43 protein-coding genes and 2 pseudogenes (1 of these 45 running past the window's edge) are annotated in these 57,671 nt (G+C 47.0%); 29 read left to right on the forward strand and 16 right to left on the reverse strand.

What is annotated here, in order from left to right; genetic code table 11:
* The first annotated feature begins 612 nt into the window (after positions 1-612).
* The 5 genes from AACR75_RS02240 to AACR75_RS02260 all read left to right on the forward strand — a co-directional run bounded on the left by AACR75_RS02240 (position 613) and on the right by AACR75_RS02260 (position 7,204).
* A complete protein-coding gene (locus AACR75_RS02240; protein WP_047688450.1) occupies positions 613-2,328 on the forward strand; it encodes a dipeptide ABC transporter ATP-binding protein in 1,716 nt (571 codons plus the stop codon).
* A 108-nt stretch (positions 2,329-2,436) separates the two neighbouring features.
* Positions 2,437-3,993, forward strand: a complete 1,557-nt coding sequence (locus AACR75_RS02245; RefSeq protein ID WP_026029171.1) for an ABC transporter substrate-binding protein — start codon at positions 2,437-2,439, stop codon at positions 3,991-3,993.
* Positions 3,994-4,192: 199 nt separating this feature from the next.
* Positions 4,193-5,170 (forward strand): ABC transporter permease, encoded by a 978-nt coding sequence (locus AACR75_RS02250; RefSeq protein ID WP_013855660.1) that lies wholly within the window; start codon positions 4,193-4,195, stop codon positions 5,168-5,170.
* A 2-nt stretch (positions 5,171-5,172) separates the two neighbouring features.
* Positions 5,173-6,111, forward strand: a complete 939-nt coding sequence (locus tag AACR75_RS02255) for an ABC transporter permease (RefSeq protein ID WP_017046673.1) — start codon at positions 5,173-5,175, stop codon at positions 6,109-6,111.
* 166 nt (positions 6,112-6,277) lie between these two features.
* A complete protein-coding gene (locus AACR75_RS02260) occupies positions 6,278-7,204 on the forward strand; it encodes an SPOR domain-containing protein (RefSeq protein WP_047688453.1) in 927 nt (308 codons plus the stop codon).
* Between the two features lie 34 nt (positions 7,205-7,238).
* Here the strand turns inward: AACR75_RS02260 and AACR75_RS02265 are convergent, their stop codons facing one another.
* On the reverse strand, positions 7,239-7,988 hold the full coding sequence (locus tag AACR75_RS02265; protein ID WP_081989688.1) for a chromosome partitioning protein ParA: 750 nt from the start codon (positions 7,986-7,988) through the stop codon (positions 7,239-7,241).
* A 97-nt stretch (positions 7,989-8,085) separates the two neighbouring features.
* On the opposite strand from AACR75_RS02265, the gene AACR75_RS02270 reads away from it, so the two are divergent.
* From AACR75_RS02270 to AACR75_RS02285, 4 genes are all read left to right on the forward strand, one after another.
* Positions 8,086-8,982: a response regulator gene (locus tag AACR75_RS02270; RefSeq protein WP_047688459.1), complete on the forward strand. Its 897-nt coding sequence runs from the start codon at positions 8,086-8,088 to the stop codon at positions 8,980-8,982.
* Positions 8,983-9,163: 181 nt separating this feature from the next.
* The gene (locus tag AACR75_RS02275) at positions 9,164-9,928 is read left to right on the forward strand and encodes a substrate-binding periplasmic protein (protein ID WP_017049808.1); all 765 of its coding nucleotides are present in this window, start codon (positions 9,164-9,166) and stop codon (positions 9,926-9,928) included.
* Positions 9,929-10,134: 206 nt separating this feature from the next.
* Complete coding sequence (locus AACR75_RS02280) at positions 10,135-10,731, forward strand: IS5/IS1182 family transposase (RefSeq protein ID WP_047688462.1); 597 nt, start codon at positions 10,135-10,137, stop codon at positions 10,729-10,731.
* Positions 10,732-10,865: 134 nt separating this feature from the next.
* Positions 10,866-11,735, forward strand: coding sequence for a cation diffusion facilitator family transporter (locus AACR75_RS02285; RefSeq protein WP_017049539.1), 870 nt, complete (start codon positions 10,866-10,868; stop codon positions 11,733-11,735).
* Between the two features lie 157 nt (positions 11,736-11,892).
* On the opposite strand, the pseudogene AACR75_RS02290 reads toward AACR75_RS02285, so the two are convergent.
* From AACR75_RS02290 to AACR75_RS02300, 3 genes and pseudogenes are all read right to left on the reverse strand, one after another.
* Positions 11,893-12,820 (reverse strand): annotated as a pseudogene (locus AACR75_RS02290) (IS5 family transposase).
* Positions 12,821-13,087: 267 nt separating this feature from the next.
* A complete protein-coding gene (gorA, locus tag AACR75_RS02295; protein WP_026028187.1) occupies positions 13,088-14,440 on the reverse strand; it encodes a glutathione-disulfide reductase in 1,353 nt (450 codons plus the stop codon).
* 110 nt (positions 14,441-14,550) lie between these two features.
* Entirely contained in the window at positions 14,551-15,390 is an 840-nt protein-coding gene (locus AACR75_RS02300) for a 23S rRNA (adenine(2030)-N(6))-methyltransferase RlmJ (RefSeq protein WP_013855685.1), read from the reverse strand.
* 205 nt (positions 15,391-15,595) lie between these two features.
* Between AACR75_RS02300 and prlC the strand changes: the two genes are divergently transcribed.
* Positions 15,596-17,638 (forward strand): oligopeptidase A, encoded by a 2,043-nt coding sequence (gene prlC, locus AACR75_RS02305; protein ID WP_013855686.1) that lies wholly within the window; start codon positions 15,596-15,598, stop codon positions 17,636-17,638.
* 156 nt (positions 17,639-17,794) lie between these two features.
* Positions 17,795-19,969, forward strand: a complete 2,175-nt coding sequence (uvrD, locus tag AACR75_RS02310) for a DNA helicase II (protein WP_013855687.1) — start codon at positions 17,795-17,797, stop codon at positions 19,967-19,969.
* Positions 19,970-20,752: 783 nt separating this feature from the next.
* Here uvrD and AACR75_RS02315 read toward each other — a convergent pair.
* From AACR75_RS02315 to rarD, 3 genes are all read right to left on the reverse strand, one after another.
* On the reverse strand, positions 20,753-21,412 hold the full coding sequence (locus AACR75_RS02315) for a LysE family translocator (RefSeq protein WP_047688465.1): 660 nt from the start codon (positions 21,410-21,412) through the stop codon (positions 20,753-20,755).
* 73 nt (positions 21,413-21,485) lie between these two features.
* Positions 21,486-22,292 (reverse strand): AraC family transcriptional regulator, encoded by an 807-nt coding sequence (locus tag AACR75_RS02320; protein WP_197056788.1) that lies wholly within the window; start codon positions 22,290-22,292, stop codon positions 21,486-21,488.
* Positions 22,293-22,412: 120 nt separating this feature from the next.
* The gene (gene rarD, locus AACR75_RS02325; protein WP_013855691.1) at positions 22,413-23,330 is read right to left on the reverse strand and encodes an EamA family transporter RarD; all 918 of its coding nucleotides are present in this window, start codon (positions 23,328-23,330) and stop codon (positions 22,413-22,415) included.
* A gap of 251 nt (positions 23,331-23,581) precedes the next feature.
* Between rarD and recQ the strand changes: the two genes are divergently transcribed.
* From recQ to AACR75_RS02340, 3 genes are all read left to right on the forward strand, one after another.
* Entirely contained in the window at positions 23,582-25,420 is a 1,839-nt protein-coding gene (gene recQ, locus AACR75_RS02330) for an ATP-dependent DNA helicase RecQ (RefSeq protein WP_047688469.1), read from the forward strand.
* A complete protein-coding gene (locus AACR75_RS02335; protein WP_013855693.1) occupies positions 25,413-25,715 on the forward strand; it encodes a DUF3630 family protein in 303 nt (100 codons plus the stop codon). Before recQ ends, AACR75_RS02335 begins: the two co-directional genes overlap by 8 nt.
* 90 nt (positions 25,716-25,805) lie before the next feature.
* Positions 25,806-26,168, forward strand: coding sequence for a hypothetical protein (locus AACR75_RS02340; RefSeq protein WP_017043038.1), 363 nt, complete (start codon positions 25,806-25,808; stop codon positions 26,166-26,168).
* Positions 26,169-26,173: 5 nt separating this feature from the next.
* Here AACR75_RS02340 and AACR75_RS02345 read toward each other — a convergent pair whose 3' ends face one another.
* Entirely contained in the window at positions 26,174-27,022 is an 849-nt protein-coding gene (locus tag AACR75_RS02345) for a MurR/RpiR family transcriptional regulator (RefSeq protein WP_047688471.1), read from the reverse strand.
* A gap of 242 nt (positions 27,023-27,264) precedes the next feature.
* On the opposite strand from AACR75_RS02345, the gene murQ reads away from it, so the two are divergent.
* Positions 27,265-28,167 (forward strand): N-acetylmuramic acid 6-phosphate etherase, encoded by a 903-nt coding sequence (murQ, locus tag AACR75_RS02350; protein WP_047688473.1) that lies wholly within the window; start codon positions 27,265-27,267, stop codon positions 28,165-28,167.
* 29 nt (positions 28,168-28,196) lie between these two features.
* Positions 28,197-29,645, forward strand: coding sequence for a PTS N-acetylmuramic acid transporter subunit IIBC (gene murP, locus AACR75_RS02355; protein WP_047688476.1), 1,449 nt, complete (start codon positions 28,197-28,199; stop codon positions 29,643-29,645).
* Positions 29,646-29,785: 140 nt separating this feature from the next.
* On the opposite strand, the gene AACR75_RS02360 is transcribed toward murP, so the two are convergent.
* Positions 29,786-31,618 (reverse strand): ABC transporter ATP-binding protein, encoded by a 1,833-nt coding sequence (locus AACR75_RS02360; protein WP_017045934.1) that lies wholly within the window; start codon positions 31,616-31,618, stop codon positions 29,786-29,788.
* 143 nt (positions 31,619-31,761) lie between these two features.
* On the opposite strand from AACR75_RS02360, the gene AACR75_RS02365 reads away from it, so the two are divergent.
* The 4 genes from AACR75_RS02365 (at position 31,762) to fhuB (ending at position 37,630) form a co-directional block, all read left to right on the forward strand.
* Entirely contained in the window at positions 31,762-33,858 is a 2,097-nt protein-coding gene (locus AACR75_RS02365; RefSeq protein ID WP_047688478.1) for a TonB-dependent siderophore receptor, read from the forward strand.
* Positions 33,859-33,963: 105 nt separating this feature from the next.
* A complete protein-coding gene (locus AACR75_RS02370; protein ID WP_047688480.1) occupies positions 33,964-34,749 on the forward strand; it encodes an ABC transporter ATP-binding protein in 786 nt (261 codons plus the stop codon).
* Entirely contained in the window at positions 34,740-35,666 is a 927-nt protein-coding gene (locus AACR75_RS02375) for an iron-siderophore ABC transporter substrate-binding protein (protein ID WP_047688482.1), read from the forward strand. Before AACR75_RS02370 ends, AACR75_RS02375 begins: the two co-directional genes overlap by 10 nt.
* Complete coding sequence (gene fhuB, locus AACR75_RS02380; protein ID WP_047688484.1) at positions 35,663-37,630, forward strand: Fe(3+)-hydroxamate ABC transporter permease FhuB; 1,968 nt, start codon at positions 35,663-35,665, stop codon at positions 37,628-37,630. The genes AACR75_RS02375 and fhuB overlap by 4 nt, the downstream gene beginning before the upstream one ends.
* 66 nt (positions 37,631-37,696) lie before the next feature.
* Here fhuB and AACR75_RS02385 read toward each other — a convergent pair whose 3' ends face one another.
* Complete coding sequence (locus tag AACR75_RS02385; RefSeq protein WP_017045929.1) at positions 37,697-38,185, reverse strand: TIGR00645 family protein; 489 nt, start codon at positions 38,183-38,185, stop codon at positions 37,697-37,699.
* Between the two features lie 288 nt (positions 38,186-38,473).
* Between AACR75_RS02385 and AACR75_RS02390 the strand changes: the two genes are divergently transcribed.
* The 3 genes from AACR75_RS02390 to AACR75_RS02400 all read left to right on the forward strand — a co-directional run bounded on the left by AACR75_RS02390 (position 38,474) and on the right by AACR75_RS02400 (position 45,153).
* The gene (locus AACR75_RS02390; RefSeq protein ID WP_047688487.1) at positions 38,474-41,272 is read left to right on the forward strand and encodes a M16 family metallopeptidase; all 2,799 of its coding nucleotides are present in this window, start codon (positions 38,474-38,476) and stop codon (positions 41,270-41,272) included.
* 328 nt (positions 41,273-41,600) lie between these two features.
* Complete coding sequence (locus AACR75_RS02395; RefSeq protein ID WP_047688490.1) at positions 41,601-44,489, forward strand: Ig-like domain-containing protein; 2,889 nt, start codon at positions 41,601-41,603, stop codon at positions 44,487-44,489.
* Between the two features lie 391 nt (positions 44,490-44,880).
* On the forward strand, positions 44,881-45,153 hold the full coding sequence (locus AACR75_RS02400) for a hypothetical protein (protein ID WP_017048247.1): 273 nt from the start codon (positions 44,881-44,883) through the stop codon (positions 45,151-45,153).
* Between the two features lie 13 nt (positions 45,154-45,166).
* Here AACR75_RS02400 and AACR75_RS02405 read toward each other — a convergent pair whose 3' ends face one another.
* From AACR75_RS02405 to citS, 6 genes and pseudogenes are all read right to left on the reverse strand, one after another.
* Entirely contained in the window at positions 45,167-45,850 is a 684-nt protein-coding gene (locus tag AACR75_RS02405) for a response regulator (RefSeq protein WP_017048248.1), read from the reverse strand.
* A gap of 2 nt (positions 45,851-45,852) precedes the next feature.
* Positions 45,853-47,559, reverse strand: coding sequence for an ATP-binding protein (locus AACR75_RS02410; protein WP_156117094.1), 1,707 nt, complete (start codon positions 47,557-47,559; stop codon positions 45,853-45,855).
* Positions 47,560-47,629: 70 nt separating this feature from the next.
* Positions 47,630-48,931, reverse strand: coding sequence for a sodium ion-translocating decarboxylase subunit beta (locus tag AACR75_RS02415; protein WP_017048250.1), 1,302 nt, complete (start codon positions 48,929-48,931; stop codon positions 47,630-47,632).
* Positions 48,932-48,946: 15 nt separating this feature from the next.
* Positions 48,947-50,761 (reverse strand): sodium-extruding oxaloacetate decarboxylase subunit alpha, encoded by a 1,815-nt coding sequence (oadA, locus tag AACR75_RS02420; RefSeq protein WP_047688492.1) that lies wholly within the window; start codon positions 50,759-50,761, stop codon positions 48,947-48,949.
* A gap of 17 nt (positions 50,762-50,778) precedes the next feature.
* Positions 50,779-51,148, reverse strand: a pseudogene (locus AACR75_RS02425) (OadG family protein).
* Positions 51,141-52,481 carry a citrate/sodium symporter CitS gene (citS, locus tag AACR75_RS02430; RefSeq protein ID WP_017050620.1) on the reverse strand — a complete coding sequence of 447 codons (1,341 nt, stop codon included), beginning with the start codon at positions 52,479-52,481 and terminating at the stop codon, positions 51,141-51,143. Before citS ends, AACR75_RS02425 begins: the two are co-directional and overlap by 8 nt.
* 284 nt (positions 52,482-52,765) lie before the next feature.
* Between citS and citC the strand changes: the two genes are divergently transcribed.
* The 6 genes in view from citC to citG are tightly spaced (at most 51 nt apart) and all read left to right on the forward strand, a layout consistent with a single transcriptional unit that may run on beyond the window.
* Entirely contained in the window at positions 52,766-53,821 is a 1,056-nt protein-coding gene (gene citC, locus AACR75_RS02435) for a [citrate (pro-3S)-lyase] ligase (RefSeq protein ID WP_047688494.1), read from the forward strand.
* A 51-nt stretch (positions 53,822-53,872) separates the two neighbouring features.
* Entirely contained in the window at positions 53,873-54,169 is a 297-nt protein-coding gene (citD, locus tag AACR75_RS02440; protein WP_000684014.1) for a citrate lyase acyl carrier protein, read from the forward strand.
* Positions 54,166-55,041, forward strand: a complete 876-nt coding sequence (gene citE / locus AACR75_RS02445; protein WP_026028193.1) for a citrate (pro-3S)-lyase subunit beta — start codon at positions 54,166-54,168, stop codon at positions 55,039-55,041. The genes citD and citE overlap by 4 nt, the downstream gene beginning before the upstream one ends.
* 10 nt (positions 55,042-55,051) lie before the next feature.
* On the forward strand, positions 55,052-56,581 hold the full coding sequence (gene citF, locus AACR75_RS02450; RefSeq protein WP_052190323.1) for a citrate lyase subunit alpha: 1,530 nt from the start codon (positions 55,052-55,054) through the stop codon (positions 56,579-56,581).
* Positions 56,578-57,114, forward strand: a complete 537-nt coding sequence (citX, locus tag AACR75_RS02455) for a citrate lyase holo-[acyl-carrier protein] synthase (protein ID WP_017050625.1) — start codon at positions 56,578-56,580, stop codon at positions 57,112-57,114. Before citF ends, citX begins: the two co-directional genes overlap by 4 nt.
* Positions 57,092-57,671 carry the 5' portion of a triphosphoribosyl-dephospho-CoA synthase CitG gene (gene citG / locus AACR75_RS02460; protein WP_017048259.1) on the forward strand. 365 nt of this gene lie beyond the right edge of the window, so the window shows 580 of its 945 coding nt (coding positions 1-580); the start codon lies at positions 57,092-57,094; its stop codon lies off the right edge, out of view. The genes citX and citG overlap by 23 nt, the downstream gene beginning before the upstream one ends.

Below are 57,671 nucleotides of genomic sequence, written 5' to 3' on the forward strand. Positions count from 1 at the left end.
TGATTTTCAAAACCGGGCTCTTCACCGGCCATCTTAATAAGCCTCAGTTGAAAGACCATTCTCTCTATTCAATGTTCGATCCCTTATTGACTCCTATCTCATTAAGTCAGTGAATTATCATGTTTAAAGGCTAAACCCTAAATTTTCTGTTCAGATGAATTCACTGCTTTTCTGCCTTTTCATTAGTTTTTAGTCTGGCATTTTGTTGGTTATTCTGGTTTTTGTTTCTAATGTGTTACGTGATATGCCGCAATATAATTTGAAATTTTATTCTGCATTCTTTTTTAGAATGCATGGTAAATTGGCGTTTTCTTAGGCTTAACGTCTATGTTTTGGGGTGTATTACTGCGTGCTAGAATATTGGTCATACCAATGATTAATGCATATGTGGTGCATAAAAATACGATGTTACTGCTTTGGTTTGATTTGATATCGACTTTTTATCCTATCGATGTTGCTTTTCTGTGAAATATTTGCCAAATTGATGGCCTTGTTAATTACCAGAATATTGTACTGGTATGAATGGATTCATTTTTACTGGCTTTGAACGCTTTGTTGTTCAAAGGTAGTTACAGACAGGGCACAACACTGCCCAAGTCGTAGAGGTCTGGGATGTCACTTTTAGAAGTAAAAAACCTGCGTATTGAATACCCATCGCGTCATGGTGTTCACGTTGCTGTGAAATCGCTTTCGTTTAATATCGAGCGGGGTGAAATTGTTGGGGTTGTGGGAGAATCAGGCGCCGGAAAATCGACCGTAGGTAATGCGGTTATCGATTTATTGAGCCCACCCGGTCTCATTGCCAGTGGCGATGTGTTCTTAGATGGTGAGAAGATTTCAGGCCTATCGCCTGAGCAGATGCGCCAAGTTCGCGGCTCTAAAATTGGCTTTATTTTTCAAGACCCAATGACGTCGCTTAATCCGCTATTTACTGTTGAACATCAACTGACAGAAACCATCCACGCCAATATGAAAGTGACTGAGGAAGAAGCGTATCAGCGTGCACTTTCTTTGATGAAGCAAGTGGGTATTCCTCAGCCTGAAAACCGTTTGAAGCAGTACCCACACCAATTCTCTGGTGGCATGCGTCAACGTGTTGTGATTGCCATTGCGCTGGCGGGTGAACCTGATCTTATTATTGCCGATGAACCGACCACTGCATTAGACGTTTCTATTCAAGATCAAATCTTGAGCCTCATCCGCGAGCTATGCATTAAAAACAATGTTGGCTGTATGCTGGTTACCCATGATATGGGTGTGGTCTCGAATGTGACGGATCGCGTCGCGGTGATGTATCGCGGTGACTTGGTTGAATTTGGACCGACAGCTAAAGTGTTGGGCGCTCCTGATCACTCCTATACGCGCAGTTTGATTTCCGCCGTTCCTCGCTCAGATAAAAAACTCGATCGCTTTCCGTTGGTGAGCTATATCGAAGAGGCAAGTGAGTTAAAACCACTGGATGTTAAAAACCATTGGTTAGGTCAGAGCCAAGATAATCGCCAATACACAGGCCCACTGCTGACAGTAGAAAACGTGAATTTACGCTTTACGACCAAAGACTCATTGTTTGAAAGTCGCCGTGAATATGTCCAAGCTTCAAATGACGTCAGTTTTGAGGTGTTTGAAGGGGAAACTTTTGGTTTGGTTGGGGAATCAGGTTCCGGTAAATCAACAATCGCACGCGTGATTGCGGGTCTGTACGCTCCAAACTCAGGCAAAGTCTGTTTTGAAGGGATTGATCTTACTGCGCTGAAATCGGAAAACGAGCGCCGTCCGATGCGCCGCCAGATGCAGATGGTGTTTCAAAACCCTTATACCTCAATGAATCCGAGAATGAAGATTTTCGATATCATTGCCGAGCCGATTCGTTTTCATAAATTAACCCGTAGCGAAGCGGAAACACGGCAAATTGTGCATGATCTTTTAGAGCACGTAGGCCTAGGTAAAATGGCGGGAGTGAAATATCCGCACGAGTTTTCCGGCGGTCAACGTCAACGTATTTCGATTGCTCGCGCACTCGCCACGCGTCCTCGCTTATTGATTTGTGATGAACCCACGTCCGCGCTCGACGTGTCTGTGCAAGCGCAGATCTTAAACCTATTGAAAGATCTGCAAGATGAGCTCAACTTGACCATGCTGTTCATCAGCCATGACTTACCTGTGATCCGCCAAATGTGCGATCGTGTCGGAGTCATGCAAATGGGGACCTTACTGGAGGTCGCCCCTACAGAGCAGTTGTTTAAGTCACCTCAACACCAATACAGCCAGCATTTGATTTCTTTAATGCCTGAGTTTACGGGCTTAAGAGAAGATGCAGTAACGGCGTAAGCCAAAAAAGTTACAGATAGAGATATCATGACCAAGCGTGCTTGGAATGAATAAACAGAAGCAATTACAACAACTAGGGATTTGGATTCCCGCATAAGGAGTTATGCAATGAAAACCATGAAAAGCAAACTAACAGTAGCTTTGATGGCGGCAGGCTTAAGCTTTGCAGCTAGCGCGGCCAATATTACCGTCGCTTATGATGCTGACCCAGTGTCACTTGACCCGCATGAGCAGCTATCTGGTGGTACGCTACAAATGTCTCACATGGTGTTTGATCCTCTCGTTCGTTACACCCAGACATTTGATTTTGAACCTCGCCTTGCTGAAAAATGGGAACGTGTTAACGATACAACGTTCCGTTTTATGCTGCGCAAAGGGGTAAAATTCCATTCTGGTAACGAAATGACGGCAGACGATGTGGTCTGGACGTTCGATCGTTTACAAGATTCTCCTGATTTCAAAGCTATTTTTGAACCGTATGAAAAGATGGTCAAAGTAGATGATTACACCGTCGAGATCGTATCCAAAGGCGCTTATCCTCTGGTTCTGCAAACCGCAACCTACATCTTCCCTATGGACAGCAAGTTCTATTCGGGCAAAGCGGCTGATGGTAAAGAGAAATCTGAAATTGTGAAGCACGGTAACTCGTTTGCTTCGACCAACGTTTCTGGTACTGGCCCATTTAGAGTGACTTTCCGCGAACAAGGAGTAAAAGTGGAATTTGAACGCTTTAAAGATTATTGGGATAGCGCATCAAAAGGCAACGTAGACAAACTGACCCTAGTGCCGATTAAAGAAGATGCCACTCGTGTTGCGGCGCTCCTTTCGGGTGATGTGGATATGATTGCACCTGTTGCGCCAAACGATCATAAACGTGTGGAAGAAGCCAAAGGTATTGATCTTGTGACCTTGCCGGGTACGCGCATCATCACTTTCCAAATGAACCAAAACAGCAATGAAGCACTGAAAGATGTTCGCGTGCGTCAAGCCATTGTTCATGCCATCAACAACCAAGGTATCGTTGACAAAATCATGAAAGGTTTTGCGACAGCAGCTGGCCAACAAGGCCCAGCGGGTTATTCTGGTTATGACGCGAACCTTGTGCCTCGTTTTGATTTGAAAAAAGCGAAAGAGCTGATGAAAGAGGCTGGTTATGAGAAAGGGCTGACGCTCACCATGATCGCGCCAAACAACCGTTATGTGAACGATGCGAAAGTTGCACAAGCTGCAGCGGCGATGTTGTCGAAAATTGGTATTAAGGTTGATCTTAAAACCATGCCAAAAGCGCAATATTGGCCTGAGTTTGATAAGTGCGCCGCGGATCTGTTAATGATTGGCTGGCACTCAGATACTGAAGACTCAGCAAACTTCACCGAGTTCTTAACCATGACACGTAACGAAGAGAGTGGTAAAGGCCAGTACAACTGTGGTCACTACTCAAATCCAGAAGTGGATAAGTTGGTTGAAGCGGCAAACGTAGAAACCGATCCTGCGAAACGTGCACAGATGCTGCAAAAAGTCGAAGTGACTTTGTACAACGACGCAGCATTTGTTCCACTGCATTGGCAAAACCTAGCGTGGGGGGCGAAATCTACTTTAGATATCAAACCGATTGTTAACGCGATGGAATTCCCTTATTTCGGCGACCTAGTCGTTAGCGAGTAATTACTTAAGTTGGCCGCTCATGTAATGTGGGCGGCGCTTAAGTCACTCAAGGCATCCGCTTGGATGCCTTATTAAGATCTCTGCACTTTGCTTTATTTCAGTCGGGTCGAGTGTCATTTTTTAGGCTGAATTTTTTCGTTCCTATTAAAGTTAATTCAATTTTAAAAAGAACCATCATGGATAGTTTAAGGGGCAAGGAATGTTTTCGTTTCTGGTCAAGCGCCTGTTTCAGGCACTGATAGTGATGTTTGTGATCAGTCTGGTGGCGTTTGCCATTCAGGATAACTTAGGCGACCCATTGCGTGAGCTTGTTGGGCAGTCTGTTTCAGAAAGCGAGCGCCAAGCGCTGCGCGATGAACTTGGACTGAATGATCCTTTCATTGCCAAATATACTCGTTTTATTACGGCCGCGGTGCAGGGTGATTTAGGCACGTCCTACTTTTTCAAACGTCCTGCGGTAGACGTTATTCTCGATAAATTAATCGCAACGTTAGAGCTTGTGCTCGGTGCGACCGTAATCATCATTGTCTGTTCCATTCCATTAGGGGTTTACACAGCCATTCATCCCAAAAGCTTCTTTACCAAAGTGGTGATGGCGGGCAGCAGTATTGGTATTTCTATCCCAGTGTTCTTAACTGCGATTATGTTGATGTATGTTTTTTCGATCACGTTAGGTTGGTTACCGTCGTATGGACGAGGGGAAACCGCCAATTGGTTGGGTTGGGAATCTGGCTTTTTCACGGCTGATGGCTTAGCACACTTGGTGCTGCCTTGTGTTTCACTGGCGTCGATCATGCTGCCGCTGTTTATTCGTTTAGTGCGTTCTGAAATGTTGGAAGTGCTGAGCTCGGAATACATCAAATTTGCTAAAGCTAAAGGCTTGGCATTGAACAAAATTTACTACCAACATGCCCTTAAAAATACCATGTTACCGGTGCTAACCGTCGGCGGTGTACAAATTGGGACTATGGTGGCCTACACCATCTTAACCGAGACTGTTTTTCAGTGGCCGGGTACGGGCTTTCTTTTCCTTGAAGCGATCAACCGAGTTGATACTCCGCTGATCACCGCTTACGTCATATTCGTTGGCCTGATTTTCGTTGTCACCAACACCATTGTCGATCTGTTATACGGTCTGATTAACCCGACTGTGAACCTTACTGGAAAAGGAGCTTAATCATGAGCCAATTTGCTGCTGCTCCATCTCGTTGGGAGCGTTTTAAACAGTCTGATTTTTTGTACTATTTCTTGCGTGATAAAGTGGCGATGACCAGCTTCGTCATCTTTTTGGTATTCTTAACTTTGTCTGTCGCTGCGCCACTCATTGCCCCCAGCAACCCGTACGACCTATCATCGATTGATCTGATGGATGCAGAATTACCTCCCTCTTGGATGGAGGGAGCCGATGAGCGCTTTGTTCTCGGCACGGATGAGCAAGGGCGCGATATTTTGTCGACCATACTGTATGGTTCGCGTCTATCACTGACGATTGGCTTTTTGGCGGTCGGTTTACAGTTGCTACTTGGTATCGTGATTGGCCTTTCTGCTGGCTACTTTGGCGGACGTATTGATAGCTTTTTGATGCGTTTTGCTGATGTACAGCTATCGTTTTCAACCATGATGGTGGCGATCATTGTTTCGGCAATTTTCAAAGCCAGTTTTGGGAGTGAATTTTATAGTCAGTATGCGGTTGTGATGCTGGTGGTGATTATTGGCGTGGCTGAGTGGCCACAATACGCGCGGACAATTCGTGCGTCAGTGCTCGCCGAGAAGAAAAAAGAGTATGTGGAAGCGGCTCGTGTGATGGGTTTTAAATCGCCACGCATCATGTTTCGCCATATTTTACCTAACTGTTTATCGCCTATTTTGGTTATCTCAACTGTACAAATTGCCAATGCGATCATGTCTGAAGCGGCACTCTCTTTCCTAGGTTTAGGTTTGCCAGTCGATCAGCCATCATTGGGTGCTTTGATTAGCATGGGCTTTAACTACATCTTCTCTGGCGCTTGGTGGATTACGGCTTTCCCTGGTTTTGTACTAGTCACATTAGTGTTGGTGATCAATCTGTTGGGTGACTGGCTACGCGATGTTTTTAACCCAAAAATTTACAAAGGGTGATGTGGCAATTGATTTTTGCTAAAGAAAATCCCTAAACTAAAAGCCGCCGTCAAATGCGGCTCTTTTTTTGCTAGTATTTTTGTTATACCCAACCCAAATCCATTGAACTAGGGAACATTGAATCGGTAATGTTGTCACTACTATTAAGCAAGTATATGGACTCAATATGATGACCCTGATGCGGAAAACGACCCTGTGTGTGACATCAAGCCTAACGGTGTTGGCGTCGCTGGCTTTATTTCAACCCGCTTGGGCGGAAGATTTTCTTTGTGATGCGACTCAAGCTTCTGTCGATCAATTGCCCATTCTTGATAAAGCATGCCCAATAGGGCAAGGTTTATGGGGAAAGAAAAAGCCCAAAGGGCAATCATCCACTTTTTGGATTCAGTGTGGCGTGTTAAATAAGCCATTATCTTTGCTGAAAGCCAAAGCGTTTTATACCCATATTTCTACCGATGTATGGCTAAAACCAGAAGCGAAAACGTATCGTTGCTTAATCGGTCCTTATACTGATTACGACCAAGTAAAAAAAGAACTGCCTCTTATCCAGCAAATCCCCGGTTACAAAGAAGCTTTCATTCGTGAGGTTGTCAAAGGGCGCGCACAGTCTAGCTCGCCGATAAAAAAGACAACTTCCGCTCAAGCAACGTCTGCCGCAAAACAAATCACCAAAAAGTCTTTACCAAAACCACAAGTGGAAATGGCGAGTTCGCTATTATCAACGAAACCATCAACCAAAGCGCCAGCTCTTAATGTTCCGCCAGCGGTTGAAATTCGTTTGAGCACCACCGCAAACGGTTTGCAGTTTGTGGTGCCTCATTTACGTTCGAGTGATGAACAGTTCTATATGGAACATGGCCTAGCATGGAGCCGCCTAAACTATGAGGTGGCAGAAAAAACCTGCCAAAAAATGGCGATGCGCTTGGTAACGGAAGAAGAGTGGCAACGCCTTTTGGATTCAAAACAGATGGACAGTAACCAATGGCCAATGCACTTACCTTATTGGGGATGGTCGCAAAAAGGGCTTTTTACCAACGGCAAAGTCAGCCAACTGAAAGGTTCCTCATTACTCAATGTGATTTGCGTTAAATAAGTGTCTCAGTTTGCCGTCAGAAATGGCGGCAGCGCTACTCTTTCTTTCCCTCTTCGAGTAATTGTAGATAGCGTTGTTCGATAAAATCTTTTTCTTTACTGATGTGATACAACTGTTTTTTCATCGCTTCGACATCGACAGAAGTGCCACCTTGTTTGGCTTGCTCTTTGTATTTCTCAATGGTCTCTAGTAGTTCTTTTTTCTCGGCTTGATAATTTTTTGCCATTTCGTAGAAATCACCCGCTTTACTGATCTTGATGTATTCCGCTTCTAACTGTTCAAACTCTTTTTCGATGGTGGCTTTTTCTTCTTTCAAACTGTCAACGGTATCAGTTTGAGCAAAGAGTTTTTTACGAGTCACTCGTAGCCCTTTCACACTTTTATCGAGATCGCCTTTCAGTTTGCGGATCAACTTATGCGATTTACTCAATTTCTCATTGAGCTCATCAATTGAAGCCTGATCTTCTGCACTAATACCCTGAGAAGAGGAATTTTTGATGAGAGAAACCTGTTGCTCGAGCGCTTTTTGAATGATGATTAAATCATTCAGAGTCGAGCTATGCTCTGCGGTGTAGTTCAACGCATTTTCAACTGCTTGTTGGCATAAATGAAGCGTGTCTTCATCGCTATCACTTTTATTACGAGTAAAACCATGCGCAAATTTCCTAAATTCACGCAGGATCAGCAGTAGGATAAAAAACCAAGCCAACAAGATAATAAGCCCGAGATCGATCGCTAAGAGCGATAAAACCTTTTCGGTGAGGAACTCTTGTATTGGCATCACATAAACCCACTTTTGTTGCTGTATTTTCAGGTAAGTTTAGTTGTTGTAAAAAAATGTGCCTATACTTTGAACAAGTTAGGACATAGAAAAATATGCTGTGAAGATTCTCATTGTTGATGACAGTAAAGCGACACTTGAAATAGTCAGACGAGCCTTAGAGGCGTTTGGCTACCGACGTTTGTCCATTCAAAAGGCAGACAATGGTAAGGCCGCACTCAAGCTGATTGGTAGTTGGCAGCCAGATATTGTCTTAACAGATTGGCATATGCCCGGCATGACGGGGCTGGAGCTGACACAAGCGATAACCAAACGTAAGCTCGGGATAAAAGTGGCGATGCTCACCACGGTGGCCGATGAGCAACAAATCAAACAGGCGCTTGAAGCTGGTGCGTCGTTTGTGTTATCGAAACCGTTTGACGATGGTGAACTACATCAAAAGTTGCTTCCTTTAGTGCAAGGAGCAGAAGAGAGCTACATTGAATTAGATGAAATGGTTGAGCTGCAAGATGAGTTGGCTTTACCAAAGCTTTCGCAGCTAGAGAAGCTGCTAAAAAGAGCGGTAGGTGCTGATATCGTGCTGAATAATATTCGTCGCCAATCGTTTGATGAGAGTAAAATCCCTTGTTTGATGGCAGTCTATGAAGATGGCGAAACGCAAAAGCCACGCGCGGTGGCACTGCTTGATATCTACGCCGTTTGTGTCTTTGCTAAAGGCAACCCCAGCATTACCAAAGAGCAACTACGACAAGCGGTACACAGCAAAATGGTCAGTAAAGATATTCTCGATACTTGCCAGAAAGTATTAAGTGCTTCCGCATTAGCGTTTCTTGATAATCAAACCCGCAAAAGCTTGAAGTTAAAAAATATCAGTTTTATCCCTCAATCGTTTGAAAAGCTCGAAACCCTATTTGCCAAAGAAGCGGATAAACGGGTCGATTTTTCCTGCCAAATGGGGGCGTTAGCCCAAGGGAAAATTACTTTGGTGGGATTTTAATCATCTTTAAGAGCATATTCTGAGGTTATCTTTATGACAGGATGATTTTTGCTATTGGGTATATTCTTAGATGATATTGATGAGCCGTTATTCATGAGATATAAGCAAAATTGCCACTTAGTGACTATACTGAAGTTATTCCTAAAAGTATTTAACATTAGGATTAATTAAAGGAAGCGATATGATAAAGTTTATACGGATATTCATCATTGGTTGCTTAAGCCTATTTATGTCAGCCCCACTTTTAGCGAATGTTACGTGGGAGGGGCATTGCCGAGATAGAAAGCCCTATCTTTATTTTGAAAATGGTGAGTGTAAAGGCCCTGGTGGCGATGTGATTAATCAGGTTATTCTTAAGTTGGGGCATAAAGTCCATTGGACAAAAGTTCCTTGGGCAAGAACCATTGGTGTCGCTCCACAGGGTGGAGTTGATCTTATTCCTCTGCACTCTATGGATGAAGAGAGAGAACAGTTTCTTCACCCATTATTAATGGGGTATGGTGAAAGAGAGGTGTTTTATTTTACTCGGACGAACTCGGATATTGATGCAAATAGTTTTGATGAAATTGTCAGCCGAGGTTTTGTTATTGGTGCACTCAATGGCAGTTTTTATAGTGACCAATTTAACCAAAATACAGACAAATTAAAAATCAGTTTTGTCACTAGCGTAGAACAAATTATTAATATGCTAGAGGCTAGTCGCATCGATCTTGCTATCACCTCTGAACAGCATGGGCTTAATCTTTTTGAAAATGACCCTAAATTAAAGAAAATAAGTTATAAAAACATTTACCTAAATGGTCGTTTTTTTAGTGTGCCTAAACGATCGGCGAACTATCAGTATATCGATCAGCTAGAGAGTATTTTAGCTGAAATGCGTCGTTCCGGAGAGATTACTAGGATATACGAATCTTATAACTTAGAAGCCCCAATTCAGAAAGAGTAGATTGAGGAATATTACATTTTATTTTTATATTTCATTGCGATATATCTATTCGTAATTTAAACAGCAGCGAGGCGGTTTATGACTCGCTGCTATTTTACGATAAAGAATGTTTAGTTTCTCATGACTTTGTTGCAGAAATCGAATGAACTAAATCAGAATTTTACGATCAGATCAGAGACGTGCATTCACTTACTTACTTTGATTTCATGCCAAAACCTCGCTATAAAACCACTAACTGGCGCAAGTATAATAACTCCTTAGTCAATCGAGCTTCATTCACGTTTTGGATTGACGAAGAGGCGATAACTGAGTGGAAACAACCTAAACAAGATAGACGTGAAAGACCGCGATTGTTTAGTGATCTAGCTATTACAACTGCCCTCATGGTAAAGCGCATCTTTTCCTTACATTTAAAGACGCTAGAAGGCTTTATCGACTCTGTTTTTAGATTGGCGAATGTCCCATTGGTTTGTCCCCATTATACCTGCATAAGTCGCCGAGCTAAGGATGTCGAGGTTTGCTCTAAAAGCTTTTCACTAGGCGCCTTCTGGGAAAAGGGGCATCCACGCAATCTAGCGGTTGGCTACCAGAAGCTTTATGGCTCGAACAAGAAGTGGAAAAAGCGGTATGGCTATCATAAGCGCTCGCTATCTGAGACAGCAATGTATCGCGTGAAACAGCTACTTGGAGCCTCACTCACTCTTCGTTATTACAATGCACAAGTTGGGAAGACTTACGCTATGCTCAAAGTACTCAATAAGTTGACTGGGATAGGTATGCCCAAAACTCAATATATCGTTTAAAGGCGAACGATTTAGCTAGCGTTCGCTCTTTAGCAACAAAGCCGTAAATTTGACAAAAATTATAGACATAAGGAGCGAATAGTTCGTGATAAGATTCGTAAAAGTGAGAAAGTTCACTTTTGTGGAGTTATGTCATGAATCGTAAAACTGGTGCAGCACTTCTTTCTGTCTGTTCAAACTGTGGACTTATTGTGATGAAAGTTGTTGCCGGTATCTTCGGTGGTTCGGTGAGTATTATTTCTGAAGCGATACACTCAGCTATGGATTTGATTGCTGCGCTGATTGCCTTGTTTGCTGTAAGACGATCGGATTTACCTCCGGATGCTAATCACCCTTACGGACATAGCAAAATTGAGAATATTTCAGGAGTTTTAGAAGCCTTGCTAATTCTGGGAGCGGCGGGATGGATAGTTTTCGAGGCGGTAGAAAGGTTGCTTGATCCGCAACCTGTCAGTGCAATAGGATTAGGGGTTGTAGTGATGCTGATTTCCGCGTTGATCAACGTTTTGGTATCACAACACTTGTACCGGGTAGCACGAGAAGAAGAGTCTGTCGCTTTGGAGGCAGATGCGTTGCATCTGAAAGTCGACGTTGTTACTTCAGTGGGTGTGGCGGCGGGGCTGGGGCTTATGCTGATCGCTAGTTACTTTGGTTATAACTGGTACTTTATTGATTCAATTGTTGCTATTGGTGTTGCACTATTCATCACCCGTGAAGGCTTTGACATGTTGCGTAATGCGTTTCGGCCTTTGCTTGATCACAGTATTTCTGAACAAGAGCTGACTTTGACTATTGAAACCATACGCAGCGTGTGCGGACCTGGCATAGATTTCTATCGACTGCGTACCCGCTATGCTGGGCGCAGCCGCCACATTGATTTCCATCTTACCGTCCCGAAACAGATGTGCGTTGAGCGTGCACACCAGAAGTGCGATGAAATCGAAGCAGCCATCATGGCAGTGCTGCCGAATGCCGAGGTGCTGATTCATGTTGAACCGACGTAAAGCCATCGAATAACTTAAGCGAACTGTAAATGTCCCATAGTCTTCGTACCGAAATATCGATGTCAGGTGTTCTATGGGGAAAAAAGCAGATAGTAGGTAAAATAGGCTTTGTTGCTGAATTCAGCTAAAGAGCGAACGCTAGCTAAATCGTTCGCCTTTAAACGATATATTGAGTTTTGGGCATACCTATCCCAGTCAACTTGTTGAGTACTTTGATCATAGCGTAAGCCTTCCCAACTTGTACATTGTAATAACGAAGAGTGAGTGAGGCTCCAAGTAGCTGTTTCACGCGATACATTGCTGTCTCAGATAGCGAGCGCGAGCGCTTATGATAGCCATACCGCTTTTTTCACTTCTTGTTCGAGCCATAAAGCTTCTGGTAGCCAACCGCTAGATTGCGTGGATGCCCCTTTTCCCAGAAGGCGCCTCCCTCACGTGGAGGGATTAGATGGATCGCTTTCTTAACTCTAATCACCCTGTGGCACTCCCTTGTATCGTATGCGCCATCTCCCGAGATCTCCTTGATGGCTCGGCGTGTTTGTTTGAGTCGATTGGGGAGTACTTCAGCATCGGTTACGCCTGATAGTGTCAGCTCAGCTGCGATAATTTCATGAGTATCGGTATCAACAGCAAGATGGAGTTTACGCCAGACTCGACGCTTACCATCGGTTCCATGCTTTTTCACTTTCCATTCGCCCTCACCGTATACCTTGAGTCCAGTTGCATCGATGGCTAGATGCTGAATAGCGACTCGTGAAGAGCTTTTAAAGCAAACCTCGACATCCTTAGCTCGGCGACTTATGCAGGTATAATGGGGACAAACCAATGGGACGTTCGCCAATCTAAAAACAGACTCGATAAAGCGCTTCTAGCGCCTTTAAATGTAAGGAAAAGATGCGCTTTACCATGAGGGCAGTTGTGATAGCTAGATCACTAAACAATCGCGGTCTTCCACGTCTATCCTGTTTAGGTTGTTTCCACTCAGTTATCGCCTCTTCGTCAATCCAAAACGTGAGTGAACCTCGATTGACTAAAGAGTTGTTGTACTTGCGCCAGTTAGTGGTTTTATAGCGAGGTTTTGGCATGAAATCAAAGTAAGTGAATGCACGTCCCTGATCTGATCGTAAGATTCTGATTTAGTTCATTCGATTTCTGCAACAAAGCCGTTGGAAACCCCTTTAGTGAAATGGGAGGAATATCTGGTGATGCTTGCGGGTATATTCTGGGAACATTAACTGGTGATGAGTCAACTACGTAAACCATAAAAATACCCTCAAAAAATAAGCCTTTAATGAGGGTAGTTCACTTTTCCAGACTATGAAAATCTACAGTTTAGTTTTCCATAAAAAGATCTACATGGTAACAAACTCTTCACTACCCGTTGGGTGTATTGCCACAACTGAATCAAAATCGGCTTTGGTTGCGCCCATTTTCATGGCTACGCCAAAGCCTTGAATCATTTCATCAACCGCAAAACCGATGCCGTGTAGGCCAACAACGGTTTCTTCAGGGCCTGCGCATACTAGTTTCATTTTGCATGGTTGACGGTGAGAGGTGACGGCGGTGTACATGGCCGTGAAGCTAGAGGTATATACTTTGACATTCTCTTCGCCATATTGCGCTTGGGCTTCTTGCGTGGTGAGGCCAATTGTGCCGATTGGCGGATGGCTAAAGACTACGGTCGGGACTAGTTTGTAATCCATCTTCGCATCGGTTTTGCCATTAAACAGGCGCTCTGAAAGTTGACGGCCTGCTTTGACGGCAACTGGTGTGAGCTCGATACCGCCTTCCATGATATCGCCGACACAGTAGATGCCCGCGACGTTGGTTTGCTGGTACTCATCAACCTTAATATAGCCTTGTGCATTAGTTGCCACACCCGTTGCTGCTAGGTTTATCGCATCGGTTGCTGGGTGGCGGCCGATTGCCCAAATGAGCGTATCAACGTTTTGGCTTTGGCCATTTTCAAGGTGTAGAGTCAGGCTGCCATCGGCTTCTTTGATCACTTCTTTTGGCACTGAATGAGTATGTAATGTTGGGCCTTCCGCCGCCATGACTTCAGTGAGTGTTTCGATGATCATGGGATCAAAGCTGCGCAGTGGTGATTCTTTGCGCACGTAAAGGTGCGTTTCAGTGCCGAGTGCGTTGAGTACGCCCGCGATTTCAACCGCAATATAACCTGCGCCCACAACCGCGACGCGTTTAGGCTGTTCGGTCAAGTCAAAGAAACCATTGGAATCAATGCCGTATTGTGCCCCTGGGATCGCCGGAATTGTTGGGCGTCCGCCAACGGCAATCAGGATATGATCTGCTGTGTAGTGTTCACCGTTTACTTCTACGGTTTTTGCATCAACAAAGCGTGCGAAACCGCGGATCACTTCCACTTTATTATTGCCCAATACGCGGTCGTATGATTGATGAATACGGCCAATATACGCTTGGCGGCTCTCAATCAGTTTTGACCAATCCAATCCTTTGACATCGACATCGAAGCCGTAATCTTTGGCATAAAGGTGCATTGCTTCAGCAATTTGCGCGCCATGCCACATCACTTTTTTCGGAACACAACCGACGTTGACACAAGTGCCGCCAAGGTCTTTGGCTTCAATCAGTGCGACTTTCGCACCATACATTGCCGCGCGGTTCGCTGAAGCGATACCACCAGAGCCACCACCGATACAGATATAATCAAAATGCGTTGTCATTACTTTCTCCATTATTCTTTTTTCATCCTGTTTGACCTTGGTTTTGTACGGTGTTGGCAACCATAGCAAGGCGAAAAAGGTTCTCTACTTCTTTGATAGATTGGGTCAGTTTATTCTGGTACAACCCATTCGACTTTAAAATGACCGGTTACCGGGGCAATCGCTTGCTGAAGAAACGGTAAAATTTCCTGCATTTGCCCTTCTAGTGTCCACGGTGGGTTAATCACTATCATGCCTGAAGCGGTCATGCCACGTTCATGGGTGTCTGGCGACACGCCCAATTCAATTTGTAAGATTTTGCGAATACCGAGGCTTGCCAGCCCTTCAAGCAAGTCATCAATGGTGTCGCGATTCACTACGGGATACCAAATGGCGTAGATACCCGTCGCCCAGCGCTTATAACTTTGGGCAATGGCTCTTACGACATCGCTGTACTCTTTGGCCAATTCGTAAGGGGGATCGATCAACACTAAGCCGCGACGCTCTTTCGGTGGCAGGCTACCGATTAAGCGTTGGAAACCATCTTCTTTGTAAATCGATACCTGACGATCTCGGTGGAACTCTTGCTCGAGCAAAGGGTAATCGCTCGGATGCAATTCAGTGAGCACCATACGATCCTGCGCGCGTAGATGAGCACGCGCTACGCGCGGTGAGCCGGGGTAGTAGCGTAACTCTTCGCTTTCATTGAGTGCTTTTACTGCCTCAAGGTAGCTTTGAATGGCGGGTGGCGTTACATTTTGTTGCCAAATACGAGCAATCCCTTGTTTATATTCACCGGTTTTTTCTGACCATTCATGGGTCAAGTCATAACGGCCCACGCCAGAGTGGGTGTCATGATAAACAAAAGGCTTCTCTTTTTGCTGTAATGCATTGAGGATAAGGCTTTGTACAATATGCTTTAATACATCCGCGTGGTTGCCCGCGTGAAAACTGTGGCGATAACTTAGCAAAATAGGCTCTCAAAACACCCCAAATGGAGTGTGTTTCATCAATCAAACGTATTGGCTGATTATACGCCACTATTGAAAATTGCTGAACCTACCTATATTTACTATTTCAGATAAACAAAATCGACGGTTGCCGTGAAACAATCAGTGACTGTTGCAGAGAAATGCATCAACGTGCAGGCGCGTCTTAACTTAAAAGGAATGTTTTATGTCTAATCCACTTCTCACTTTCACGGATTTACCGCCGTTTTCCGCCATTAAGCCAGAGCATGTGAAGCCTGCGGTTGAGAAAGCGATAGAAGATTGCCGCACCGAAATTGAAAAACGCCTTGCTGGCAATAGCACCCCAACGTGGGAAAACTTGATTGCACCCATTGAAGAGGTGGATGATCGCTTAAGCCGCATTTGGTCGCCAGTGAGCCACCTTAATTCCGTGCTCAATAGCGATGAACTGCGTGATGCGTACGAAAGCTGTTTGCCGCTGCTGTCTGAATACGGCACTTGGGTTGGGCAACATAAAGGCCTGTTTGAAGCCTATAAGAGCATGAAAGCCAGCGATACTTTTTCCTCGCTCTCTCAAGCGCAGCAAAAAACCATCAATGATGCACTGCGTGATTTTGAGCTATCGGGTATCGGCTTGCCATTGGCAGAGCAAAAACGGTACGGCGAGATCAGTAAACGTCAATCTGAGTTGGGTTCTAAGTTCTCTAATAACGTACTGGATGCCACGATGGGCTGGACCAAGCACATTACCGACGCCAATCAATTAGCGGGCATGCCAGAATCGGCGTTAGCAGCTGCACAAGCGGCGGCGCAAGCCAAAGAGCTCGATGGTTATTTATTAACGCTCGACATTCCTTCTTATCTGCCAGTGATGACTTATTGTGATAACCAAGCTCTGCGCAAAGAGCTTTATGAAGCGTATGTCACGCGTGCCTCGGATCGCGGGCCAAATGCGGGCAAGTGGGATAACAGCGAAATCATCGCTGAGAAGCTCAAACTGCGTCATGAAATAGCCCGTATGCTCGGTTTTAATACCTACAGTGAAAAATCACTGGCGACCAAAATGGCGCAAACGCCCGATCAAGTGTTAGGGTTTTTAAATGATTTAGCCACCAAAGTGAAACCGCAAGGTGAGCGTGAAGTAGAAGAGTTGCGTCAATTTGCGCAGCAAGAGTTTGGCGTGACCACGCTAGAGTTGTGGGATATCGCTTACTACAGCGAAAAACAGAAACAGCACTTGTTTGATATTTCAGATGAAGAGCTGCGCCCTTATTTCCCAGAGTCGAAAGTGGTGAGCGGCCTATTTGAAGTGCTCAACCGCGTATTTGGCATGAGCGTCAAAGAGCGCTCTGGGGTTGATACTTGGCATCCATCGGTGCGTTTTTTCGATATTTTTGATGCGAAAGGATCACTGCGTGGCAGCTTCTATCTCGACCTGTATGCGCGCGAACATAAGCGTGGCGGCGCGTGGATGGATGATTGCCGTGGCCGCCGTATCACTCAAAATGGCGAGCTACAAACACCAGTGGCTTATTTGACCTGTAACTTTAATCGCCCAATCGGTGATAAACCTGCGTTATTTACTCATGATGAAGTGGTCACTTTGTTCCATGAGTTTGGACACGGGATCCACCACATGTTGACTCAAGTTGAAGTGGGTGCGGTATCTGGCATCAACGGTGTGCCGTGGGATGCGGTTGAACTGCCCAGTCAGTTCCTTGAAAACTGGTGCTGGGAAGAAGAGGCGTTAGCGTTTATTTCAGGTCATTATGAAACGGGTGAACCGCTACCGAAAGAAATGCTCGATAAAATGCTCGCGGCGAAAAACTTCCAGTCAGCGATGTTTATTTTGCGTCAACTTGAATTTGGTTTGTTCGATTTCACCTTGCACACCACTTACGATCCCGAAGTAGGCCCGCAAGTGTTGGAAACTCTCGCCCAAGTGAAAAAGAAAGTGGCCGTGTTACCAAGCCTTGAATGGAACCGCTTCTCACACAGCTTTAGCCACATCTTTGCTGGCGGTTACAGCGCGGGTTACTACAGCTACTTATGGGCAGAAGTGCTTTCGGCGGATGCGTTTTCTCGCTTTGAGGAAGAGGGAATTTTTAACCCACAGACTGGGCAAAGTTTCTTGAACAACATCCTTGAAATGGGTGGTAGTGAAGAGCCGATGGAGCTATTTAAACGCTTTAGAGGCCGCGAGCCGCAAATTGATGCGTTGCTGCGTCATGCGGGGATCGCCGCGTAGTCATGCGCTTAAAATGCGATGAAGCTCGAATTAGCCCACCTTTGCGGTGGGCTTTTCATTTTTGAATGCCCAGAAAAATGTGATAGAGACGAGCATCTTGCCGCGATTTGAGGTTATAATCTGGGCAATTATGTATAAATAACCAGTAGCTTAGCCATGATGGATCCTTCTCTCTTACTCGACGGTCTCAACGATAAACAGCGCGAAGCGGTTGCCGCGCCTTTAGAAAACTTGCTGGTGCTTGCCGGAGCGGGGAGTGGTAAAACCCGAGTATTGGTGCATCGCATTGCTTGGCTTATCTCGGTTGAAAACGCCTCGCCTTTTTCAGTCATGTCGGTGACTTTTACCAACAAAGCGGCGGCGGAAATGCGTGGCCGAATTGAAGAGTTGATGATGGGCAGTGCATCGGGCATGTGGAATGGTACCTTCCACGGTATTTGCCACCGTATTTTACGCGCTCACTATCTTGACGCTCGCCTGCCTGAGGATTTTCAGATCCTCGATTCTGAAGATCAACTGCGTTTGCTGCGTCGCTTAATCAAAGCACAAAACCTAGATGAGAAGCAGTGGCCTACGCGCCAGGTGTGCTGGTGGATTAACGGTAAAAAAGATGAAGGTCTTCGTCCGAAGCACATCGATGCGTACCGCGATCCCGTGACTCAAACCTATTTGCAGCTTTATTCCGCGTACCAAGAGGCGTGCGATCGCGCAGGTTTGGTTGATTTTGCCGAAATTTTGCTGCGTTGCCACGAGATGTTGCGTGATAAGCAGCACATTCGTGAACATTATCAAGCGCGCTTTAAACACATCTTGGTCGACGAATTTCAAGACACCAATAACATCCAATACGCGTGGCTGCGCATGATGGCTGGGCGCGATTGCCACGTGATGATCGTCGGTGATGATGATCAGTCCATTTATGGCTGGCGTGGTGCCAAAATTGAAAACCTCGAAAAATTCACGCAGGAATTTCCGAGCGTTAATACCATTCGTTTAGAGCAAAACTACCGTTCAACCAAAACCATTTTGCAAGCCTCGAACGCACTGATCGCGAACAACACCGAGCGAATGGGTAAAGAGCTCTGGACAGATGGCAGCGAAGGCGAGCCAATTTCTATCTATTCGGCCTACAACGATCTTGATGAGGCGCGTTTTACCGTCAATAAAATCAAAGAGTGGCGAGATAAAGGTGGCGCATTAGAGGATTGTGCGATGCTTTATCGCAATAACGCCCAATCTCGTGTTTTGGAAGAAGCCTTGATTCAAGCAGGCTTGCCCTATCGCATCTACGGCGGCATGCGCTTCTTCGAGCGCCAAGAGATCAAAGATGCGTTAAGTTACTTGCGTTTGATGTCTAACCGCAATGATGATTCGGCCTTTGAGCGAGTCGTAAATACGCCACCGCGTGGCTTGGGTGATAAAACGCTGGAAACCATTCGTTTTGCGGCGCGAGATCGCGGCTGTACCTTGTGGCAAGCGAGCCTTGTACTGTTGGAAGAAAAAGTGCTCACAGGACGTGCGGCAAGCGCATTAAGCCGGTTTATTGAACTGGTCAATGCCCTTGAAGATGATAGCGCTGAGATGCCGTTACACAGTCAAACCGACCATGTAATCAAAACCTCTGGCTTGTTTGAGATGTATCAGCTTGAAAAGGGTGAAAAGTCCAAAGCCAGAATTGAAAACTTGGAAGAACTAGTCACCGCAACACGCCAATTTGAAAAGCCAGAAGAAGCGGATGAGATGAGCATGTTGACGGCCTTTTTAACCCACGCAGCGCTGGAAGCGGGCGAAGGGCAGGCTGACGAATTTGATGATGCCGTACAGTTAATGACACTGCACAGCGCGAAAGGGTTAGAGTTCCCGTTGGTGTTTATGGTTGGCGTTGAAGAGGGCATGTTCCCTAGCCAAATGTCGGCCGAAGAAGCGGGGCGATTGGAAGAGGAGCGCCGTTTGTGTTACGTCGGAATGACGCGCGCCATGCAAAAGCTCTACATTACTTACGCTGAAATTCGCCGTTTATACGGTCAGGATAAATACCATAAGCCGTCACGCTTTATCCGTGAGCTGCCAGAAAACTGCCTTGATGAAGTGCGTATGAAAGCGCAAGTGAGCCGACCAAGCAGTGCCGGGCGTTTTAGTCAAACAGCGGTCAAAGAGAACTTTAACGAGACGGGCTTTAGCTTGGGCGCACGCGTGAAACACCCTATTTTTGGTGAAGGCACCATCATTAATTTCGAAGGTAGTGGCCCGCAAAGTCGAGTGCAAGTCGCTTTTAACGGTGAAGGCATTAAATGGCTAGTGACTGCTTATGCCAAGCTAGAGAAACTATGATCTTCCTTGTACAAAGAAAGGGTACTTTTCTTTGCTGAGATGGTTGGATTGTTCTCCTCCCTCTTTGAGGGGGAGGCCAGGAGGGGTGTTTATGGCGTTGTTTAAACCAAATACCTAACCTAGCCGTTCAAGATATGAAAGCTGGATAACTCATCTACTTATCCGATCCAAAAGAAAAACCCCGAGGGCTTGCGCCCTGCGGGGTTATAGTCTTACTTGCAGCAATCCAGCTACGAAAGTGCTCCATGCATCAAATCCATGATAGTGGCTGAATTCCGTCAGCTTAATCCGTTCTTCGCCTTCCTAGCGGTGTCCTTGGTGACTTCCTAGTCTGCTAACCATCCACGTTAGCGCGCTTCACTTGTTCCTTGAGCGGTGTCCTTTACATCATCCTGATGTTCAGTCCTTGCCTCGTCCAGAGGTGTCCATTGTCTTTCCTTAGTAGTAACCATCCTAGCTACTATTGCGTCCATTCAATGTCCAATTTGCTTTCCGTGCCGACCATTCATCCTGAGCAGTCGTCTCTTCATCCTGAAGATGACCAATCCGTGGTGCTTTCCTGTTCCGTGTCAGAATCCTTCCGACAAGGTTCATATTACCCATCTCTAATTTATCGGCAATGCTAGAGAAACGCTTTTTTCGCAAAGGGTTTCTCTAGCTGGTTATTATTTTATTTAAAATCAATTGGTTAGGTTTTTTGGTGTTGATTTTCCTACTCAAAAAGCGATATTTGCTCACTCGTTTGTAAGAGATCTCGCACAAAAATGGGCGCGAATCGCTGCATCAATGGCTAAGGCTAAGCAGCGCTTGCAATAAAATAAGTCCACCGATGAGCGTAAAAATGATGCCACATACCGCATCAATATACACAGTGAGTGATTGCAAACGTTTTTGTAGGCGGGCGGTGGAGAGCATCCACGCCAAGGTTGAGAACCACATAAAAGAGAGCCCCCAAAGAATCAGCAAGGCGATACCTTTACCTGAAAAGGACATCCCCACAGGCACTAAACTCGACATTAAGCTGATAAAAAAGACCAAAGCTTTTGGATTAAAAATATTGGTGATAAAACCGCGGGAAAAGGCTTGGCGTTGATTTTCGATCAGCTTGTAGCGCTCATTGTTGACTCCGACAGCTTGTGGCGATCGCCAGGTGGCGTAGATGGATTTGAGTGCGCCCAAGCCTAAATAGAATAAATACCCCCCGCCGGCCAGTTGCACCATCGCAAACAGTGCGGGTTGTTGATGCACCAAATAGCTTATCCCTGTGAGGCTAAGCAATGAGTGAATGACAATGCCACATGATAACCCTAGCGCAATAAAAACTCCGGTTCTGCGACCGTAACGGGTGGCATTTTGTACCACCAGTGCCACATCTGGGCCGGGGCTTAATAATGCCATAAAATGTACGCCAGCCAATGTGGCCAATATGGAAAGTTCGTTCATGTATTCTCCTCATGTTTTACGGTGAGTATGCGTGGAGAAAACGCACTTGCCTTGTAAATTTCTGACAGTTTGGTTAGTAAAGTGTGCGATTGATGGCGGAGGGGGGCAGGCCAAAGGTTGCTTTGAACGCCTTACTGAAATGGGCTTGATCATAAAAACCGACTTGATAGGCGACTTCAGTGCTAGAGGTGCCGGTTTTCAACAATTTCATCGCTTGCTCTAAACGTAAACGCAATAACCACGCATAAGGTGTGATGCCCGTTTGCGCCTTGAAATGGCGCTGAAACTGAGTGGGTGAAAGCTGGCAAAGCTGAGCGAGTTGTTCAAGGCGGATTGGTTGGTCGAGTTGACTGAGTACCCACTCTTTCAGCGTGGCGAGGTTGCGCTGGCCAAGCGGTTTAACCTCCGGCAGTTTCAAGTGGCTATAGCGTTCAAGTAAAGGTGTGAACCCTTGGTAGGGTAAGCAATCTTTAGCGAGTTGACTGAGCTTATCCTGCTTCATGGTGTGATGAAGTTGCAGCAGTGAGCAAAAAAGTGGCGCGTCATCGACTATTAACTGCTCAAAACCCAGCACTTGTTCAATCTGCTTGGCTTCTAAGGTTTGCTGTAGCCAAGTGGGCTCAATAGCAAACACTTGCACTTGGTAGCCAGAGTCATTGTGCGCTTGCCCATCGTGCAGTTCATCTGGCGACATCAGAACTACGCCGCCCCGTTGTACCTGATGCCAAGCGCCTTGGTGGTAGAAGCGCTGTGTTCCTTGAGTGATAAGGCCAATATGAATATCAAGATGGTAGTGGCGATCAAACGCAAACTGACGATAGTCTGCATCAATCAGACCGATCGCAGGATAGGCCGTTTGGCTGTAGCTCACTTTATCCATAGAGACCAAAATTTAGGGTTGAATAATGCAAGCTTAGCCAGCCATGTCGCCACTGTCTTGTAAAAAATGATCACAGAGCCCTCGAACGCTTTGACGAACGAGGGGAATAAACAATCCTAATTAAACGGATGCCCGTTGAGCGCGTCGCGCGGTTCGGCCTGTTTTTAAACCATCAAAACTGAACAGCAACAATGCAGCCCAAATAAAGGCAAAAGTAATGGCTTTATCACTAGAGAAGGCTTCACCGTAAACCAAGACAGCGAGCAAAAACATCAAGCTTGGGCCGATGTATTGGAAGAAACCCAGCGTTGAAAGTTTTAAACGCGTTGCTGCTCCTGTGAAACAAAGCAAAGGCAAGGTCGTGATGACGCCAGCTGCGATCAGCAGTAGGTTGAGGTTAAGCGGATTGAGCGCCATATCTGAAGTTGGCGAGCTGGCGATAAACAACAGATAAATCAACGCCGCGGGTAACATTACCAAGGTTTCGATAAACAAACCTGTTTGGGCATCAACCGCCACTTTTTTACGCAGTAAGCCATACAAGCCAAAAGTGGTCGCCAAAGCGATGGCGACCACAGGAATCGAACCAAACACAATTAACTGAATGGCCACACCAATGGTGGCTAGCGCTACCGCGACCCACTGCAGTTTGCGTAATCGCTCACCAAGAAAAAGCATGCCGAGCACCACATTGAGCAGTGGGTTAATGTAATAGCCTAAACTGGCATCTAACATATGATTAGCATTGATCGCCCAGATGAAAATTAACCAGTTCACCGCAACCAGACAAGCGGTGGTCATTAGATAGATCATCTTTGATTTATGAGTAATCACACTGCGTACACTACGCCAGTTGCGGCCAAAATGAAGTAGTGCTGCTAACAAGAAAAACGACCACACTACGCGGTGAGTGAGGATCTCAAGTGCAGGAACATTGTTGATTGCTTTAAAATAGATCGGTGCGATGCCCCACATAGTGTAAGCACCAATAGCGAGTAAAACGCCTTGTCTGGAGCGTTGTTGTTCTTCTGCGGTCATGATGAATTCTCAAAGGAGTGAAGTGCTGAGCCAGCGAAACGATTCGACAGTATATACTGTTCCTCAAGTAAGTTGCAGCTTTGTTAATCGACCGCCTACTCGGGAGTTTGAGTGGCGAATAATGGCCGAGAATCAAGTGATTCGCTTTACCGCTACATTTTGCGGTTTTATTCACCATCGAACCCCACTACAATAAGACGCTTTGCGGTATAGCGGTTGCTCTACCCCTTTTGTTCACCCTTGGAAATTTCATGACCGCAACGTTAATGGCTCAACAAACCGATCCTCAACCTGATACACCGCACAGTATTTTACAGACTGTGTTCGGTTATCAGTCGTTTCGTGTCGGCCAGCAAGAGGTGATTGACGCTTCGTTAGCGGGGCAAGATAGCTTAGTTATCATGCCAACGGGTGGGGGGAAATCGCTCTGTTATCAGATCCCTGCGTTAGTCAAAGAGGGCATCACTTTAGTCATCTCGCCGCTCATTTCGTTGATGAAAGACCAAGTGGATCAGCTCAAAGCCAACGGTGTCGCGGCTGAGTGTATTAATTCAAGTATGTCACGTGAGATGCTGATGTCGGTGTATAACCGAATGAACGCGGGGCAACTGAAGCTGATTTACGCGTCGCCTGAGCGTGTTTTGATGTCCGATTTCATCGAACGCTTGCAGCAGTTGCCATTGGCGATGATTGCCGTGGATGAAGCACACTGTATTTCTCAATGGGGGCACGATTTTCGCCCTGAGTATGCGGCGTTAGGCCAACTTAAACAGCATTTTTCACACGTGCCTTTTATGGCACTGACGGCAACGGCCGATGACGCCACGCGCGTGGATATTTTGCACCGTTTGCAGTTGCAAGAACCGCATGTCTATCTGGGCAGCTTTGATCGCCCTAATATCCGCTATACCTTGGTCGAAAAGCACAAACCGGTTTCACAGGTGATCCGCTATCTTGATACGCAAAGAGGACATTGCGGCATCATTTACTGTGGCAGTCGCAAAAAAGTAGAAATGCTGACAGAAAAACTGTGCAACAACCATTTACGAGCAGCCAGTTACCATGCGGGTATGGACGCCGATGAGCGCGCTTATGTGCAAGAAGCATTTCAGCGTGATGACATTCAGATAGTAGTTGCTACCGTCGCATTTGGAATGGGGATTAATAAACCCAACGTGCGTTTTGTGGTGCATTTTGATATTCCGCGCAACATCGAATCTTACTATCAAGAGACCGGGCGCGCAGGGCGAGACGGTTTGCCAGCCGAAGCGATGATGCTCTATGATCCGGCCGACATCAGTTGGCTGCGTCGAATGTTAGATGAGAAGCCGGAAGGGCCACAAAAGCAGGTGGAAAGCCATAAGTTGGGCGCGATGAGCGCTTTTGCTGAAGCACAAACTTGTCGCCGCCAAGTGTTGCTCAATTATTTTGGTGAATATCGAGACAAACCTTGCGGCAACTGCGATATCTGCCTTGATCCCCCCAAGCATTTCGATGCCACGCAAGAGGCGCAAAAAGCGTTATCGTGCGTTTATCGCGTCAACCAAAGTTTCGGTATTGGTTATGTGGTGGAAGTGATGCGCGGTATGCAAAATATCCGTATTCGTGAAAATGGCCACGACAAGCTCACTACTTACGGCATTGGTCGCGATCATAGCCATGATTATTGGGTGAGTATTTTCCGTCAGTTGATCCATAAAGGGTTGTTGCAGCAAAACATTACTCGCAATTCGACCTTGCAGTTGACGGAAGAGGCGCGACCGCTGCTGCGTGGAGAAATGCCATTAGAGTTAGCTATTCCACGCTTAGACACAGCCGCTCGTGCGGCGAAATCAGATAAGTTATCCAACAAAAACTACGACAAACCACTGTTTGCCAAATTGCGTAAATTGCGTAAATCGATTGCTGATGAAGATGGCCTGCCGCCTTACGTGGTCTTTAGCGATGCGACCCTAATTGATATGGCGGAAATATTGCCCACTTCGTACGGAGAAATGTTGGCCGTTAACGGCGTTGGGCAACGCAAGCTTGAAAAATACGCCGACCCATTTTTAGACCTGATTCAGGAGCACTTAACCCACCATGGCTGAGTTCGGTTTAGCACACAATTTACAAGATGAAGGGCGACTCGTCCTGAGTACACCGCGTTTTGATGTCGATACTTTTCCTGCACTAGGCGAGCGTTTGGTCAAGCAGCTTTCGGCTACAGTGATAGAAAAACAGTGGGATGCGGACATTCACTCATGGTTGATTGATTTTGAAGGTTGCTTACTTTTTCTCAAAGCCGAGCATTACAGCGAGTCGGTTTGGCTTGAAGCACTTGCCATCAAAGAGAGCCAAGAAGAGTTGGCGTTTCTCGCGCAATTATTAGCGCGAGGTTTCTAAGCGTATAGATCAACTCTGCATATCCGCCTTTTGGTCCTTCATTATTAAGCCGCCATTGCTTATGATGAGGCAAACATCAAGGAGGCTGGCGTGAAATTTGAGTCGATTCATCAAGAAGTTATCTCCGTTGAGCGTTTTACATGGCGCTGCTTACGCTATGCGGCGATCGCTGCGTTACTGCTGTTGACTGGCCTCATTCCCGGAGTGGTGGGTTTTGTCTACCTAGCTGATCTCCCAGCGGCGCAAGCGTGGTTGAATGCGCTTTCGATGGTCAGTGGTCTCGAGCTTCCCTACCCAATAATCAATCTGCATCTTGCGCCGAGCTTGCATCTCTTTTTAGCCTTTTACAGCTTATTTATCGAAACGGTCTTTTTCGTTTCATTGGCTACCCTATTTGCACCGATCATTCATCGCGTTTTTCATCGCATGCACTGCATTGAAGAGAGCGATTAATTCCGTTAAAAGATTTGACGAATATCAGATGAAATGTCTTGGATCAATTGACGCGCCGACTCGTCTCTTTGCTGTACAAGAGTAATAAACAACAGGTCGGTTAGAACATTCTGCGCGGTGCGAGAGGCGATGGATGAGCTGCGATGTTCATTTTCATCGGCAATCGTATCAAAAGAGAGATCGGCTAATTCACGTAATCGATTTTTCTTCGGAGAGGTGAGCGCGATAACGCTTGCTCCTTGCTGCTTGGCCGCTTCGGCGGCAATCAAAATCTCTTTTCTCTCTCCTGAAAATGAAATCACAATTTGAACATCTTGCGCACCTAGCGTGCGTGCGGTGGCGATTTGTACGTGGCTATCTTGTTCTGTGAGCGCTGTGATGCCTAATTTCAGGAGCTTAAAAGCCAAATCTTTTGCGGTGAGCGCCGAGCCGCCGATGCCGATAATTTGCACGCGGCTGGCGAGGTTTATCCACTGTACCGCTTGGTTGAAGTGGGGAAATGAAAGCGCGTTGGTGGTGTGAAACATCGCCTCTGTTTTCGCTTGCACCAATTTTTGTGCGATCACCGCCAGTGGGTCGTCAGCCAGAATATTGCTGTGCAGTGGCGTGGTCTGAAACGCCAATTTACGGCCAAGCTCTTCGGCCAGCGCTAACTTAAACTCACTGTAGCCCCTAAAGCCAATTTTCTGGGTAAATTTGATAATGCTCGATTGGCTGACTTTTGCGTGTTTGGCCAGTGCTTGGCTGGTGGCGAGCGCGGCTTTTTCTGGATGAGCGATGATCCAATCGGCGATTTGTAATTCACTGCGAGAGAGTTGAGTGCGGCGGCTGACGATTTTATGCATCACAGACATGCGCGATCCTTGTATTATTTTGAATAAATTATTCCAGATTTTAAATAACAACACTTTAGTATAGTGTCTTGTATTGGCTGGAATTTTTCTATTATCTTTAAAAGATTTCGGTGCATTATAGGCCATTATTCCATGTAATGGCTGGTCAAAGAATAACCTTTGTTGTGATTTTTGTCACTAAAATGGAATATTTTATTCCATAGAATCGCCCTCAGTTCCGAATTCAAACCGAGAAATAGACGATGAACCTAGACCTAACCCAGTTGGTTACCGAAAGCCGCAACCCTGCCAGTGCTGACATTGACACCCTTTCCACCTTAGAGATGCTGCAAGTCATTAACCATGAAGATCAACTGGTCGCGTTGGCGGTTGAAAAAACCTTACCGCAGATAGCGCAAGCGGTGGATGCCATTACCTTGGCATTTCAAGCGGGTGGACGTTTGATCTACATGGGAGCGGGAACCTCCGGTCGCTTGGGGATTTTAGATGCTAGCGAGTGCCCACCCACCTACGGCTCTGATCCTAAACAAGTGGTTGGGCTTATTGCGGGCGGACACCCAGCAATTCTTAAAGCGGTTGAAAATGCCGAAGACAATGTTGAGCTTGGGCAAAGCGATCTGAAAAATATTAATTTGACCCGCAACGATGTGGTGGTGGGTATCGCCGCCAGTGGTCGCACACCCTATGCGCTAGGCGGCATGGCTTACGCTAAATCACTGGGTGCAACGGTTGTGGCAGTAGTGTGCAACCCAGATTGCGCGATGCAGCACGCGGCTGACATTGCCATTGTGCCTGTGGTGGGCGCGGAAGTGGTCACGGGCTCTTCACGTATGAAAGCGGGCACGGCGCAAAAACTGGTGCTTAACATGTTAACCAGCGGCGCGATGATTCGTTGCGGTAAAGTGTTTGGCAACCTCATGGTCGATGTCGAGGCGACCAACGCTAAGTTGATTCAGCGCCAAAATAACATTGTGGTCGAAGCGACTGGTTGCAGTAAAGAGGAAGCAGAACAAGCACTGAGCGCCTGCCATCGTCACTGTAAAACCGCCATTGTAATGATTCTTGCGGGGCTAAGCGCCGAGCAAGCGACGCAAAAACTGGCCAAGCATAATGGTTTTATTCGCGCGGCACTGAATGATCAATAACCCGACTGGATCTATCCAAGGATGTCCCAATGGCAAAAATAACCTCAAATATGATCGCCAAGCTGCTTAGTGCAGTCGGTGGTAGTGGCAATATCGGTAAGTGTGGCAACTGCATGACGCGCTTACGTTTAACATTAAATAATACGGCATTGGCCGATCAGGCTCTGCTGAAAACCCTTCCCGGCGTAATGGGCGTGGTGGAGAGTGACCAACAACTGCAGATCATTTTAGGCCCAGGCAAAGCGCAAACGGCGGCCGATATGATGAATGAGATGATCGCCAACGGTGACGGTACTGAGACGGATATGGCCGTAACTGCCGATCTATCCGCGATTGCTGCTGAGCAGAAAAAGCAGATGAAGAGTAAACAGACCAGCGGCGTACAACGTTTTTTAAGCAAATTTGCGACCATTTTTACGCCGCTGATCCCCGGTTTCATTGCTGCGGGTTTGTTGCTTGGTTTTGCCACTTTGCTGGAGCAAATGTTCGTTATCGATCAACCGCCTAGCCAGTTTATGCTCGATCTCATTACTTATATGAAAGTGTTTGGTAAAGGGCTATTTGCTTTCTTGAGTATTTTAATTGGTTATAACGCGCAGCAAGCTTTCGGTGGCTCGGGTGTTAATGGTGCCATTTTAGCTTCGCTGTTTGTGCTGGGGTATAACCCAGAGGCGACAACGGGTATCTACTCGGGTATGAGTGAATTCTTTGGCTTCGCCATTGACCCGCGCGGCAACATCATCGGGGTACTTTTAGCCTCTATTTTGGGCGCGCAAGTAGAACGTAAAGTGCGCCAATACATGCCTGATGATTTGGATATGATCTTAACCTCTGTGGTGACGTTACTCATCATGGGCGCGGTGACTTTCTTGGTGATCATGCCGATTGGTGGTGAGCTGTTTAAAGGCATGTCATGGTTGTTTTTGAACCTCAATGATAACCCGTTGGGCGCGGCGTTACTGTCGGGTTTGTTCTTAATTTCGGTGGTGTTTGGTATTCACCAAGGGTTTGTGCCAGTCTATTTTGCGCTGATGGATGTACAAGGGTTTAACTCTCTGTTTCCTATTTTGGCGATGGCGGGCGGCGGCCAAGTGGGTGCGTCACTGGCACTCTATTTCAAAGCGAATAAAGATGCGTTGCTGCGCACGCAAGTGAAAGGGGCGATCATTCCCGGTATTTTGGGGATTGGCGAACCACTGATTTATGGCGTGACCTTGCCGCGGGTTAAACCGTTTGTCACCGCTTGCATTGGTGGGGCGGCGGGCGGTTTCTTTGTCGGCTTAGTTTCTTACCTTGGTTTGCCAGTAGGATTAAATACGGTGTTTGGCCCGTCAGGCATTGTCGCCATTCCATTGATGACTTCCGAGCAAGGAATTTTTGCTGGGATGATGGTATTTGTTGGCGGTCTTTTAATTTCCTACACTGTTGGTTTTCTCGCGACCTACTTTTTTGGCTGCAAAGATGTCGATTTAAGCTAACTCACCCCCCCCTATGTATGGTATGCAAAATACCTAAACTCGAAAGTGAGGGTATTGGGTGAAATAGCGCGGCCTTTAGCACATCTTCTTTCTCTGTTGGATGTGTCTAAAGGCCTTTTATTTGGCCTAAAGAGCATCCACTACGCAAGTTCGCCTATAAAACCACCCGTTTGATGCGCCCATAGCTGAGCATAAACGCCTTGTTGTTGCAGCAACTCTTGGTGTGAGCCTTGTTCAATGATTCGTCCTTCATCCAGCACAATTAAGCGATCCATGGCAGCAATGGTTGATAAACGGTGCGCAATGGCGATCACGGTTTTGTTTTCCATCAGCGTTTCAAAATTTTCTTGAATAGCCGCTTCCACTTCTGAATCTAGGGCCGAGGTGGCTTCATCCATGATCAGAATCGGCGCATTTTTTAATAGCACTCTGGCAATCGCAATGCGTTGGCGTTGGCCGCCAGAGAGTTTGACACCGCGTTCTCCCACTTGAACATCGTAGCCAAGGTTGCCATTCTCATCCTGCAACTGCGCGATAAAATCATGAGCATGCGCTTGACGGCTTGCTTCTATCAGCGCCTCTTCCCCGGCATCTGGGTTGCCATACAGAATGTTGTCGCGGATTGAGCGGTGCAACAGAGAAGTATCTTGCGTGATCATACCAATGTGTTGGCGCAGTGAATCTTGGCTGACCTGCGAAATATCTTGCCCATCAATGCAGATTTTGCCGCCATTCAAATCGTAAAATCGCAGCAGCAAGTTAACCAGTGTGGATTTTCCCGCGCCCGAACGACCCACTAACCCCACTTTTTCGCCCGCTTTTAACTCAAAGTTAAGCGCTTCGAACACAGTGTTTTCTTGTCCATAGTGAAAGTGAACGTTATGGAAGCTGATTTGCCCTTGCGTTACTTGCAGCGGCGGCGCATTGGCTACATCCGTTATGGTCACTGGTTGCGACAAGGTATTCATTCCATCCACCACAGTACCGATATTTTCAAATAGTGCGCTTACTTCCCACATGATCCATTTCGACATGCCTTGTACGCGCAGCGCAATGCTAATCGCAATCGCAATGACACCGACAGTCACTGAGGCATCGAGCCACAAATTGATTGATAAAGCGGCGATAGAAAACAGCAGTAAATAGTTGATGGCGTCAACACTCCATAACAGGCACGTCACCATGCGCATCTGTTGGTACACGGTGTTCAAAAACCGTTTCATGCTGCTTTTGGCGTACTGCATTTCTCGCTGTGAATGGGAAAACAGTTTCACGGTGGCAATGTTGGTGTAACTGTCGACTATGCTGCCCGTCATAGTTGAGCGAGCATCGGCTTGATCGGTCGCCACTTTTTTCATCTTGGGAATGAAATACAATTGAATGATGATGTAGGCCACGAGCCAAATCAGAATCGGGATCATCAAGATGCGGTCAGATTCGCCCATCATCCAAATCATCGAGACGAAGTAGACCGCGATGTAAACCAGTACATCGACCAGTTTCATTACTGTTTCTCGCACGGCGAGGGAGCTTTGCATCACTTTGGTGGCAATTCGCCCCGCGAAATCGCGTTGGAAAAAACTGACGCTCTGTTTGAGTAAGTAGCGGTGGATCATCCAACGTATCGACATCGGGTAATTACCCAGTAGCGTTTGGTGCATGATCATGGAGTGGAAGAAAGCCAGCAGCGGCATAATGACCACCACCAGCGCGGCCATTACCCACAAGCGGTCACTTTGATCAGCCCAGAATGTGGCACGTTGTTGGCTGCCAAGCATATCAACCAATTCACCCATATAGCGAATGAGTGTGACTTCGGCAATCGCCACACAAGCACTGAGCAGTGACATGACCAATAACGGTACTTCAAAACCCCGCGTGTAATGACGGCAAAAGGCTAATAAGGAGTTAGGCGGTTGTTGCGGCTCTTCTTTAGGAAACGCCGTCGTGAGATTTTCAAACCATTGAAACATAGGTGATCAACTTATGGTGATGTGCGAGTGAGATTCATTCTTATTTTTATCTGTTAAATATTGAATTTATCAGTAAAATGACGGGCAATAATAATGATAATAAAAACGTTTCTCAAACTAATTAAAGCAGGAGGTATCCTTTAATGGATCTCATTCGCCCAAGCTTGCTGGGGACAGCAATTCACAACATATTAAAAATCAGCGCATTACCTTGTCTGTTCATGGTTTCGGCTACGGCACAAGCTGAGCAAACACCACCACAAGTTTTAGACACGATCGTGGTAACGGCATCGGCATTGAAAGTCGATACCCCGACACAAGAAACCGCAAAGTCGGTCACTGTCATTGAACGTGATGAACTCGACCAGCATAACGTACAAAAACTGGATGAAGCATTGCGCTATACTCCGGGGTACACCTCACCTTATGGCGCGGATAACGACGCCGAGTGGATGTTTGTGCGTGGTTTTGAACCGAGTGTCTATCTCGATGGTAACCGTCTTTATAAAGAAGGTTTCTTTGCTTGGACGGTTGAACCCTTTGGTTTAGAGCAAGTTGAATTGGTGAAAGGCCCATCTTCTGTGCTGTATGGTGAGTCCATGCCGGGCGGTATTGCCAACGTGGTGCAGAAAAAGCCGACTGATGGCGCGCAGCATTCCGTATCTCTGTCGGTGGGGAATAAAAATTACCAGCAGTTGGGTGTCGATATTGCCGATTGGGCCAACCAAGATGGCAGCCAGCGCTACCGCTTGGTGGCGATGGTTAATCAAAAAGAGGGTGAATTGGATGGCATTGAGAGCCAGCGCGTTTATGTTGCGCCAAGCTATGCTATCGATTTATCAGATCAAACCACGCTAACGCTGATGGCCACTTTCTTGAAAGATAACGGCGTGCCACAAAACGGTTTCTTCCCAAGCGATGGCACATTAGTCGCGCTGCCCAATGGCGAGACGATTGCGCCTAACCGTAACTTTGGCGAGCCGGATCACGATGATTTCGATAAAACACAACTGTCGTTCGGCTACCAACTCTCTCATCAACTGAACGACACTTGGAGCCTCAAGCAAAACTTCAACTACGCCTATGTTGATCTGTACCTACGAAGCTCTTCGGCCTATCAAAATGCTTGGCAAGACAGCGACCCATACACATTGGCACGTTATACCTTGATCAATGATGGCGATGCACACAGCGTAACCTTAGATAACAACGCCCAAGCACAATGGCAAAGTAGCCAATTTGAACATCGCTTACTGACCGGGTTTGACATTCAGTATCACCAAAATAAATGGCTGGGTAATGGCACTGGTTCACAGGTGGGCGTGATCAACAGCCTTAATCCGACCTACGGCAATGTGCCTGATCTCTCAAGCAGCTTGTATGGCAATGAGATTGTCAAACAGCAACTGGGTATGTACGCGCAATATCAAACGAAGTGGCAACAGAAATGGGTGCTGAATTTAGGTGGCCGCTACGACAAAATTGACGTCGAAAGCAAAGGTTTGAATAAAGATGAGCTTGATGATGGCCAACTGTCATTAAACAGCGGTTTGATCTATTTAGCCGATAACGGTTTGTCACCTTATGTGAGCTACTCGGAATCTTTCTATGTGATCAGCAGCTTAGATTTCACCACCAACAAACTCTACAAACCCGTTGAGAGCAACCAAACCGAGGTGGGTGTGAAATACATGCCAAGCTGGCTCGATGGCTATGTCAATCTGGCGTGGTTTGATATCGACCAGAAAAACGCAACCGCCTCTACCGTCGGCAGCAATGGCGCGTTAACCACCAGTCAATCGGGCACAAAAATCAATACGCAAGGGTTCGAAGTGGAAGCTCGCATGGCTGTGACAGAGAATCTGATGCTGAATGCCAGCTACACCTATCTCGATGCTCATACGGGTGAAGGAACGAGCCAGAAGCGCAAGTCGATGATTCCGCGCCACTTAGCGACAGGTTGGGCGAGCTATGATTTTGCAGGCCTTGGGATTGAGGGGCTGACGTTGGGCTCTGGCGTGCGTTATACCGGAACGTCTGTGGATGCCTCGCTCGATAAAAAGGTGCCTGCTTATATGCTGTGGGATGCAATGGCAAGCTACGCCATCAATACACAGTGGGATGTGCAGGTTAACCTCAATAATATTTTGGATGACGAGTCCCTTGCTGGTTGTGATTTCGGAACCTGCTATTACGGCGAATCACGCCGTATGGTGGCAAGCGTGAATTACCGCTGGTAAGTCAGCATGAACTCACCTTCGCTGAAGGTGAGTTTGACGGTTTTTGAACATTCCCGCGCCGGCGGGGATGTGTGTTTTAGGTGGTTCGATTTTTGGGGGAGAGTGATGTTTACCTTATCAAATGTTCAAGTGGTACGCGGTGGACGAAGCATTTTATCCATTGAATCACTGAATATTCCCACCACAGAGTTAACTGTGGTACTCGGCCATAATGGCTCTGGTAAATCCACGCTGGTGAGTTTGATTTCTGGTCAGCAAGCACCTGACCGTGGCGACGTGTTACTTAACCAGCAGCCGATTGCCGAGCTCAGCGCCAGAGCGCTGGCTAAAGCGGTGGCGTTTTTACCACAAAAATTGCCAACTTCAGCGGGGTTAACGGTACGAGAGTTAGTGCGCCTTGGGCGTTTTCCGTGGCGTGGTCCTTTTGGTCGCTGGCAAAATCAGGATGAAGTGATCATCGATCAAGCGATCGCCCAAACCGGCGTCACTGAATTTGCCTATACCTTGGCAGATGAATTGTCTGGCGGTGAAAGGCAACGCGCTTGGGTGGCGATGCTGTTGGCGCAGCAGTCTCCAGTGCTGATTTTAGATGAGCCAACTTCAGCGTTAGATGTGCAGCACCAATATCAGTTAATGGCTCTGCTTGCGCAATTAAACCAGACACAAGGCTGCGGAATTATCGTCATTTTGCATGATCTGAACCTTGCGCTACGTTACGCGACCCACATTGTCGCGCTCAAGCAGGGCAAGGTTGCTTTTGAAGGCGATGCCTCTTTATTGGCCGATGAAGCACGTTTATCGGTGCTTTATCAAACGCCGATCCAACTGCTGGATCACCCAATGTCCAATTCAGATTCTCACACGTATAAGGTCGCGATTGTATGTGCTTAAACCTTGTAAAGCGCTGGCTGGTTGCTGGCTTACTCTCTGTTTTTTCGAGTGTCGCTTTTAGCGCGCCATTGACCGTACACGACAGCCGCGGAGAGCAAACTCTACAGCAGCGGCCACAACGTGTGGTGGTGCTCAATTGGGATTTACTTGAGCAAGTGATTGAACTGGGTATCACACCGGTTGGCGCGCCAGAGCTTGCCAGTTATCAAGATTGGGTTGTCAAACCGCAAGTGCCGCAAGGGGTAGAAGATATCGGCACGCGCGTTGAACCCAATTTGGAAAAAATTGCTGCACTGAAGCCAGATCTCATTCTCGCTGCTGCGCCGCAGCAAGATTTAATCACACCGTTAGAGCGCATTGCTCCGGTACTCTATTTCTCTAATTTTCAAGCCAGTGATGACAGTGGCGCAGTCGCGATTGACCATTTTCGCCAATTAGCGCAGCTCTTTGACAAGCAAACGCTCGCCGAGCAAAAACTGACCACAATGACGGAACGTTTTGCGCAGTTAAGAGCACAAATTGACATCGCGTTTTCTCATCAAACACCCGCGGTGGTGGCGATGCGTTTTGCTAATCCAACCTCGGTGTTCCTTTACGGTGAAAACTCCACCACTCATTATGTGTTGAAGCAATTGGGCTTGCATGAAGCGCTGCCTCAGCCTGCCAAAGAGTGGGGGATTGTGCAACATCGGTTAACGGATTTGCAGTATGTTGAGCAAGGTTATGTGCTCTATTTCTTGCCATTTGCCCAGCAAGCACAGCTAGAAAAATCAATGCTTTGGCAAGCGATGCCGTTTGTGCGTCAAGCGCGAGTGAACTCGGTTGAGAGTGTCTGGAACTACGGCGGTGCGATGTCACTACAATACATTGCAGAAGCGCTGACACGCAGTTTGCTTGAGGTTGCGCCTAAGTCATGAACGGAAAAGTGTTTCTCGCACTGAGTAGTGCGCTGCTGCTTGCGGCGATGCTCAGTGTGCAAATTGGTAATGGCGTCGATCTAGTCACGCAATGGCAACTGTTGTGGGCGCAACGTGAAGCGAGCTCTTTTGCTGAGTTCAATTTCCTATATGGTCAATTGCCCCGTTTGGTGATGACGTTGCTGGTGGGCGCGATGTTGGGTTTGGTCGGCAGTGTGATGCAACAACTGACGCAGAATAACCTCACTTCACCATTGACGCTGGGCACCTCATCTGGAGCTTGGCTGGCGCTGATTATTCTCAACATTGGTTTTCCAAGCCTAGTTGCCAGTTACAGCGCGTTGGCGGCAATGAGTGGTGCTTTGCTCGCATTTGCGTTGATCGTGGTGATTGCTGGTGTGCGTAACATGACGGGCTTGCCGTTAATTGTGGCAGGCATGGTGGTGAACCTGCTACTTGGCGCGATTGCGACGGCACTGATTCTACTCAATGAACAATACGCCAAAAACGTCTTCATGTGGGGCGCGGGCGATCTGGCGCAAAATGGCTGGGATTGGGTGCAGTGGTTGCTGCCGCGGTTATCGGTCTCTTTATTGATTTTACTGTTTGCACCAAGGGTTCTGACGTTATTGCGTTTAGGTCATCAAGGTGCTGCGGCTCGTGGTCTGCCTGTCATTCCTACATTTTTAATCTTAATGGTGCTCGGGATTTGGTTGGTTTCAGCCTCGATTACAGCGGTGGGCGTCATCAGTTTTATCGGGCTACTCACACCAAACATCGCCCGTGCTATGGGGGCAAGAACGCCCAAACAAGAGCTCTATTCGAGCTTACTGCTTGGCGCGTTACTGCTTTTATTAACCGATATGCTCGCAATGTGCTTGAGCCTATGGACTACGCAAGTCATCGCCAGCGGTATCACAGCCGCGGCGATTGGCGCGCCCGCATTGATCTGGTTTAGTCGCCGTCAGCTCAAGGCGCAAGATACCTTGACTATCTCACTGCCTCAGTCGCGCGCATCATTAAGCCGTGTCGCACTATTGGGGCTGTTGCTAATGATGCTGGCAGCACTTGGGTTGCATACGTTGTTTCAAATGAACGAACTCAGTTGGCAATTGGCACTGCCAAGCAGCTATCAGTGGTCATTACGCTGGCCGCGCATGCTCACCGCATTGTGTGCCGGTATTGGTCTTGCCCTAGCAGGTAGCATTTTGCAACGTTTGATATACAACCCGTTAGCCAGCCCAGATATTTTAGGGGTCTCGTCAGGGGCGACGTTTGCGTTGGTATTTGCCAATCTCTTTTTAGGTCAAAGCTTGTTAGCCGCTCATTGGGTGACAGCGTTGTTGGGTAGTTTGCTGGTGTTGGCGGCATTAATTGTGCTGGGTAAGCGCCATCAATACGCCGCGTCGAGTTTGATTTTAACCGGGATAGCCATCACCGCACTGCTTGAATCCTTAGTGCAATTTTGTTTGGCTAAAGGGTCAGAAGACAGCTATCGAATTTTACAGTGGTTGGCAGGCTCAACCTATCGCGTTACGCCTGACCAAGCGCTGTTGCTGGCCGTTTTGGTGCTGTTGCTGGCCGCGGCCACCATCGCACTGTCGCGTTGGCTGACTTTAATCTCCATTGGTCGTCGTTTTGCCAGTGCGCGCGGCGTTAATGCGCAAAGTACCAGTTTGATTTTACTGACCATTGTGGCGCTGTTATGTGCGTTGGTGACGGCGACGATGGGGCCAGTGTCGTTTGTGGGTTTGATTGCGCCACACATGGCGATGATGCTAGGCGCGCAGCAAAGTAAAACCCAACTGTTGGTGGCAAGTTTAGTCGGTGCATCATTAATGTTGTGGGCGGATTGGCTCGGACAGGTGATCGTTTATCCGATGCAAATTGCGGCTGGCACGCTAGTGGCGATTCTCGGTGGGAGCTATTTCTTGCTGTTACTGTTGGTCAACCGTTCAAAATAAGCTCAGTCTATTTACCATTGGCATCGATAGTGTTAACGAATAGCCCTGTGTATACAGGGCTTGCGGCTATTTTTTTGTGATTTTATCTAAATAACCCATCGCAAAGGCCGATAAGACAAAGGTAATGTGCAGCAGTAAGTACCACTTGATTTTTTCACTGTCGATATTTTCAGTGTTCATGAAGACTTTCAGCAAATGAATTGAGGAGATGGCGACAATCGATGCCGAAACCTTATTTTTCAACGATCCTGTGTCTAATTTTCCGAGCCAGCCGAGCTTATCATCCTCTTCGGCGATATCAATTTTAGAGACAAAATTCTCATAGCCTGAAAACATCACCATCACAATCAACCCACCAACCAATGAAATATCAATCAAAGAAAGTGTCACTAAAATCAGGCTGACTTCATCGGTGCTCAAGATGTTAGGTAGCAGATGAAACACTTCTTGGAAAAATTTAATGCCTAATGCCAGCAGCACTAAACTTAACCCCAAATAGATAGGGGCCATAATCCAGCGCGCTGAATAGAGTAGTTTTTCGACGATATTTTCCATAATTATTCCGTTTATGATCTCCACGAAGTATGTGGAATAAGGGGTGATAATACTGTGTTTTCTTGTGATTTGGCTACGTTATTGCACAAAGTTTTTGTAGAGCAATATAAGCCAGCCAAGCTGATATTCAAGGGGGCGTGGTACGCGTTTGATCACTATGGCATGATGTTGAAAATATTGTACTGTTTTGTATGGAATTGTCTTGATGTATTTATAAATTCAATAAATGGGTGATAATAAGCGCTCAATTCGAATGAGTGTCGTTCCATACATACTGAGAATCTTAATTTGCGTAATATTCTATTTTTTCACCCATTGAGCTTATTATTGCTGCTTGTCATATCGGCCAGTTCGTTATCGACGGAGTTACCTAAAAGTCATCGCATTCACGAAGGTCAGCTTGAAAACGGCTTAAGGTACCAATTAGTCCATAACACGACACCTGCTCATGCTGTCATTATGCGTATGCGCATTGCGGGTGGTTCTTTAGTCGAGTCAGATCAAGAACAAGGCTTGATGCATCTTTTAGAACACATGGCGTTTAAAGGTTCGGACTCTGTAGCCGAAGGGGAGATGATTCGCCAACTTGAACGCTTAGGATTAAGTTTTGGATCCGATACCAATGCGGTGACTCAATTCAATCAAACCGTGTATGAGTTCAATATTGCTCAAGGAGACTCACAAAAAGTAGCAACTGGTTTGTGGCTTATGAGAGAGATTGCGGATCGCCTTAAGCTTGAACCAAAGGCGTTGGAGCAAGAAAAACCGGTTGTTGTGGCGGAATGGAAAGAGAGAAATTCCGCTGATGTTGAGAATTATCGTCAACAGCTGAGCTTCTTATATCCGAGGAGCCCTTTGTCAAAACGTTTGCCAATTGGTGATCTCGATGTAGTAAAACATGCTAGCTCAGAGCAGTTACGTTCACTCTATCAACGTTTTTATACGCCAGAACGTACCACGATCATTGTGGTGGGAGACCTTGATGTTGCTCAGGCCGAAGAGCAGATCAAACGACTTTTTTCTAACTGGGTACCTCACCGGGATGCAGTACCGCTACGGGCTGACCATTTGATGTTGCCTGCAGTAAGGACATACTTGCAAGCTGATGTTTTCTTTGATGCTCGCTTGCCGACCCAAATTTCGCTTGGTGTGATTGCACCACAAGAGCGACAAGCAGATAGCGTTGAAAGTCGCCATGAAATGATCCTTGAATCAATATTGTCGAACTTACTCTACCAACGGTTACTTCCCCATCTGATAGACCAAGAGGGGATAACGAATGCTTTTGTTCATATTGAACAAGATTTCGGTATCGCATCACGGATGGAATTGTCACTGGTAACCTTGCCCGAGCAGTGGCGGCATGGGCTGACATTACTTGAACAGACGGTGCGACAAGCGATTCGATACGGCTTTAATCAGAACGAAATTGATCAAGCGATCAAGGCAATGCATGCTGATTATCAGCAAAGAGCAGCAAGTAGCGATACCTTGCATAGTTTTTCGATTGCGCAAGGCCTAGTGACAAGTGATGCTCAGCAATTTGTCCCGACTGAACCGACGTTCGCGCTTGCTCTTTTTGAAGCTTATCAACCTCAAATCACCGCCGCTCGATTGCACGACCTGCTTACAGAACGTTGGCAAGGTAAGCCGTGGATTTATCTTTCTGGGCCATACAAGGTTGAGAAAATCAATCAAACGCTACTCGATGTATATGAACAAAGCCAAAAACAGCCAGTAGAGCCTTATCAAATATCATCGGTCGAGGCATTTGCCTACCGTGAATTTGGTGAGGCGGGCACGCTCGTTCACGACAAGCGAGATCCCGAAACGGGGATTCGGATGTTGAAATTTGCCAATGGCGTTAAGCTCAACATCAAGCCAACTGAGTTAGAGAAAAACGTCATCTACCTCAATCTTGCATTAGGTTTTGGCGAATATCCGTTACCTAGAAAAGAGGGCATTCAGGCACTGTTTAATGATGGCTTTGTTGCTGGTGGGTTAGAGCAGCATTCGTTTCAGCAGTTAATTCATCTCTTTTCTGCTGCCAATGTGACGACGGGGTTCAATGTCGGAACGCTTGGTTTTGCGAGTCAGGATTTCACCAATCAAGCGTCGCTTGACCAACAGTTAGCACTGCAAACGGCATTTTTAACGAGCCCGGGCTGGCGAGAAGAGGGGATGAACCAATTTCGTCAACGAGTACAGGCAGCGAGTAACAGCCAGAACACGACGCCAGAAGAGGCATTTTGGACGGTGTTACCTGAATTATTGCACCCTGACGACCCACGATTTCGTAGCCATGACGAGGAACTGTTAAAGCGTCATTTTTCAGAATTAGTTCCAGTGTTTGCCTCGGCGGTAGATAAAGGCCTTTTAGAAATTGCCATTGTGGGTGATCTTGACGAAGAGAAAACGATTCAATCGGTTGCTAAAACGCTGGGCGCTTTGCCGCGTCATCCAGAAAAAGAGCTGCAAGTTGAGCGCGTTGAGTTTCCACCATTACCTGCTTCACATATTGTTGAGCATCAAGGTTCAGCCAATGCCGCGGCACTGGCTTGGCTGTGGCCAACGACCGATAAGGTGAATGCCGAACACTACGCAAAACTGATGCTGCTTGAAGAGGTTCTCCGTATTTTGTTGACGGAAGAAGTGAGAGAAAAGGCTGGTGCGAGTTACTCACCTTACCCATTTAGCAGCAATGATTTCCTTCCCACAGGATTTGGTTATTTGGGGCTGTTCAGTGTGACAGACACAACGCAACTTAAATTAGTGGAAGAGAGTTTTGATGCGGTATTGTCTCGAGTGAAAGCTGAACATGGCATTGATGCTGATATGTTGCAACGAGCGAAACAACCGCTTCTACAATGGTTAGATAGCCTGCCAGAAAAGAATGTATTTTGGCTTGATGTCGCATCGCTAACTCAAACTTATCCGCATCGCTATAGTCGTTGGCAGGAGGTTCGTCATGCCATCAATCAGGTGAGTATGAATGATCTGCGTCATGTTGCTAATCAATATTTACAAGCAGACAAACGACTGAGTATTAAGATATTACCCAGCACTACTTCTGCAATCTCAAAATAAAATCAGCCCCCTATTGGGGGCGTTATTTTTATGATGAAGATCATCATTTTTTATATTTTTGGCTTAATGTTACTTATTTAAATATAGGTAATATAATATTCGCGATTTCGTTTAATTAGAATAAAAACTCAAAATTTATCATGGCTTTAATTTATTTTAAAATGTTATCAATATAATTTAATGTATTCATCTTAATTATTTGGATTTTAAATAAACATTGATTGTCATTCCAAAAGTTATTTTAAGCGAAAATTGTTGATGTTAATTATTGGAGGTGGTGCTAATAAACATACCGAATATTATAAATCTAATATAAGGGTATAAAATAATGTTTAATCAAAAAAACACGCCAGTCTCAATGGCCGACAAAAACTATTACCGGGTCTTAGGCCTAACCATGCTTTTTTCGGGTCTATTGCTAAACCCAATATCTCAGGCTATTGCTGTTGAGTTTAGCGCGGATGCGGTAGCTGAGTCAGAGGGGCAGTGGTGGAGCACTTACACCTTAGCGATTAAAAATACAGGAGCAGAGTCAGCGGATATGCGCGATGCGGTCATCGAATTTGTATTACCCGTTGCGATTAACGATATAGGTTGGCAATCATCGGCGCTATCCCATCCTACGTGGAGTCTATCTCATACCGCTCAAGCGGGCGGTATTCTCCATTCAGTGGCGCTTAAATTCCCTGAAGGTGTTTGGGTTGACAGCGTTCTGAATTCCTCAGAGTCACTCTCCTTGACGATAGCTTTTGCTGGCTCATTGGAAAACCTGAGTGCTTTTGAAGATTCTGTTATTGTGAAAATGGAAGGGGGCACCACACCACCGCCCGATTTTTCGCTAGATATTCTCTCTCCAGCGCCAAATTCAGTGGTATACACGGGCACAGACGTTAGCATTATGGCTCATATTGATGGTGAGAGTGCCGGTAAGCTTGAGTTTTGGGCTAACCAAGACAAAATTGCTCAACAACCATTGAAGCAAGGTGTCACCGAGTATCAGCAAGTGTGGCAACCGAAAGAAATAGGAGCCGCTTCCATTTCAGTTATCGCGTTCAATGAGGAAGGCGATAAGCTCTCTGAGCAAAGCGTGCCTGTTTCTGTCGAGTCAGAATCGACGGCGCCTAATCCTCCGGTCGTTGAGTTCATTTCCCCAGAAGCGGGATCGTCCCACCCACAAGGCACAAGTCTGACGATCTCTGCTGAAGTGACCGATGCTGATAATGATCTGGCTACCGTTAAATTTTTTGCTAATGACACCGAAGTTTGCAGTATCGATGCCAAAACAGAGCAAGTGTTCTCTTGTGACTGGACCCCTCAAACGGCCGGAAGCGCTGCATTACGTGTTGAAGCGCAAGATGATGAACGGCATGTAACACAAAAAAATCTGACGATTACGGTTACTGATGTGAGTGGTAGTTGCGGTGACGTTGCTCAGTACCAAGATGGCGTGAGCTATCAAGTGGGAGATGAGGTAACCAATATTGGCCATATCTACGCATGTAAAATCGCAGGTTGGTGTGGTAACCCAGTATGGACACCGGGTACTGGGCATCCAAATTATCCAGATGCATGGAAAGATGCATGGAATGACGTTGGTGAGTGCGATCCTAACCCTGTTCCTGAAGTGCATGTTCAATCGCCAGAAAATGGACAAAAAATAGCACCCAATCAGCCATTTGAGGTGGTCGTTGAGGCGACCGACGATACCCAAGTGGCGCGTGTCGATGTTCAATTGAATGGCGAAGTCGTTGCAACATCCACCTCTTCTTCGGGCGATCTCTATACCATCACTGTGCCTGCTCAAGTTGAAGGACAATACACTCTCACGGTTGCCGCGTATGACGATCAAGGCGCAAGTGCTCAAACTGCACCGATTTCGATTGCCATTACTGATAAAGATCTGCTGGTGTCACTCTCTTCCCCTGTAGACGGTTCAAGCTTCTTTGAAGGCCGAGCGATCTCAATCAAAGCGGATGCTAAGAGCTATGAAGGCGAGGTGGCGTCCGTGACGTTTATTGCCAACGGTAAGGTGCTGAATCAAGACACCGAAGCACCTTATGAATATGAGTGGATTGGAGCGCAAGCAGGCAACTACGCTATTTACGCAAAGGCGCTCAACAGTGCTAATCAAGAGCAAATGTCAGCCCCATCCAATATTACAGTGAAAGAGAGTACCGGTGGTGGTGGCCTTGCCGATAACCCAGACCGTGCCATTAGTTATCTCACTTCTTGGGGATTAAACGATTATGAAAAACTGTTTAATTCTGAAGGTGACGGTTATTTATTATCGTTCGGTCAATGGGATGCTAGCGGCAACATTACGATTTCTGATGACATGGTAACCCCACCAAGTTACAACCCAGATTGGATGCCATCTCAGTACTTAGCGTGGTCAACCTTAAAACACGATAATAGCAATGTCACCATGATGGTCGCGTTTGGTGGTCAAACTTATGAAAGTATTTGGTCTGCGATTGGTAGCGATGCAAATCGGGAGGCGGTGGCCAATGGCCTCGTTGAATTGGTCAACAAACCCTTCCCTGTCTATAAGAAGAACCTAAAACCAGAAGAGGTGGTGGGTGACTGCCTTGCGACGGGTGGTGATGGCCAATGTGATTACAGCAAGTACCAATTAGCGGGTTATGTGCAAATCGATGGTCTTGACTTCGACTTCGAGAAAGCAGCGCGCATTACCGATAAAGAGAACCAAGACCTAACCGCATTGATTAAACTGATACGCCAAAAAGTGGGAGACAATAAAGTGTTGTCGCTGACCACATACCATGTCGGTGCTGATCCTGTGGCATGCATGGATTCAAGTGTGTTTGAAAATTGTTCTTACGTTGAGCCATCAGGTCGCTCGTCTCACCATGGTGAAGTGATCGATCTGTTACAAGCAACCAAGAACGATTTCGATTTCTTCAACGTCATGACCTATGACGCCGGCCAAAACTTCCTCTACGATGTCGCGATGGCCAATTACGCTCAATACATTGGAGATAAGTCGAAAATTGTTTTGGGCAATACGATCAATAGCCAGTGGGGGCCAAACGGCAATTTTGTGGAGAGCCGTGAAAACAACCTCAATCGTGCCAAGTGGCAAAAAGAGAATGGTTACGGTGGTTTCTTTATCTGGGCGTTGGGTTCAAATAATCAAAGTCTGAGCATGGAACAGCAAGTCGAGTACTTCAACGAAATGATCAGTGTCAGTAAGTAGCCTGCATGGTTACTTTGTGAGTTAACTAGATAACGGAAGGCTATGGTGCCTTCCGTGTTTTTATCCATCGTCATCAACTTAATCTGAATCGCCGAAGCTGAAATAGAGAACCTCATGCGATATTTTTGATTTTTTATGAATGCTGGTATTAAACATAACAATATTTAATTTTACTTAATGAAAATTTGGTCATTCCCAGCTCCTATTTTGCGGCCAGGCAACCAGTTACCCTCCACGCCATTACAACGTGACTACTTCAACGTTCATCGCTATATAAATACATAAAAACCAATAAGATTTTTTCCGTTACGGCGAACTTTGAATTACTTCATGCTCAGGCGAGTCGAAATCCATTGTAATAGAGCGACTCAATAGCCACAGTGGTGATGCGATGTTAGTTAGAAAGGTTTCTAGAGATTTGGCTTCTGCTCAAGCGCGAGAAAATTGGTTGGCGTATTGGCAACATTTTAGCCGTGAAAGTCAGGCGTTTTGTTCCGAGATTAACTGTTTAGCACCGTCTTCTCAGGCGATGTTGGTAAAATGCGATAAAGATGAGGAAGGGGTGTTTGTGATCCCACTTTGTCAGTGTCATAGCGACAACTTAGAAGGGGTGCTGGAAATAGGGGAGAGTACCGAAGTGCTCCCCTTCCATTACACTTTATAAATCAAAGCGGTAGTTAGCGTTTTTGGTAAAGCCGCTCAGGACGACCTACCCGACCATGCTGGATACAAGCTTCCAGAAAACCACTGGCCACACAATATTCAAGATAACGTCTGGCGGTGGTTTTGCTGATCCCAATCGCTTGTCCTAACAACTCTGCGGTGTACGCGGTTTGTGGTTCATGGTGATAAATCTCTTGGATTTTGATCAAAGTAAGTTCATCTATCCCTTTGGGTAAACTATCGAGTTGCTCAGTTTTAGCCTGAAAATTAAACAGTTCATCAACGTGGCGCTGATTGACGCTGTCATTAGCGCGCAGCGAGCTAGTGTATTTTAGATAACGCTCCAGCGAGTTTTGCACTCGATCATAGGCAATTGGTTTTAACAAGTAATCAAATACTCCGCAGCGAACGGCTTCGCGTACTGTCTCCATATCGGAAGCGGCAGTGATAAAAATCACATCTGGTGCTTGCGGTTGATGAGTTAGCTCCTTTAAAAACTCTATGCCACGACCATCGGGTAGGTAGTTATCTAAAAAAATCAGTTTAGGCTTGAGAATGCGCACCATGTTACGTGCTTCATTAATACTTTGTGCCACGCCAACAGGGCGAAAGCGGGTAGTTTGTTTGAGATAAAAGCTGTGCACATCAGCAATGCTCGTTTCATCCTCTACGATCAATACGTCGATTAATTCCATCATAATCAGCTCTTATTATGCCCTTCAGCTAGTGGTAAGTGGTTTTCCGCCACAAGTGTTTTGGGTCGATTGGGAATAAAAATAGAAAAAATAGTCCCTTGCGGCTCTGCACTGTCGATAAGTATCGAACCATGAGCCTGAGTGACAAATCGATGAACAAGGTAAAGTCCAATACCGTGTCCTTGCTGGTTTTTGCTACTCACTCCCTTGAGAAACAAGGTTTGGGCAATGTCGGCAGGAATGCCATTGCCATTATCTGCCACTTCAATCACCAACTCTTCACCGTTATCGGTCAGCAGCAGCGATATGGTTTTATTGTTGTTTGGGTTTTTTAGCGTCGCTTCAAATGCGTTATCCAGTAGGTTACCGAGCACTGCCGCCAGCTCATCTGACGTCATGCATTGCGGCTCTTGATGTAGATGTGACATCGGGTCGAACTCCAAGCACAGCCCTAGCTCTTTGGCACGGCTGTATTTACCGAGCAGTAATCCTGCGATCACTTTAGGATGAAAGGTCTGGGAGATGAAATCGATCAGTTGCTGCTGCTCGGCGGTTTCGCGGCGAATGGTTTTGACGGCTTCATCGTATGCGCCGATTTGAATTAACCCGCCGATGGTGGAGAGGCGGTTAGCAAACTCGTGGCTCATTACGCGTAGGTTATCGTTGTGCTGACGGATCTGGCTAAGCTGGGAAGTCAGCGTATTGAAGTCGTTGCGGCGACGAAAACTCACCACCCAACCAATTTGCTGTTGCCCTGAATTGATTGGCACACGGTTCGCCACCAAGGTTTCACCATTACAGCTAATCAGTTCATCTTGCTGGCTGGTGCTGTTTTGCTGTGCTAACTGACCAAACGGACTAGCACCCATGAAAAAGTAAGTCGGAGTGATGAACTCTTGAACATTACGTCCAATTAGATGATTCGGTTGGTGGGCAATGCCAAGAATATTCAGTGCCTTAGAGTTCACAGAAAGGATTTCACCTTTCAAGCTAATCGCAACTATTCCTTCATACACACTTTGTAGAATGGATTGCTGCAGGTTGAGGTTCATGGCGATCTCTTCCGGCTCCATATTGAACATCTGTTGCTTGATATGGCGGGTAAACAGCCAAGCGCTCAATCCAGAAAGCAGCATGAGTAGGGCCACAGTACTGAGCATTGGATAGGAGTAAATGCGTAGCCAATCACTGATATGATCGAGTAAATAGCCCACAGAAACCACACCCAGAACCTGTCCGGAAGGTGAGACAACCGCAGCCTTACCGCGAATTGCCCAGCCTAGGCTGCCTTTTTGGGTTGAGGTGTAATATTCGCCCTCTTTTAACGCTCGACTGCTGTCACCGCCTTGCATGGGTAAACCAATTTTTCGCTCATCTGGATGGGCAATGCGAATACCATTGGCATCGCCAATCACAATAAAGTTGGCATCTGAAATGCGTTGTAGGCGATCGATTTTAGTCTGTACTTCGGTGAGACGATTTTGTTGGATTAGGGCAATTAAATTGGGGTCAGTCGCAATCTCACGCGCTTGAATCAGAGCCTTAGTGCTGATCTGATCTTGTAGGGTTTCACTAAGAGTTTGATGGAAAAAGCCGGCTACCAGCAAAAGCTGGATCACTACCATAGCAACCAGTAGTGCACCGACCCTTTGCTGAAACGAAAGAGTCTGGCAGACTTTGGTGTGTAAAAAGTGGGCTAGTGATATTTTCATGCCGGCGAGTCTATCCTTGCTATAAGTGAGGCTTATTGATTGGAGTCTAAGAAACACCAATCAATAATGTCTATCCCATCACATATTTGATCATGACTCCTGCCGCTACTGCAGAGCCAATGACCCCAGCGACGTTTGGTCCCATGGCATGCATCAGCAAAAAATTCTGCGCGTTGGCTTCTAGCCCGACCTTGTTGGAGACGCGTGCCGCCATCGGCACGGCAGAAACTCCGGCTGAACCAATCAGTGGGTTGAGTTTGGTGGTGGAGAAACGGTTCATCAGTTTAGCCATCAAAACCCCTGCGGCAGTACCGACACAAAACGCAACAATACCGAGCACCAAAATGCCGATAGTTTGTGGCTGGAGGAATTTATCCGCCATCAGTTTCGAACCGACTGATAGGCCAAGGAAAATAGTCACTATGTTAATCAGTGCGTTTTGCGCTGTGTCGGATAAACGCTCCACCACACCACACTCACGCATCAAGTTGCCAAAGCAGAACATACCGAGCAGTGGCGTTGCAGAAGGCAGTAAGAGCGCAATCAAAATCAGTAACAGCAGTGGAAAGCCAATTTTTTCTAGTTTGTGTACCTGGCGCAGTTGATGCATCTGAATTTTGCGTTCTTCTTGCGTGGTCAGCGCACGCATTATCGGCGGCTGAATCATAGGCACTAACGCCATGTAAGAGTAGGCTGCGACCGCAATTGCCCCCAACAATTCAGGTGCGAGCATGCTCGAGACGTAAATTGCCGTAGGGCCATCCGCACCACCTATGATGCCAATCGCCGCAGCTTGCGCCACGCTAAAATCCATTACCCCTAAACTGCTTAATGCCAATGCACCCAGTACGGTAGTGAAAATACCAAACTGAGCCGCCGCACCGAGCAGCAGGGTTTTGGGGTTAGCCAGCAGTGGACCAAAATCCGTCATTGCCCCTACGCCCATAAAAATGAGTAGAGGCCCAACTCCGGAAGCGATAGCCAGACTATAGAACAGATAAAGCATACCATCGCTGTACTGATACTGCTCGGCCAGCAAGTGCAAGGTGGTCATTTGTAGTGGCGTTGCGCTACTCAATGCTTGCTTAATGTCCAAAGGCATGTACGAGCTAAGTTGTAGTACTTTTGAAAAGGCCGTCATCACTTCCGGTTTGGCGGCATACAAGGCATTTTCTATCGCCGACATGGCAAGCCCTGCATCAGGCAGATTAGAGAGAATGCCACCAAACCCAATAGGCACTAGTAGCAAAGGCTCAAAGCGTTTAAAAATAGCCAGATAGAGCAGCGTTAAACCGACAAGGATCATGATGGCTTGCCCCCACTGGAGGTGGAATAGGCCAAAATCACGCACCATAGCTAAAACGTTTTCCATTATTTTTGTCCCTGATTATGCTAGTACTAGCAAGGCGTCGCCGACTTGTACTGCATCGCCTTCATTGACTTCAATGACACTGATCACTCCGGCACGTGGTGCGCGGATTTCAGTTTCCATCTTCATCGCTTCTAAGATCAGCAAGACATCGCCTTCAGCCACTTCATCACCTGCTGCCGCATGAATTTTCCAGATATTGCCAGAAAGGGGTGCTGCGAGGTTTTCACCTTCTGCTGCACTCGGTACTGGTGCGTTATTGGCCGATGCTGCTGGCGCGACATGTGTCAGCTCGCCGCCTTCATCTACCTTCACCACATAGCTTTGGTTGTTGACGGTAATGGTGTAGACACCGTTACTTGCGACGGACTGACTTTCCACTGACGCGGCTTTGGCTTTTGCCGCAGGCATTTGAGAGGCGTCACCAGTTTTTGCTGCTTGTGGTGCGGGTTCAAATGCTTCTGGGTTATGGCGATTCGCGAGGAACTTCCAACCCACTTGATCGAACAGCGCAATGGTCAGCACATCATCAATCGCATTCTTGGCGAGAGTGATGTGTTGCTCTTTAGCTTGCTGCAATACGCGGTCTTGCAAGGTTGGAATTTCAGCAGTAATCAAATCAGCGGGGCGGCAGGTTATGGGCTCAGCACCTGCTAATACTCGAGCTTGCAACTGCACGTTGACCGGCGCAGGTGTTTTACCGTATTCACCTTTCAGTACTCCGCTGGTTTCTTTGGTGATGGTTTTGTAACGCTCACCCATTACGACGTTGATCACCGCTTGTGTACCCACGATTTGTGACGTCGGAGTCACTAGTGGCAAAAAGCCAAGCTCTTCACGTACACGCGGGATCTCTTCGAGCACTAAATCGAGTTTATCCAGTGCGTTTTGCTGTTTGAGTTGGCTTTCCATGTTGGTCAGCATACCGCCCGGGACTTGCGCCACCAAAATACGTGCATCACTGCCTTTCATCATGCCTTCAAAGGCGTGGTATTTTTTGCGTACATCGCGGAAATAGGTCGCAATATTTTCGAGCTTAGCGATATCCAACCCGGTGTCGTAGCCCGTGCCTTGCAAGGTGGCGACCAGAGATTCCGTCGCTGGATGACCATAAGTGCCACTCATGCTGGAAATCGCGGTATCGACCCGATCAACGCCCGCTTCAATCGCTTTGAGTAAGGTCATATCGGCAAGGCCAGCAGTGGAGTGGCAGTGCAGATGTAATTCGACATCCACTTGTCTTTTCAGGGTTGAGATTAACTCTTCGGCAGAATACGGGGTTAAAATGCCGGCCATATCTTTAAGGGCAATCGAATCGACACCCAGCTCCGACAGTTGCTGCGCTATGTCGACCCAAGTTTGTAAATTGTGCACTGGGCTTGTGGTGTAACAGAGCGTGCCTTGCGCATGTGCGCCCATCTTTTTCACCGCTTGTAGAGCTTGTTGCATGTTACGCACATCATTCATCGCATCGAATACGCGAAACACATCCATGCCATTTTTCACTGCGCGCTCGACAAAGGTATCCACTACATCATCAGCATAGTGACGATAGCCGAGTAGGTTTTGTCCGCGCAGTAGCATTTGCAGTGGCGTATTGGGCATGGCTTGTTTGAGCAAGCGTAGGCGTTGCCATGGGTCTTCGCCTAAAAAGCGGATGCAACTGTCAAAAGTCGCGCCTCCCCAACATTCCAAAGACCAATAGCCGATCTGATCTAATTGCTGCGCAATCGGCAGCATGTCGTCAATCCGTAAGCGAGTGGCAAAAAGAGATTGGTGAGCGTCGCGTAATACGACATCTGTTACACCTACGCGTTTAATCGCCTGAGTCATCTGTTATTTCTCCTTCACTAAGATAATTTTTGTTGTGCTTTATGGTGATGGATAGCTGCAGTGAGCACCGCGAGCAACTCACCTTGGTTTTGTTTGGATTTAGCCTTATTGGCTGGTGTTTTTTTATTGCCCGTTTTGGTTGGTACTTGAGGCGGGGCAAAACGTACAATCAAGTACGACATGGTGCGAGTTGCAAATACTAAGAAAATCAAAAAGATGAACACAAAGCCCATCCCCAGGGTCAGCAAATTAATCCCTTCGAGGAATAGTGAGGTTGATTGCATAGTCACTTCCAGTGATAAAAACAGGGTTGAAAATAGGGAGAAAAAAGAGGCGCGCTAGGCGCGCCAAATAATCCCAAGGAGCAAGGGTTAAAGAGTTAAACAAACATACCGAACACCACGCTGGCGATAACGAGCACAATGCCGCCACCCAGACGTGAAGAGATTTGTGCGTAAGAGAGCAAATTCATACGGTTAGAGGCCGCGAGCACTTCAAGGTCACCAGAACCGCCGCGATTAGCCATACACAGACCTGCGGTGATAGAGGATTCAATAGGATAGAAGCCCATCGCCCAACCACCTAAAGCAGCACCCAAAGTCGCCCCAAGTACAATAACAGTGGCAATAATCACGTTAGTAAAGGTTAAGGCATTGATGATTTCCGCCAGATCGGTGTAAGCAATACCAACGCCGACCATCAATAGCCACAGCATCTGTTTTGAGAAGAAATTCGACAGGCGTTTCGCGCCCTCTTTGATTTCATCACTGCACAAACCCGCCGCGTTAAGGATGGCGATGATCACCACCATGTAAGCAAAAGTGTGGATCTGAATCGAGCCAAAACCGGGCAGAATTTCTTTCGATAAAGCGTAAGAGAAGGTGTACACACATGCGGCCAGCATTAAACCAATCGCAATTTCACGGTGAGTGATATTAAGATTTTGGGCTTCTTCATTGACGTCTAGTTTTGATCTGCGTACTAGCTCGCCATTGCCAGTTAATAATGGGATCTTTTCACCAATAATGTTCAGAGCAGCAGCTACGATGATAGCCACTATATTAGCGATAGTTAAAATGGCGACCGCTACTGAGTAGTATTGTTCTTTTGAACCACCAGTGACCGATTCATATATCTCGGAAAGTGGAATTGCACCTGCGCCATTACCACCGCCCATAATCGGCAGCACATACAGCATCATGATGCGATCAGGGGTGATACCAAATACGAGGCCGATAGCGATACCAAATATCGCCGCACCGGCAACCGCAGCCAGAATGGTTGGAATGTAACCGGCTAGAGAGCGGATCAGTAGTTTACGGTTGACCGCCAAAATGGAGCCAGTAATGAGTACTGCGATGAACAGATCCAAGAACTTGCTCTTATCCATCACTTCGGTCACGGTTTTTATTTCACGGTCGCTGAGCCAGCCCATGTGGACGAACCAAGCAGCAACCAAGAAAATCATTACCGGTGCACCGCCGATGTATTTATTAAAAATAGGTAGGCGTTTGCCAACTTCGCCAAATATCGCGCCGATGACAAACATAAAAGAAAAACCACCGACCAGACCGCTAGGTAAAGTGTCAGTAATATGGGCGGCTAATACAGTGATCAGTAAAAATAAAAATAAAGGGAGTGGAGTGCCAAATATTTTTATCTGGCTTAGATTCAATCCACCTGCGGACTTTTTATCTAAATATAGGGTTTTTTCGTTCATGTTTTTATGTCCAATGAGGTTATTAAGACCTTTACTACATTAAATAAAATAGTCAGTGATAATTGTGAAAATAGTCATTCAAACCAGTGGCTTTAAAAATCTCAATGGTTTTTATGATTTAAATTTTAGATAGATAAATAGAATTTAAAATTAAAGATATAAAAATTAAATTCATTAAAACCATAAAGAGCGTTAACCACGGGAAATAAAGTGATTACCCTCATTAAACCTTTGCGGCTTAATTTAGATAATAAAGTCAGAAAAAATAGGTGAGGAAGCCGACCATGGTAGATATTTACACCTTCTCGCGAGTTTCAAGCAAGAATAAAACCAAGCTCTTGCAGATCAAAGAGTTTCTCTGCCAGCATCAGCTCACGGTTGATGAGGATGTTGAGCATTTTGTGGTGGCTTACGGTACAAACCAAATCATCGCTTGCGGTGGAATTGCGGGGCATGTGTTGAAGTCCATCGCGGTTTCTCCTGCGCTGCAAGGGACCGGTTTTGCGCTCAAATTGATGACCGAATTAACCAACTTCGCTTATGAAATAGGGTGTTTTTCACTATTTCTATTCACTAAGCCGACCAATGTAGATTTATTCCGACAGTGCGGTTTTTTCTTAGTCGATAAAGTCGAACCGCATATTGCTTTATTAGAAAATAGCCCAAATCGTCTTGCGGTTTATTGCAAACAGTTGCAGTTATTAAAAATGTCTGGGCGTAAAATTGGCAGTATTGTGATGAATGCCAATCCATTTACCTTAGGTCATCAATATTTAATTGAACAAGCCTGTGAACAATGTGATTGGGTGCATTTATTTGTGGTAAAAGCAGAGAATAAAGATTTCTCTTACGCTGACCGTATGGCCATGATTAAGGCAGGCAGTAAAAACTTATTGAATTTAACTATTCATTCTGGCTCGGATTATATTATTTCGCGCGCGACCTTCCCTAGTTATTTTATTAAAGATCAGCAAGTGGTCAATCAATCCCATACTGCGCTGGATTTAAGTATTTTCCGCCATTCAATCGCGCCAGCCCTTGGCATTACGCACCGCTTTGTCGGCAGTGAGCCGATTTGTACGGTGACGCGTAACTACAACCAAGCCATGCGCCGCTGGTTAGAAGAAGCACACGATGTTAGTGCGTCGATCCAAGTAGTGGAAATTGAGCGTAGTCAGCAAGCCTCGCAGCCGATCTCCGCATCGCGCGTGCGCTATTTGCTCAAACAATTTGGCGTTGCCGCGATTGCCGATCTCGTGCCGAAAACGACTTATTCCTACCTTTGTCAGCATTATGCGGAACATTCGCTACAGGCCGCACCGCAACTGTTAGCGGTATGAGCGCAGTGCTGACACTGTTTTATCCAATAACTCATTAACAAGGTTGTACCCATGAAAATTGCCCATCCCGCCTTTGCGGGAACACTGGAGTCCAGTGATCTTCAGGTTCGGATTGAACCCAATAACGATGGCGGTATTGAACTGGTGTTAGACAGTACCGTCGAGCAGCAATTTGGTCATGCGATTCGTCAGGTCGTGCTGCACACCCTCGACGCGATGCAAGTGCACGATGCGTTGGTCACCATCGAAGACAAAGGCGCGCTGGATTGTGTGATCCGCGCGCGCGTACAGGCGGCGGTGATGCGCGCTTGTGATGTTCAGAACATTGAGTGGAGCCAACTATCATGACCAAACTTCGTCGCAGTATGTTATTTGTGCCGGGCGCGAATGCCGCCATGCTCAGCAATACCTTTATCTATCAACCGGATTCGATCATGTTCGATCTGGAAGACTCGGTCGCGCTGCGTGAAAAAGACACCGCGCGGATGTTGGTGTTCCATGCGCTGCAACACCCTATGTATCAAGAGATGGAAACCGTGGTGCGGGTGAATCCGCTCGATTCTGAATTCGGCATCAAAGACCTTAATGCCGTGGTGCGCGGTGGAGCCAAAGTGGTGCGTCTGCCGAAAACCGATAACGCCAACGATGTGATTGAGATGGAAAAAGTCATCGAGCAGATCGAGCGTGAATGCGGACGCGAAGTCGGCAGCACGCGTATGTTGGCCGCGATTGAAAGTGCGCAAGGCATTAACAACGCAGTCGAGATTGCCTTTAGCTCACGCCGCCTGATTGGGATTGCGCTTGGTGCGGAAGACTATGTGCGTGATCTGCGCACGCAGCGTTCAGCGGAAGGCATTGAGCTGCTGTTTGCACGCTGCTCCATTCTGCAAGCGGCGCGTGCTGCTGGGATCATGGCGTTTGATACCGTGTATTCCGATGCCAACAACGAAGAAGGTTTTTTGCGTGAAGCGGAGCATATCAAGCAGCTCGGTTTTGATGGCAAATCACTGATTAACCCACGTCAGATTGACCTGCTGCACAACGTGTTTACCCCAACGCAAAAAGAGGTCGATCACGCCATCGCGGTTATCGAAGCCGCCGAAGAAGCGGCAGCGAAAGGGCTGGGCGTAGTCTCTCTCAACGGCAAAATGGTCGATGGACCCATCATCGAACGCGCACGTTGGACACTGCAACGTGCTGAATCCGGCATAAAACACTAAAGGTCATCTCATGAGTATCAATACATTAAATAATCCTCTGTCTGTGCTGGAAGTGGAACGCTACGCGTTGACGCCTTACACCCAAGCGCACGCGATTACGCCGCATCTGCTGGATGAGTCAGCGAAAAAAAGTCGCAAAGTGAAAAGCTCGATCCGTGAAGCGATTGTCGATCTTGGTTTAAAAGATGGCATGACCATTTCTTTCCACCATGCGTTTCGTGGCGGCGATAAAACCGTCAACCTAGTGATGGAGGTGATTGCCGAATTGGGGATTAAAAACCTCACGCTCGCCTCAAGCTCGCTCACCTCTTGTCACTCGCCTTTGATTGAACACATCAAAAACGGCGTAGTGAGCAAGATTTACACCTCAGGGATCCGCGGAGTGCTGGCCGACAGCATTTCTAACGGCCTGCTTGATGAGCCCGTGCATATTCACTCGCACGGTGGTCGTGTGCATTTGATCCAAAGCGGTGAGATCTACATCGACATGGCGTTTATTGGCGTACCTTGTTGCGATGAGTTTGGCAACGCCAACGGTTTTAAAGGCAAATCCAATTGCGGCTCACTCGGCTATGCCAAAGTCGATGCCGAACACGCTGAAAAAGTGGTGATGCTGACTGAAGCCATCGTCGGTTTCCCGAATTTCCCTGCATCGATTACTCAAGACCGCGTCGATGCGGTTGTGCAGGTGGCGGAAGTGGGCGACCCAAGCAAAATCGGTGGGGATGCCACGCGCATGACCACCAACCCACGCGAGCTTCTGATTGCCAAACGCGCTGCAGAAGTCATCGAGCATTCAGGCTATTTCTATGATGGTTTTTCAATGCAGACCGGTTCGGGCGGTGCATCGCTCGCGGTTGCGCGCTTTTTGAAAGAGAAGATGTTGCGCCAAAACATTCGCGCTTCTTTCGCTCTCGGTGGTATCACTGCGACTATGGTGGAAATGCATGAACAGGGACTGATTGATTACTTGCTCGATGTGCAGTGTTTCGATTCGGTGGCGGCGGGCTCGTTAGCGCGCAATCCACATCATCTCGAAATCTCTGCTAACGAATACGCTAACCCAAGCTCGAAGGGGGCGGCGGTGGATAGGCTGGATGTGGTTATCTTGAGTGCGCTGGAAATTGATACCCAGTTTAACGTTAACGTGATCACCGGCTCTGATGGGGTAATTCGCGGCGCATCCGGCGGTCATTGTGACACGGCGGCGGCGGCAAACTTATCGATTATTGTGGCGCCTTTGGTGCGTGGCCGCATTCCGACCGTGGTCGAGAAAGTCACTAACGTCATCACCCCAGGATCCACCATCGATGTGTTGGTGACGGATCAAGGTATCGCGGTTAACCCGAATCGTCCTGAACTGAAAGCGCGTTTCATCGCGGCGCAACTGCCCGTTGTCGAGATTGAAGCGTTGCAACAGCGTGCCGAGTTGCTGACTGGCAAACCCCAGCCGTTGCAATTTGAAGACAAAACCGTTGCCTTTGTTCACTACCGTGACGGTTCGATCATTGATGTTATCAAGCAGGTAAAAAGCCTATGAGTCACCATCCTGATCTTTCAGTCAGTCTGGACCAGCTACTTCTGCGTAAAGAAGTGCGGGTTCGGCAACAAGGTGAGTGGCTAAAACGCCATTCACTGCCTCTGGTTTCTTTCACGGTTAACATGCCGGGCGCGGTTAAGCTCAACGCTGCCAGCCAAACCGTGATGGATGCAGGTATGCGTGCCATTCAAGAACTGTGTCAGCAAACGGGCTGGCGGCAAGTGGCTTGTCAGCTGTTGGTGGAAAAAACGGGGCCGGAAGCCTTTGTGGTGATTCAGGCTCCTTCAGCCAGCATGTTGAAAAAAGCCATGATGAAGATTGAACGCGAGCATCCGCTGGGGCGACTGATGGATCTGGATGTGATTGATGTCGATGGACATATTATTTCGCGCCAAGGTGCGCAGTTGCCAAGACGGCGCTGCTTGCTGTGTGAACGCGATGCGGTGATCTGTGCTCGCTCGCGGCAGCACGGTGTTGAGGCTTTGTTGGCTAAAATAGAGGAGATGGTTCATGACTATTCCTGCTGCGCTTGATCTTCTGCTTGAACTGCCTAGCCAAGCCTCTGGCACAAGTGGCGCGAAAACGTTCAGCTTGCCTCGCTTAGTGGGGCATCTGGCTTATCATGCCATGATGTTAGAGGTGCATCTCACCCCTAAACCGGGTTTGGTGGATACTGCTAATAATGGCGCGCACCGCGATATGGATCTCAACACTTTTATCGCCAGTGCCGAGGCGATTGCGCCTTATCTGCAATCTTTTGTCAGTGCAGGTTGGGAGAGCGCGGGAAATCCGGCCGCTCAGTTGCTGACCGCCTTGCGCCCGATTGGCATAGAAGCTGAGCAAGCCATGTTTGCTGCCACTCAAGGGGTGAACACCCATAAAGGGATGATTTTTATCTTGGGGCTTATTTGCGGCTCTGTGGGGTGGCTCAAAGCCAATCAACTCAAAATTGATGCGCAGCATATTGGCGAAACCATTCGCCAAGCTTGCCAGTTTTTGATTATTGATGAGCTAAAAGCGAAGCGTGAATCGGCTCCCAAAACGGCAGGCGAGCGAATTTATCGTCGGTACGGTTTAACCGGCGCACGCG

This window comes from Vibrio sp. ZOR0018 (genome assembly GCF_963865925.1).
Classification (GTDB): Bacteria; Pseudomonadota; Gammaproteobacteria; order Enterobacterales; family Vibrionaceae; genus Vibrio; species Vibrio anguillarum.

Coding starts and splice junctions, on each gene's coding strand:
- citS (WP_017050620.1), bottom strand. CDS start 52,481: ATGAACGAAAAAACCCTATATTTAGATAAAAAGTCCGCAGGTGGATTG.
- AACR75_RS02400 (WP_017048247.1), top strand. CDS start 44,881: ATGTTAGTTAGAAAGGTTTCTAGAGATTTGGCTTCTGCTCAAGCGCGA.
- gorA (WP_026028187.1), bottom strand. CDS start 14,440: ATGACAACGCATTTTGATTATATCTGTATCGGTGGTGGCTCTGGTGGT.
- oadA (WP_047688492.1), bottom strand. CDS start 50,761: ATGACTCAGGCGATTAAACGCGTAGGTGTAACAGATGTCGTATTACGC.
- uvrD (WP_013855687.1), top strand. CDS start 17,795: ATGATGGATCCTTCTCTCTTACTCGACGGTCTCAACGATAAACAGCGC.
- AACR75_RS02255 (WP_017046673.1), top strand. CDS start 5,173: ATGAGCCAATTTGCTGCTGCTCCATCTCGTTGGGAGCGTTTTAAACAG.
- citE (WP_026028193.1), top strand. CDS start 54,166: ATGACCAAACTTCGTCGCAGTATGTTATTTGTGCCGGGCGCGAATGCC.
- citF (WP_052190323.1), top strand. CDS start 55,052: ATGAGTATCAATACATTAAATAATCCTCTGTCTGTGCTGGAAGTGGAA.
- murQ (WP_047688473.1), top strand. CDS start 27,265: ATGAACCTAGACCTAACCCAGTTGGTTACCGAAAGCCGCAACCCTGCC.
- AACR75_RS02280 (WP_047688462.1), top strand. CDS start 10,135: ATGCCAAAACCTCGCTATAAAACCACTAACTGGCGCAAGTATAATAAC.
- AACR75_RS02245 (WP_026029171.1), top strand. CDS start 2,437: ATGAAAACCATGAAAAGCAAACTAACAGTAGCTTTGATGGCGGCAGGC.
- citX (WP_017050625.1), top strand. CDS start 56,578: ATGAGTCACCATCCTGATCTTTCAGTCAGTCTGGACCAGCTACTTCTG.
- recQ (WP_047688469.1), top strand. CDS start 23,582: ATGACCGCAACGTTAATGGCTCAACAAACCGATCCTCAACCTGATACA.
- AACR75_RS02285 (WP_017049539.1), top strand. CDS start 10,866: ATGAATCGTAAAACTGGTGCAGCACTTCTTTCTGTCTGTTCAAACTGT.
- AACR75_RS02385 (WP_017045929.1), bottom strand. CDS start 38,185: ATGGAAAATATCGTCGAAAAACTACTCTATTCAGCGCGCTGGATTATG.
- AACR75_RS02375 (WP_047688482.1), top strand. CDS start 34,740: ATGTGCTTAAACCTTGTAAAGCGCTGGCTGGTTGCTGGCTTACTCTCT.
- AACR75_RS02370 (WP_047688480.1), top strand. CDS start 33,964: ATGTTTACCTTATCAAATGTTCAAGTGGTACGCGGTGGACGAAGCATT.
- AACR75_RS02250 (WP_013855660.1), top strand. CDS start 4,193: ATGTTTTCGTTTCTGGTCAAGCGCCTGTTTCAGGCACTGATAGTGATG.
- AACR75_RS02395 (WP_047688490.1), top strand. CDS start 41,601: ATGTTTAATCAAAAAAACACGCCAGTCTCAATGGCCGACAAAAACTAT.
- AACR75_RS02260 (WP_047688453.1), top strand. CDS start 6,278: ATGATGACCCTGATGCGGAAAACGACCCTGTGTGTGACATCAAGCCTA.
- AACR75_RS02415 (WP_017048250.1), bottom strand. CDS start 48,931: ATGGAAAACGTTTTAGCTATGGTGCGTGATTTTGGCCTATTCCACCTC.
- AACR75_RS02410 (WP_156117094.1), bottom strand. CDS start 47,559: ATGAAAATATCACTAGCCCACTTTTTACACACCAAAGTCTGCCAGACT.
- AACR75_RS02335 (WP_013855693.1), top strand. CDS start 25,413: ATGGCTGAGTTCGGTTTAGCACACAATTTACAAGATGAAGGGCGACTC.
- murP (WP_047688476.1), top strand. CDS start 28,197: ATGGCAAAAATAACCTCAAATATGATCGCCAAGCTGCTTAGTGCAGTC.
- AACR75_RS02320 (WP_197056788.1), bottom strand. CDS start 22,292: ATGGATAAAGTGAGCTACAGCCAAACGGCCTATCCTGCGATCGGTCTG.
- citC (WP_047688494.1), top strand. CDS start 52,766: ATGGTAGATATTTACACCTTCTCGCGAGTTTCAAGCAAGAATAAAACC.
- AACR75_RS02345 (WP_047688471.1), bottom strand. CDS start 27,022: ATGTCTGTGATGCATAAAATCGTCAGCCGCCGCACTCAACTCTCTCGC.
- citD (WP_000684014.1), top strand. CDS start 53,873: ATGAAAATTGCCCATCCCGCCTTTGCGGGAACACTGGAGTCCAGTGAT.
- AACR75_RS02315 (WP_047688465.1), bottom strand. CDS start 21,412: ATGAACGAACTTTCCATATTGGCCACATTGGCTGGCGTACATTTTATG.
- AACR75_RS02365 (WP_047688478.1), top strand. CDS start 31,762: ATGGATCTCATTCGCCCAAGCTTGCTGGGGACAGCAATTCACAACATA.
- AACR75_RS02405 (WP_017048248.1), bottom strand. CDS start 45,850: ATGATGGAATTAATCGACGTATTGATCGTAGAGGATGAAACGAGCATT.
- prlC (WP_013855686.1), top strand. CDS start 15,596: ATGTCTAATCCACTTCTCACTTTCACGGATTTACCGCCGTTTTCCGCC.
- AACR75_RS02240 (WP_047688450.1), top strand. CDS start 613: ATGTCACTTTTAGAAGTAAAAAACCTGCGTATTGAATACCCATCGCGT.
- fhuB (WP_047688484.1), top strand. CDS start 35,663: ATGAACGGAAAAGTGTTTCTCGCACTGAGTAGTGCGCTGCTGCTTGCG.
- AACR75_RS02360 (WP_017045934.1), bottom strand. CDS start 31,618: ATGTTTCAATGGTTTGAAAATCTCACGACGGCGTTTCCTAAAGAAGAG.
- rarD (WP_013855691.1), bottom strand. CDS start 23,330: ATGACCGCAGAAGAACAACAACGCTCCAGACAAGGCGTTTTACTCGCT.
- AACR75_RS02275 (WP_017049808.1), top strand. CDS start 9,164: ATGATAAAGTTTATACGGATATTCATCATTGGTTGCTTAAGCCTATTT.